56 protein-coding genes (2 of these 56 cut by a window edge) are annotated in these 56,429 nt (G+C 59.7%); 28 read left to right on the forward strand and 28 right to left on the reverse strand.

Annotated features, from left to right (window positions below):
• The 8 genes from metG to DKY63_RS14375 all read left to right on the forward strand — a co-directional run.
• A protein-coding gene (gene metG / locus DKY63_RS14340) for a methionine--tRNA ligase (protein WP_110964702.1) crosses the window boundary here: on the forward strand, positions 1-892 show its 3' end. The gene continues 1,160 nt to the left of window position 1, outside the view; only the last 892 of its 2,052 coding nucleotides appear in the window; its start codon lies beyond the left edge, outside the window; its stop codon occupies positions 890-892.
• 141 nt (positions 893-1,033) lie between these two features.
• A complete protein-coding gene (locus DKY63_RS14345) occupies positions 1,034-1,603 on the forward strand; it encodes an electron transport complex protein RnfA (RefSeq protein WP_110964703.1) in 570 nt (189 codons plus the stop codon).
• A complete protein-coding gene (gene rsxB, locus DKY63_RS14350) occupies positions 1,600-2,616 on the forward strand; it encodes an electron transport complex subunit RsxB (RefSeq protein WP_110964704.1) in 1,017 nt (338 codons plus the stop codon). Before DKY63_RS14345 ends, rsxB begins: the two co-directional genes overlap by 4 nt.
• Entirely contained in the window at positions 2,603-3,589 is a 987-nt protein-coding gene (locus DKY63_RS14355; RefSeq protein WP_110967926.1) for an RnfABCDGE type electron transport complex subunit D, read from the forward strand. The genes rsxB and DKY63_RS14355 overlap by 14 nt, the downstream gene beginning before the upstream one ends.
• Entirely contained in the window at positions 3,586-4,197 is a 612-nt protein-coding gene (locus tag DKY63_RS14360; RefSeq protein WP_110964705.1) for an RnfABCDGE type electron transport complex subunit G, read from the forward strand. The genes DKY63_RS14355 and DKY63_RS14360 overlap by 4 nt, the downstream gene beginning before the upstream one ends.
• Entirely contained in the window at positions 4,190-4,777 is a 588-nt protein-coding gene (locus tag DKY63_RS14365) for an Rnf-Nqr domain containing protein (protein ID WP_110964706.1), read from the forward strand. The genes DKY63_RS14360 and DKY63_RS14365 overlap by 8 nt, the downstream gene beginning before the upstream one ends.
• A 25-nt stretch (positions 4,778-4,802) precedes the next feature.
• The gene (gene nth / locus DKY63_RS14370) at positions 4,803-5,441 is read left to right on the forward strand and encodes an endonuclease III (protein WP_056853596.1); all 639 of its coding nucleotides are present in this window, start codon (positions 4,803-4,805) and stop codon (positions 5,439-5,441) included.
• Between the two features lie 106 nt (positions 5,442-5,547).
• The gene (locus DKY63_RS14375; protein ID WP_110964707.1) at positions 5,548-5,727 is read left to right on the forward strand and encodes a PA3496 family putative envelope integrity protein; all 180 of its coding nucleotides are present in this window, start codon (positions 5,548-5,550) and stop codon (positions 5,725-5,727) included.
• Positions 5,728-5,819: 92 nt separating this feature from the next.
• Here DKY63_RS14375 and DKY63_RS14380 read toward each other — a convergent pair whose 3' ends face one another.
• The gene (locus DKY63_RS14380; protein WP_110964708.1) at positions 5,820-6,446 is read right to left on the reverse strand and encodes a response regulator transcription factor; all 627 of its coding nucleotides are present in this window, start codon (positions 6,444-6,446) and stop codon (positions 5,820-5,822) included.
• A gap of 435 nt (positions 6,447-6,881) precedes the next feature.
• Here DKY63_RS14380 and DKY63_RS14385 point away from each other — a divergent pair, with 435 nt between their 5' ends.
• Positions 6,882-7,529 carry a hypothetical protein gene (locus DKY63_RS14385; RefSeq protein WP_110964709.1) on the forward strand — a complete coding sequence of 216 codons (648 nt, stop codon included), beginning with the start codon at positions 6,882-6,884 and terminating at the stop codon, positions 7,527-7,529.
• Between the two features lie 141 nt (positions 7,530-7,670).
• On the opposite strand, the gene DKY63_RS14390 is transcribed toward DKY63_RS14385, so the two are convergent.
• Positions 7,671-8,888 carry an argininosuccinate synthase gene (locus tag DKY63_RS14390; protein ID WP_110964710.1) on the reverse strand — a complete coding sequence of 406 codons (1,218 nt, stop codon included), beginning with the start codon at positions 8,886-8,888 and terminating at the stop codon, positions 7,671-7,673.
• Between the two features lie 129 nt (positions 8,889-9,017).
• Entirely contained in the window at positions 9,018-9,923 is a 906-nt protein-coding gene (locus tag DKY63_RS14395; protein ID WP_110964711.1) for a flagellar protein MotY, read from the reverse strand.
• Positions 9,924-10,082: 159 nt separating this feature from the next.
• On the opposite strand from DKY63_RS14395, the gene pyrC reads away from it, so the two are divergent.
• Together pyrC and rnt are read left to right on the forward strand one after the other, a co-directional pair.
• On the forward strand, positions 10,083-11,129 hold the full coding sequence (gene pyrC, locus DKY63_RS14400) for a dihydroorotase (RefSeq protein WP_110964712.1): 1,047 nt from the start codon (positions 10,083-10,085) through the stop codon (positions 11,127-11,129).
• On the forward strand, positions 11,126-11,803 hold the full coding sequence (rnt, locus tag DKY63_RS14405) for a ribonuclease T (protein ID WP_110964713.1): 678 nt from the start codon (positions 11,126-11,128) through the stop codon (positions 11,801-11,803). The genes pyrC and rnt overlap by 4 nt, the downstream gene beginning before the upstream one ends.
• 164 nt (positions 11,804-11,967) lie before the next feature.
• On the opposite strand, the gene DKY63_RS14410 is transcribed toward rnt, so the two are convergent.
• On the reverse strand, positions 11,968-12,570 hold the full coding sequence (locus tag DKY63_RS14410) for a peroxiredoxin (RefSeq protein ID WP_007971324.1): 603 nt from the start codon (positions 12,568-12,570) through the stop codon (positions 11,968-11,970).
• A gap of 305 nt (positions 12,571-12,875) precedes the next feature.
• Between DKY63_RS14410 and DKY63_RS14415 the strand changes: the two genes are divergently transcribed.
• Together DKY63_RS14415 and bfr are read left to right on the forward strand one after the other, a co-directional pair.
• On the forward strand, positions 12,876-13,094 hold the full coding sequence (locus DKY63_RS14415; RefSeq protein ID WP_110964714.1) for a bacterioferritin-associated ferredoxin: 219 nt from the start codon (positions 12,876-12,878) through the stop codon (positions 13,092-13,094).
• Between the two features lie 199 nt (positions 13,095-13,293).
• Positions 13,294-13,770: a bacterioferritin gene (gene bfr / locus DKY63_RS14420; RefSeq protein WP_110964715.1), complete on the forward strand. Its 477-nt coding sequence runs from the start codon at positions 13,294-13,296 to the stop codon at positions 13,768-13,770.
• Between the two features lie 210 nt (positions 13,771-13,980).
• On the opposite strand, the gene grxD is transcribed toward bfr, so the two are convergent.
• The 3 genes from grxD to DKY63_RS14435 form a co-directional block, all read right to left on the reverse strand.
• A complete protein-coding gene (grxD, locus tag DKY63_RS14425) occupies positions 13,981-14,322 on the reverse strand; it encodes a Grx4 family monothiol glutaredoxin (RefSeq protein WP_110964716.1) in 342 nt (113 codons plus the stop codon).
• A 97-nt stretch (positions 14,323-14,419) separates the two neighbouring features.
• Complete coding sequence (locus DKY63_RS14430; RefSeq protein WP_110964717.1) at positions 14,420-16,528, reverse strand: molybdopterin oxidoreductase family protein; 2,109 nt, start codon at positions 16,526-16,528, stop codon at positions 14,420-14,422.
• 134 nt (positions 16,529-16,662) lie between these two features.
• Entirely contained in the window at positions 16,663-16,953 is a 291-nt protein-coding gene (locus tag DKY63_RS14435) for a hypothetical protein (protein ID WP_110964718.1), read from the reverse strand.
• A 405-nt stretch (positions 16,954-17,358) separates the two neighbouring features.
• Here DKY63_RS14435 and argF point away from each other — a divergent pair, with 405 nt between their 5' ends.
• Positions 17,359-18,279, forward strand: coding sequence for an ornithine carbamoyltransferase (gene argF / locus DKY63_RS14440; protein ID WP_110964719.1), 921 nt, complete (start codon positions 17,359-17,361; stop codon positions 18,277-18,279).
• Complete coding sequence (locus tag DKY63_RS14445) at positions 18,276-19,385, forward strand: ABC transporter ATP-binding protein (protein ID WP_110964720.1); 1,110 nt, start codon at positions 18,276-18,278, stop codon at positions 19,383-19,385. Before argF ends, DKY63_RS14445 begins: the two co-directional genes overlap by 4 nt.
• 125 nt (positions 19,386-19,510) lie before the next feature.
• Here DKY63_RS14445 and DKY63_RS14450 read toward each other — a convergent pair whose 3' ends face one another.
• Both DKY63_RS14450 and ybaK read right to left on the reverse strand, forming a co-directional pair.
• Entirely contained in the window at positions 19,511-20,293 is a 783-nt protein-coding gene (locus DKY63_RS14450) for a PhzF family phenazine biosynthesis protein (RefSeq protein ID WP_110964721.1), read from the reverse strand.
• Positions 20,294-20,449: 156 nt separating this feature from the next.
• A complete protein-coding gene (gene ybaK, locus DKY63_RS14455) occupies positions 20,450-20,920 on the reverse strand; it encodes a Cys-tRNA(Pro) deacylase (protein WP_110964722.1) in 471 nt (156 codons plus the stop codon).
• Positions 20,921-21,196: 276 nt separating this feature from the next.
• Between ybaK and glpK the strand changes: the two genes are divergently transcribed.
• From glpK to glpD, 3 genes are all read left to right on the forward strand, one after another.
• Positions 21,197-22,702 carry a glycerol kinase GlpK gene (gene glpK / locus DKY63_RS14460; protein WP_110964723.1) on the forward strand — a complete coding sequence of 502 codons (1,506 nt, stop codon included), beginning with the start codon at positions 21,197-21,199 and terminating at the stop codon, positions 22,700-22,702.
• 95 nt (positions 22,703-22,797) lie between these two features.
• Entirely contained in the window at positions 22,798-23,553 is a 756-nt protein-coding gene (locus DKY63_RS14465) for a DeoR/GlpR family transcriptional regulator (protein WP_110964724.1), read from the forward strand.
• Positions 23,554-23,846: 293 nt separating this feature from the next.
• Positions 23,847-25,385, forward strand: coding sequence for a glycerol-3-phosphate dehydrogenase (gene glpD / locus DKY63_RS14470; protein ID WP_110964725.1), 1,539 nt, complete (start codon positions 23,847-23,849; stop codon positions 25,383-25,385).
• Positions 25,386-25,511: 126 nt separating this feature from the next.
• Here the strand turns inward: glpD and DKY63_RS14475 are convergent, their stop codons facing one another.
• From DKY63_RS14475 to DKY63_RS14485, 3 genes are all read right to left on the reverse strand, one after another.
• Positions 25,512-26,618, reverse strand: a complete 1,107-nt coding sequence (locus DKY63_RS14475) for an NADH:flavin oxidoreductase/NADH oxidase (protein WP_110964726.1) — start codon at positions 26,616-26,618, stop codon at positions 25,512-25,514.
• 281 nt (positions 26,619-26,899) lie between these two features.
• Positions 26,900-28,609, reverse strand: a complete 1,710-nt coding sequence (gene recJ / locus DKY63_RS14480; RefSeq protein ID WP_110964727.1) for a single-stranded-DNA-specific exonuclease RecJ — start codon at positions 28,607-28,609, stop codon at positions 26,900-26,902.
• A 66-nt stretch (positions 28,610-28,675) separates the two neighbouring features.
• Positions 28,676-29,218: a YaeQ family protein gene (locus DKY63_RS14485; protein ID WP_110964728.1), complete on the reverse strand. Its 543-nt coding sequence runs from the start codon at positions 29,216-29,218 to the stop codon at positions 28,676-28,678.
• Between the two features lie 148 nt (positions 29,219-29,366).
• Between DKY63_RS14485 and DKY63_RS14490 the strand changes: the two genes are divergently transcribed.
• Entirely contained in the window at positions 29,367-30,566 is a 1,200-nt protein-coding gene (locus DKY63_RS14490; RefSeq protein ID WP_110964729.1) for a CaiB/BaiF CoA transferase family protein, read from the forward strand.
• Positions 30,520-31,455: a TIGR02285 family protein gene (locus DKY63_RS14495; protein ID WP_110964730.1), complete on the forward strand. Its 936-nt coding sequence runs from the start codon at positions 30,520-30,522 to the stop codon at positions 31,453-31,455. Before DKY63_RS14490 ends, DKY63_RS14495 begins: the two co-directional genes overlap by 47 nt.
• A 168-nt stretch (positions 31,456-31,623) precedes the next feature.
• On the opposite strand, the gene DKY63_RS14500 is transcribed toward DKY63_RS14495, so the two are convergent.
• The 5 genes from DKY63_RS14500 to xerD form a co-directional block, all read right to left on the reverse strand.
• Positions 31,624-31,911, reverse strand: coding sequence for a DUF3509 domain-containing protein (locus DKY63_RS14500; RefSeq protein ID WP_110964731.1), 288 nt, complete (start codon positions 31,909-31,911; stop codon positions 31,624-31,626).
• 299 nt (positions 31,912-32,210) lie between these two features.
• Positions 32,211-33,620: a threonine synthase gene (gene thrC / locus DKY63_RS14505; RefSeq protein ID WP_110964732.1), complete on the reverse strand. Its 1,410-nt coding sequence runs from the start codon at positions 33,618-33,620 to the stop codon at positions 32,211-32,213.
• 66 nt (positions 33,621-33,686) lie between these two features.
• Positions 33,687-34,991 (reverse strand): homoserine dehydrogenase, encoded by a 1,305-nt coding sequence (locus DKY63_RS14510; protein WP_110964733.1) that lies wholly within the window; start codon positions 34,989-34,991, stop codon positions 33,687-33,689.
• A 131-nt stretch (positions 34,992-35,122) separates the two neighbouring features.
• Entirely contained in the window at positions 35,123-35,854 is a 732-nt protein-coding gene (dsbC, locus tag DKY63_RS14515; protein ID WP_110964734.1) for a bifunctional protein-disulfide isomerase/oxidoreductase DsbC, read from the reverse strand.
• A gap of 252 nt (positions 35,855-36,106) precedes the next feature.
• Positions 36,107-37,003, reverse strand: coding sequence for a site-specific tyrosine recombinase XerD (xerD, locus tag DKY63_RS14520; RefSeq protein ID WP_110964735.1), 897 nt, complete (start codon positions 37,001-37,003; stop codon positions 36,107-36,109).
• A gap of 107 nt (positions 37,004-37,110) precedes the next feature.
• On the opposite strand from xerD, the gene DKY63_RS14525 reads away from it, so the two are divergent.
• Positions 37,111-38,919: a cation:proton antiporter gene (locus DKY63_RS14525; protein ID WP_110964736.1), complete on the forward strand. Its 1,809-nt coding sequence runs from the start codon at positions 37,111-37,113 to the stop codon at positions 38,917-38,919.
• A 95-nt stretch (positions 38,920-39,014) separates the two neighbouring features.
• Here the strand turns inward: DKY63_RS14525 and rplS are convergent, their stop codons facing one another.
• The 5 genes from rplS to ffh all read right to left on the reverse strand — a co-directional run bounded on the left by rplS (position 39,015) and on the right by ffh (position 42,586).
• A complete protein-coding gene (gene rplS, locus DKY63_RS14530; protein ID WP_009047143.1) occupies positions 39,015-39,365 on the reverse strand; it encodes a 50S ribosomal protein L19 in 351 nt (116 codons plus the stop codon).
• A 45-nt stretch (positions 39,366-39,410) separates the two neighbouring features.
• On the reverse strand, positions 39,411-40,163 hold the full coding sequence (gene trmD, locus DKY63_RS14535; RefSeq protein WP_110964737.1) for a tRNA (guanosine(37)-N1)-methyltransferase TrmD: 753 nt from the start codon (positions 40,161-40,163) through the stop codon (positions 39,411-39,413).
• Positions 40,164-40,165: 2 nt separating this feature from the next.
• Positions 40,166-40,702, reverse strand: a complete 537-nt coding sequence (gene rimM / locus DKY63_RS14540; RefSeq protein WP_110964738.1) for a ribosome maturation factor RimM — start codon at positions 40,700-40,702, stop codon at positions 40,166-40,168.
• 5 nt (positions 40,703-40,707) lie between these two features.
• Positions 40,708-40,959: a 30S ribosomal protein S16 gene (rpsP, locus tag DKY63_RS14545; protein WP_007972721.1), complete on the reverse strand. Its 252-nt coding sequence runs from the start codon at positions 40,957-40,959 to the stop codon at positions 40,708-40,710.
• A gap of 250 nt (positions 40,960-41,209) precedes the next feature.
• Positions 41,210-42,586 carry a signal recognition particle protein gene (ffh, locus tag DKY63_RS14550; RefSeq protein WP_110964739.1) on the reverse strand — a complete coding sequence of 459 codons (1,377 nt, stop codon included), beginning with the start codon at positions 42,584-42,586 and terminating at the stop codon, positions 41,210-41,212.
• Positions 42,587-42,795: 209 nt separating this feature from the next.
• Between ffh and DKY63_RS14555 the strand changes: the two genes are divergently transcribed.
• From DKY63_RS14555 to rlmF, 5 genes are all read left to right on the forward strand, one after another.
• On the forward strand, positions 42,796-43,608 hold the full coding sequence (locus tag DKY63_RS14555; RefSeq protein WP_110964740.1) for a cytochrome C assembly family protein: 813 nt from the start codon (positions 42,796-42,798) through the stop codon (positions 43,606-43,608).
• A 12-nt stretch (positions 43,609-43,620) separates the two neighbouring features.
• Complete coding sequence (locus tag DKY63_RS14560; protein WP_110964741.1) at positions 43,621-44,865, forward strand: HlyC/CorC family transporter; 1,245 nt, start codon at positions 43,621-43,623, stop codon at positions 44,863-44,865.
• Positions 44,866-45,060: 195 nt separating this feature from the next.
• On the forward strand, positions 45,061-46,377 hold the full coding sequence (locus tag DKY63_RS14565) for an MFS transporter (protein WP_110964742.1): 1,317 nt from the start codon (positions 45,061-45,063) through the stop codon (positions 46,375-46,377).
• Positions 46,378-46,618: 241 nt separating this feature from the next.
• On the forward strand, positions 46,619-49,465 hold the full coding sequence (locus DKY63_RS14570) for a valine--tRNA ligase (RefSeq protein ID WP_110964743.1): 2,847 nt from the start codon (positions 46,619-46,621) through the stop codon (positions 49,463-49,465).
• A gap of 216 nt (positions 49,466-49,681) precedes the next feature.
• Entirely contained in the window at positions 49,682-50,707 is a 1,026-nt protein-coding gene (gene rlmF / locus DKY63_RS14575) for a 23S rRNA (adenine(1618)-N(6))-methyltransferase RlmF (protein WP_110964744.1), read from the forward strand.
• Positions 50,708-50,879: 172 nt separating this feature from the next.
• Here rlmF and DKY63_RS14580 read toward each other — a convergent pair whose 3' ends face one another.
• On the reverse strand, positions 50,880-51,161 hold the full coding sequence (locus DKY63_RS14580) for an HU family DNA-binding protein (protein ID WP_110964745.1): 282 nt from the start codon (positions 51,159-51,161) through the stop codon (positions 50,880-50,882).
• Positions 51,162-51,557: 396 nt separating this feature from the next.
• On the opposite strand from DKY63_RS14580, the gene yejK reads away from it, so the two are divergent.
• Both yejK and DKY63_RS14590 read left to right on the forward strand, forming a co-directional pair.
• The gene (gene yejK / locus DKY63_RS14585) at positions 51,558-52,562 is read left to right on the forward strand and encodes a nucleoid-associated protein YejK (protein ID WP_110964746.1); all 1,005 of its coding nucleotides are present in this window, start codon (positions 51,558-51,560) and stop codon (positions 52,560-52,562) included.
• Complete coding sequence (locus DKY63_RS14590) at positions 52,562-52,912, forward strand: glutaredoxin family protein (protein ID WP_110964747.1); 351 nt, start codon at positions 52,562-52,564, stop codon at positions 52,910-52,912. Before yejK ends, DKY63_RS14590 begins: the two co-directional genes overlap by 1 nt.
• A 102-nt stretch (positions 52,913-53,014) precedes the next feature.
• On the opposite strand, the gene DKY63_RS14595 is transcribed toward DKY63_RS14590, so the two are convergent.
• From DKY63_RS14595 to DKY63_RS14615, 5 genes are all read right to left on the reverse strand, one after another.
• Positions 53,015-53,950 carry a glutathione S-transferase family protein gene (locus DKY63_RS14595; RefSeq protein ID WP_110964748.1) on the reverse strand — a complete coding sequence of 312 codons (936 nt, stop codon included), beginning with the start codon at positions 53,948-53,950 and terminating at the stop codon, positions 53,015-53,017.
• A gap of 88 nt (positions 53,951-54,038) precedes the next feature.
• Entirely contained in the window at positions 54,039-54,350 is a 312-nt protein-coding gene (locus DKY63_RS14600) for a GIY-YIG nuclease family protein (protein WP_110964749.1), read from the reverse strand.
• A gap of 39 nt (positions 54,351-54,389) precedes the next feature.
• The gene (locus DKY63_RS14605) at positions 54,390-54,860 is read right to left on the reverse strand and encodes a nuclear transport factor 2 family protein (RefSeq protein WP_110964750.1); all 471 of its coding nucleotides are present in this window, start codon (positions 54,858-54,860) and stop codon (positions 54,390-54,392) included.
• Positions 54,861-54,972: 112 nt separating this feature from the next.
• Positions 54,973-56,280 (reverse strand): CynX/NimT family MFS transporter, encoded by a 1,308-nt coding sequence (locus tag DKY63_RS14610; protein ID WP_110964751.1) that lies wholly within the window; start codon positions 56,278-56,280, stop codon positions 54,973-54,975.
• Positions 56,270-56,429, reverse strand: the final stretch of a protein-coding gene (locus tag DKY63_RS14615; RefSeq protein ID WP_110964752.1) for a FadR/GntR family transcriptional regulator. The gene runs 500 nt beyond the window's last position; 160 of the gene's 660 nt are visible here — the last part of the coding sequence; its start codon lies beyond the right edge, outside the window — the gene reads right to left on this strand; the stop codon is at positions 56,270-56,272. The genes DKY63_RS14610 and DKY63_RS14615 overlap by 11 nt, the downstream gene beginning before the upstream one ends.

The raw sequence follows: 56,429 nt of genomic DNA on the forward strand, positions 1-56,429 counted from the left end.
AGTCGTCAACATCGCCAGCCGTTGCGCCGGTTTCATCCACAAAGGCAACGCCGGCGTGATGGTCGACACCAATGCCGCGCCGGAGCTGACCGAAGCGTTCCTGGCCGCCGCGCCTGGCATCGCCGACGCCTATGAAGCCCGCGATTTCGCCCGCGCCATGCGCGAAATCATGGCCCTGGCCGACCGTGCCAACGCCTGGATCGCCGACAAGGCACCCTGGTCGTTGAACAAGCAGGAAGGCAAGCAGGATGAAGTCCAGGCCATCTGCGCCACCGGCGTCAACCTGTTCCGCCAGTTGGTGATTTTCCTCAAGCCCGTGCTGCCGCTGCTGGCCGCCGATGCCGAGGCATTCCTGAATGTCGCGCCATTGACCTGGAACGACCACGCCATCTGGCTGGCCAACCATCAGCTGAACGAATTCAAACCGCTGATGACTCGGATCGACCCGGTCAAGGTACAAGCCATGACCGACGCCTCCAAAGAGGACCTGACTGCCAGCCAGACCGACACCGGCGCAGCTCAACCTGCCGGTAACGGCGAGCTGGCCAAGGATCCGCTGTCGCCGGAAATCGATTTCGACACCTTTGCCGCCGTCGACCTGCGCGTCGCGCTGATCGTCAAGGCTGAGCACGTGGAAGGCGCCGACAAGCTGCTGCGCCTGACCCTGGACATCGGCGACGAGCAACGCAACGTGTTCTCCGGCATCAAGAGCGCTTACCCGGATCCGTCCAAGCTCGACGGTCGCCTGACCATGATGATCGCCAACCTCAAGCCACGGAAAATGAAGTTCGGGATCTCCGAAGGCATGGTGATGGCAGCTGGTCCTGGCGGTGAAGAAATCTACCTGCTGAGCCCGGACAGCGGCGCCAAGCCCGGTCAGCGGATCAAGTAAGGCACAGCGGTAAACCGATCCCACAGTCGTGCCTGGCGCGACTGTGGGATTTTCATGTCCGGGCACCCTCCGTCACCGCCGGATAATGCCTAAGCTTTTTAGACCGCCGCTTGAAAAAGCCACGTTCCCGTCGGCACGATCATGACCGAAGCATTTCTCACGCTTGTCAGCACTGCCCTGATCAACAACCTCGTGTTGAATTGGCCGCTGGGCGTCGATCCGCTGCTGGCCAGCCAACGAAAGCAAGTTCACGCCTTGGGCATCGCAACGACATGCCTGATGGTTATCGTCGGTCTGCTCGGCTACGCGCTTTATCATTGGCTGCTGATCCCGTTGCAGCTCACGTCGCTGAACCTGTTCGTGTTCCTTCCCTTGAGCGTGCTGCTGATCAGCCCCTTGCTCACCGGCTTGTCAAAGATGCTCCCAACGTTGCCCTTCGACGGTCTCTGGCCACTGCTACTGGGCAACGCTGGCGTGCTGGGCGTAGCGCTTTTCAATGAGCGCAATGATCAGGGATTCCTGTCTGCCACGGCCCTGAGCCTGGACGCAGGACTCGGTTTCTGGCTGGTGCTGAGCCTGTTCAACGATCTGCGCCAACGCACAATCGACAACGATGTTCCCCTGCCCTTTCGCGGCCTGCCGATCGACCTGATCGGCGCCGGACTGATCGCAGTGGCTTTTCTCGGATTCAGCGGACTGATCAAAACATGAGTCTGATTCAAAGCATCGACGCGCTCCTGCCGCAGACCCAGTGCGGCAAATGCGGCCATCCCGGATGCAAGCCCTACGCTGAAGGCATCGCCAACGGCGAGCCGATCAACAAATGCCCACCGGGTGGCAACGAAACCATCAATGCCCTGGCCGAATTGCTGAATGTGCCGGTACTGGAGCTTGATGTAAGCCGCGGGCCGGCTCCCGCGCAGATCGCCTATATCCGCGAAGCCGAATGCATCGGCTGCACCAAATGCATCCAGGCCTGCCCGGTAGATGCCATCGTCGGCGCCGCCAAGCTGATGCACACGGTCATCATCGATGAATGCACCGGTTGCGATTTGTGTGTGGCACCTTGCCCCGTGGACTGCATCGAAATGCGGCCATTGCCGATAGCCACGGTTCTGCCGATTGTCGGCGGCCTGGCCTTCAGCCTCGAAGAACAACAGGCCCGCGCGGCCAAACGCAATCACGCACGGCGCCGCTTTGAACAACGCAATGCCCGATTGCAACGTGAAGAACAGCAGAAAGCCGCCGAGCGCCAGGCTCGGGCGCAACGGTCCGCCCAACCGGCTGAAGTGACTCTCGACCCGGTGCAGGCTGCGCTTGAGCGTGTACGCGCACAGAAAGCCGCCAATGCCGATGCGGCACTGAAAAAAGCCAAAATTGATGTTGCGATGAGCCGGGCGCAACTGACCAAATCCCTCAAGGCATTCGGCCATCCGCCGACCTTCGAACAGCAGTCGCAGTTGATTGTCCTGCAACAACAATTCGAGGCTGCCGAACAGGCACTCAAACAACTGGAAAACGCCGCGCCGCCTATGTCGACTCCGGCACCCTCGCCCGCTCCGGAGAAGAATGCCGAATTGAATCGGGCGAAGATCCAGTTGGCCATGCGCCGCGCGGAGCTGAAAAAGGCCCAGGCCGCCCAGGCATCCGCCGAGCAGATCGAAGCCCTGGAGCGTGCACTCGGCGAAGCCGAGCGTCTGGTGGATGCCCATGCCACTTCTTGAGTCGGTCGACACCCGCCTGCAACAAGCCATGAAACTGGTGCTCCTGGCGACGCTGCCAGGGATGCTGGCGATGTTCTGGTTTTATGGCTGGGGTGTGCTGATCAATTTGCTGCTGGCCGGCATCGGGGCATTGGCCTCTGAAGCGGTAGCGCTGCACTTGCGCAAGCGTGCACTCCTGCCGACCTTGAGCGACGGCAGTGCCCTCGTCAGCGCCACGCTACTGGCTCTCGCCCTGCCGCCCTATTGTCCGTGGTGGCTCACCCTCAGCGCCGCCATGTTTGCGATGCTGTTCGGCAAGCATTTGTACGGCGGTGTCGGCAGTAATCCGTTCAACCCGGCCATGCTCGGTTTCGCTCTGGTAATGGTGACCTTTCCACAAGCAATGACCCAATGGCCCGCGGCCCATGGCATGGACTTGTGGGGCGGCTTGCAACAGGTCTTCGGCTTCGGTCAACAGCCGGACGCGTGGGTTGGGGCCACCGCACTGGACAGCCTGCGTATCAACAAAAGCCTGACTATGGACGAACTGTTCTCGACGAATCCTGCGTTCGGTCACTTCGGCGGTCGCGGCGTGGAATGGATCAACCTGGCCTTTCTCGCAGGCGGCGCATTCCTTCTGCAGCGGCGGCTGTACAGCTGGCATGCGCCGGTCGGCATGCTCGCCAGCCTGTTCATCATCAGCCTTTTGTGCTGGAACGGCTCCGGTTCGGATTCCCATGGCTCGCCGTTATTTCATCTGCTGACCGGCGCCAGCATGCTGGGTGCGTTTTTCATCGTCACGGAACCGGTGTCCGGCCCCAAAAGCGCCGGAGCGCGATTGATGTTCGGAATCGGTGTCGGGCTGCTGACGTACCTGATTCGAACCTGGGGCGGCTATCCGGACGGCGTGGCCTTCGCCGTGCTGTTGATGAACCTTTGTGTGCCGACGCTTGAGCGGCTTGTCGTCGCCAGACAGGAGCGAACCAGGCCATGAGCCGCCTATCGAGTGCAGTCATACTTGGATTGCTCGCCGTCCTGGGGATCGGCCTGACCTGGGTTGTACAGCACAGCAGCGCGCCGCACATTGCAACACAGCAGCGCTTGATCGACAGTCGCAATCTGCTGGACCTGCTGCCACCCGACAGCTACGACAATCAGCCGCTGGAGCAATCGCTCACACTGGAAAAGCCAGAACTGGGCAACAGCACACTGCTGGCGGGTTTCCGCGCAACCAGAGCCGGTCAACCCTCTGCCGTCCTGTTGCGTAGCCAGACCCTTGGATATGAAGGCAGCATCGAGTTGCTGATCGCCATCGATCCCAACGGCAGGTTGATTGGTGTGAAAACCCTCAAACAAACGGAGACGCCAGGACTCGGTGCGCGGATCGGAGAATGGCCCAACGCGTGGCTCGAGCTGTTTGCCGGCAAATCTCTCACCGATCCGGGTGACAACGGCTGGGCATTGAAAAAAGATCAGGGACAATTCGACCAGATTGCCGGTGCGACCATCACATCGAGAGCCGTGATCAACGCTACCCACGATGCTCTGCGCTACTTTGATGAACACCGGCAACAACTGCTCTGGAGCCCCTCCCATGAGTAAATCACCGCTATTACAGAACTCTTTGATGCTCGCGCCACTGATCGGCGCCACCGGCTCAGTCATGAGCGCGCTGGGTCTGTGGCTGATGTTCATGGTGGTAATCGGGGTTTTCAACGGAGTGATGAGTGCATTGAGGTCACGACTGCACGCGGCAATGCATTTGCTGGCAAGTGTGGTTCTTGCCGCAACACTGACCAGTAGTGTTCAGCTCTGTGCGCAAGTCTGGTCGCTGCAGTGGTATCAACAGGTGGGAATTTATTCAGCGTTGATCGCTTTGCAATGTGTCGTGCTGGAGTGTTCGGGATTCTTCCAGACCCCTTGGCGAAATCGCGTGCATCTGTGTGTCCTGTTCGGCACCTTGCTGGTGGGCCTGGGTCTGCTGCGCGAACTGCTTGGCAACGGCACACTCGGCTCTCACCTGTCGTGGCTCGCGGGAGGGATACAAACGGATTGGCAAGGCTGGAAGTTGACCGCCGACGGTGGCTTGCGTGTACTTTCCCTGGCCCCCGGTGGCTTCATCCTGCTGGGATTGCTGGTCGCCGCATGGCAGACCTGGCACCGTCAGAGATCCGAACAATGATTGCTCTTAAGGAAACGCAATACCCATGAATGCCGCTAAACGCCTGGAAATATTCCGCAGGCTGCATGAAGACAACCCGGAACCGAAGACCGAACTGGCCTACTCGTCGCCCTTCGAGTTGCTGATTGCGGTGATCCTGTCGGCACAATCCACCGACGTTGGCGTCAATAAAGCCACGGCAAAACTGTTCCCGGTCGCCAATACGCCGGCCGCGATTCATGCACTGGGGGTCGAGGGGTTATCGGAATACATCAAGACCATCGGCTTGTTCAACAGCAAGGCGAAAAACGTGATCGAAACCTGTCGGTTACTGGTCGAGCGCCATGCCGGTGAAGTACCGCAGACTCGCGAAGAACTGGAAGCGCTGCCCGGCGTAGGCCGCAAGACCGCCAACGTGGTGCTCAATACCGCATTCCGTCAGCTGACGATGGCTGTCGACACCCATATCTTCCGGGTCAGCAACCGCACTGGCATTGCACCAGGCAAGAATGTGGTCGAGGTCGAGCATAAACTGATGAAGTTCGTGCCCAAGCAGTACCTGCTCGACTCCCATCACTGGCTGATCCTTCACGGACGCTATGTTTGCCTGGCCCGCAAGCCTCGCTGCGGCAGTTGTCGCATAGAAGACTTGTGCGAATACAAGCACAAGACCTCGGACGATTGAGCCTCTATTAAAATAATTGATATATCGATTGAAAAAATCTTTTTTACCCGCCGGGCGATTATCGATATAAGGGGCGCCAAAGGCCTTCTTAGCCTGAGGTAACTAAATGAGCACTGGCAAAGAGCAATTGGACGTAGATGATGAGTTCACTGCCGTTGAAGCTGATGAAGCGGAGCCGGTTGTCGAAGTAGCGAAAACCAACCTTAGCAAACGCCGTACCATCGACAATCTTCTGGAGGAGCGCCGACTGCAAAAGCAATTGGCCGACTACGATTTTGACTTATGACACCTGAAAGCCTCCCGAAACGGAGGCTTTTTTCATTGTGTTGTATTGCGATAATTGCCTGCTAATCACGACCTTTTTCTCCTGGGGTAAAGTCACACTATTCCATTTCGTTGAGCCAACTCAATCAAGTCGACCAATGAGCGAGCGTTGAGCTTCAACAACAAGCGTGTCTTGTAAGTGCTGACGGTCTTGTTACTCAGAAACATTCCGTCGGCAATTTCCTTGTTGGTCTTGCCCCTGGCCAACTGTTGCAACACCATCATTTCCCGCCCCGAGAGACGATCCACCATTTCCGCCTCGCTGGCGTTACCCAAGCTCGCCCGCACTGTATGCAAAGCCTGGTTGGGGAAATAGCTGTAACCGGACAAAACCGCCTTTATTGCGCTGAGAAGTTCAGTCAGATCCTGCTGCTTGCATACATATCCGGCGGCCCCCGATTGCATGCAGCGCATGGAAAAGTGTCCGGGAGTCTGGGAAGTCAATATCAGCACCTTGATTGGCATGGCTGTCGATGCCAGTCGCGCGATAACTTCCAGCCCATCCAGTTTCGGTATTCCGATATCCAGAATGACAATATCCGGCATCAACTCCCGCGCCAATTGCAATGCATCCACGCCATTATCGGTTTCTGCGACAACCTCGTAACCATGACGCTCCATCAACATGCGTACTGCAAGACGTATGACGGGATGATCATCCACGATCAGCACTTTATTCATGGGCAGGTCCAATTTTCGCTGTTCGAATTTTTAGAGCCCGCACAATAGCCTAGTCGTTTCACCCGTTGCATGCCGCGCCCCCCGGCGATCCGCACCGAGAGACATTCCCTACAAGATTCGCGGATTAATCCTACAAAAAACCAGCGAACACAACGCCATAAAAACTGTATCCAAGGCACTGAAAATCTTGCCTGCCGGCTTCCCTCCTGAACGGACGCTCTGAAACCAGAAATGTAAAAGGCATGGCGTGCTCATATATTACGGACACCGGAGGCGAAAACATTAACACCAGAAATATCACACATCAGGCATATACTTGCTCTTACAGCAAAAAATCATGCATGGACAATCATTAACAACACCAAACCATTAACCTAAACAACAACTCCAAATAAACCAACCAAACAGGCATCGACAACACCATGAGTAATAAACATGACCAAACTCAAAAAAAGAATGAGCAACCCTATGACAATAATCGCCACATTCGCAACTCTGTCTGAGACCTCGGCAGCCATTTCCCTGCCTTTTCTCGATAATGATGAAAGAGAAATCTATGTCTGGTTTCTCATCAGCTTCCCGTTTTATCTACTGTTTCTTTTCTTCGCCACTCTCAATTTCAATTATCGGTCGCTGTATTCGCCTTCGGACTTCGAAAAGGACGAGCACTTCCTCAAAGCCATGGACGAAGTTGATCCACCTCCAGGCTGCGCGTCAGTGCAAGATCCTCGGTCTGGAGACTTTCCTTGCCGCGCCCAGGCACCACCCGACGAAACCGACCTGCATTACATTGCCCTGCCCAAGCAGCTCAAGGGCATTCACATCATCGATACACGCTGGATGAAAAGCAGGAGGGAGTTCAAGGCGTTACTGGGGAAGACAAGGAAGCCGCAGGAAGGAAAAGCTCAGGTGATCGTGTTTCTCACCGACAACGCATTGGAAAATCCACTAGGGGACAGCGTCACGGAGTTTTCCAGACAGAATAACAAGCGCGGTCGTGCCAATTGCTGCGTGGCTTACGACTTGAATTCACAAAGGGCGACCGTCATGGACTGGAGCCCGCTGGCAAACACTCAATCCTGAGGCAGGTCTTATCAGTGAGATGCAGAAACGGAGGTATCAGACAGGTCGGCGTGAAATCGTCGTATCGTGAATTCAAACCGAAAAAAAAGTGGTGGCCTCGCCGATGACGAAACCACCACTTCATTTACAGGCTCAAGGCACTCAGAACAGTTTCCGGCCCTTGTTTGCAGCAATACGCATGCGCAAGGCGTTGAGCTTGATGAAGCCCGCCGCATCGGCCTGGTTGTAGGCGCCGCCATCTTCTTCGAAGGTCGCGATGTTGGCGTCGAACAAAGAATCGTCGGACTTGCGGCCGGTGACAATCACATTGCCCTTGTACAGCTTCAGGCGTACGACACCATTCACGTTCACTTGGGAAGCGTCGATCATCTGTTGCAGCATCAGACGCTCAGGGCTCCACCAGTAGCCGGTGTAGATCAGGCTGGCGTACTTCGGCATCAGCTCATCCTTGAGGTGAGCCACTTCGCGGTCCAGGGTGATCGATTCGATCGCACGGTGGGCACGCAGCATGATGGTGCCGCCCGGGGTTTCGTAGCAGCCACGGGACTTCATGCCCACGTAACGGTTCTCGACGATGTCCAGACGACCGATACCGTGTTCACCACCGATACGGTTCAGGGTCGCCAGCACGGTAGCCGGAGTCATTTCAACGCCGTCCAGTGCCACGATGTCGCCGTTGCGGTAGGTCAACTCCAGGTACTGCGGCTTGTCGGGAGCCTTCTCCGGGGAGACGGTCCAGCGCCACATGTCTTCTTCGTGCTCGGTCCAGGTGTCTTCCAGCACGCCGCCTTCATAGGAGATGTGCAGCAGGTTGGCGTCCATCGAGTACGGGGATTTTTTCTTGCCGTGGCGCTCGATCGGGATCGCGTGCTTTTCTGCGTAATCCATCAGCTTTTCACGGGACAGCAGGTCCCATTCGCGCCATGGGGCAATCACTTTCACACCCGGTTTCAAGGCGTAGGCGCCCAGTTCGAAACGAACCTGGTCGTTACCCTTGCCGGTGGCACCGTGGGAAATGGCGTCAGCGCCAGTTTCGTTGGCGATTTCGATCAGGCGCTTGGCAATCAATGGACGAGCGATGGAAGTACCCAGCAGGTACTCACCTTCGTAAACGGTGTTGGCGCGGAACATCGGGAACACGAAATCGCGCACGAATTCTTCGCGCAAGTCGTCGATGTAGATTTCTTTCACGCCCATGGCCTGAGCCTTGGCACGTGCAGGTTCAACCTCTTCGCCCTGACCCAGGTCAGCGGTAAAGGTCACCACTTCACAGTTATAAGTATCCTGCAGCCACTTGAGGATCACCGAAGTGTCCAGGCCGCCGGAATACGCCAGAACGACCTTGTTTACGTCCGCCATGCCATCACTCCACGGGGTTCTACGGAAAGCCGGGAAGTCTACCGCTCATGCAGAATAAATTACAGTGGCGCGACAGCTTATGACGACGAAGCGACAGATTATGTCAAACGCGCGACGATGACCAATCGGTCAGGATGTTGCCGAAGTGGCTTGTTTGGTGGCTTGAGGAGCCACTTGTTCTGACGGCGCGCCTCGTTCCAGGCGTACGGCAACCCGGCGGTTTTTCGCGCGATTGGTATTGTTGGTGTTGGGCACCAGAGGATAACTCTCACCATGGAAGCGCACGGTAATCTGCGATTCCTGGATGCCATTGGCCTTGAAGAACTCCATGACGGCCAAGGCCCGACGACGAGACAGGTCGCGATTGGTCAGGCGATTGCCACCGTTATCGGAGTGGCCGTCGAGCTCGATGCGATTGACCGTCGGATCGGCCTTCATGTACTCCAGCATCACCTGCAACCTGGCTTTCGCGGCCGCGTCCAGGTCGATACCCCCACCGGGAAAACCGATCTGTGACTGTTTCACCTGATCGAAATTCTGTGGCAACAATTTGGCCACGCACCCCTGATAGTCGGCAAACGCCTTGTTGAACCTGACCGGCAACAGGCGCACTTCCGACACCCGCCCGTCCCCCGAGGCATGGCGAACCACGGGACTGCGACCATCGATCAGACCACTGATCAAGCCTCCGGCCTGAGCCTGTGAGCTGTTGAACAGCACATTGCCGCTGCCGATGCGCACGGTGCCCAGATTGATATCGCCCCGCCCGGGTTGCCATGGCGCGGCAGCGGCCAGCAAGGTGGCCGAACCTCCGCCCATCATTGCGTTGTAGGCGTTGAGCCGAAACGTCGCCTGCTCGCCTGCGCGACGCACGAACTGCCCCGAACCGAAATCGGTGATCGGTTGTGTCAGGCGGCATTCGAACTTGTCGCCCTCGACCGTCCACTCAATGCTCTCCAGACGGGTCTGGAAAGTGAGCGCCATCGCGGGAAGGCTGGCAAACACACTGAGCAAGGCTAAATAACGCTGGCGCACGGGAGGCTCCACTGGCTTCTACAACACAAAGACCGACACACAGATGTTTACGGCATACCTGTTGGATATCGGAAGCTTGCGGCAAAACTTGATAGCGAGTGCCTGCAAGAGTCTTTTCCGGTAGCATTCCCCTCAGTTTGACCCGCCTGGAATCCCCTCATGTCCGACCGCCTGACCCTGCTGCGTCCCGACGACTGGCACATTCATCTTCGCGATGGTGCCGTGTTGACCAATACCGTCGCGGATGTCGCGCGCACCTTTGGTCGCGCCATCATCATGCCCAACCTGGTTCCTCCGGTCCGCAATGCGGCCGAGGCCGACGGCTACCGCCAGCGGATCCTCGCTGCCCGCCCGGCCGGCAACCGGTTCGAACCATTGATGGTTCTATACCTGACCGACCGCACCCAGCCTGAAGAAATTCGCGAGGCCAAGGCCACCGGTTTCATTCACGCCGCCAAGCTGTACCCGGCCGGCGCGACCACCAATTCGGATTCTGGCGTCACCAGCATCGACAAGATCTTCCCTGCACTGGAGGCGATGGCCGAAGTCGGGATGCCCCTGTTGATTCACGGTGAAGTCACTCGCGGCGACGTCGATGTCTTCGACCGCGAAAAAATCTTCATCGATGAGCACATGCGTCGTGTGGTCGAGCGTTTCCCGACCCTCAAAGTGGTGTTCGAACACATCACCACCGCTGACGCCGTGCAGTTCGTCAACTCGGCTTCGGCCAACGTTGGCGCGACCATCACCGCACATCACCTGCTGTACAACCGCAACCACATGCTGGTGGGCGGGATTCGGCCGCACTTCTATTGCCTGCCGATCCTCAAGCGCAACACGCATCAGGAAGCCCTGCTCGACGCCGCCACCAGCGGCAGTGAAAAGTTCTTCCTCGGCACCGACTCGGCACCCCATGCCCAACACGCCAAGGAAGCTGCCTGCGGTTGCGCCGGCTGCTATACCGCTTATGCGGCGATCGAGATGTATGCCGAAGCCTTCGAACAGCGCAATGCGCTGGACAAGCTCGAAGCCTTCGCCAGCCTCAATGGCCCGCGCTTCTATGGCCTGCCGGCGAACACCGATCGTATCACCCTGGTTCGTGAAGAATGGACCGCCCCAAGCAGCCTGCCGTTTGGCGAGCTGACCGTTATCCCGCTGCGCGCCGGTGAAAAACTGCGCTGGCGCCTGCTGGAGGAACACGCGTGAGTGAAGACCATTTCGACGACGAACTGGACGGTCAAGGTGGCGGGGGCGGTTCCCGTCATCCAATGGCTGCCAGGTTCCGTGGTTACCTGCCCGTAGTCGTCGACGTAGAAACCGGTGGCTTCAACTCGGCCACCGACGCCCTGCTGGAAATCGCCGCGACCACCATCGCCATGGATGAAAAGGGTTTCGTTTACCCCGATCACACCTACTTCTTCCGGGTCGAGCCCTTTGAAGGCGCGAACATCGAGGCGGCAGCCCTGGAGTTCACCGGAATCAAGCTCGACCACCCACTGCGCATGGCCGTGAGTGAAGAGACCGCACTGAACGATATCTTCCGTGGCGTGCGCAAGGCGCTGAAGGCCAACGGCTGCAAGCGGGCGATTCTGGTCGGGCACAACAGCAGCTTCGACCTGGGCTTCCTTAACGCCGCGGTTGCGCGTCTGGACATGAAGCGCAACCCGTTTCACCCGTTCTCCAGTTTCGACACCGCCACCCTCGCCGGCCTGGCTTATGGCCAGACGGTGCTGGCCAAGGCCTGTCAGGCTGCCGATATCGACTTCGATGGTCGCGAGGCCCACTCCGCTCGTTACGACACCGAGAAGACCGCCGAGCTGTTCTGCGGCATCGTCAATCGCTGGAAGCAGATGGGCGGCTGGGAAGATTTCGACGATTGATTGTGGGAGCGAGCCTGCTCGCGATGGTCGCCAACGATAACGCGGGCAGTCTGGTTTCCCGCGGCGTCATTGAATCCATCGCGAGCAGGCTCGCTCCCACAGGGTTACTTCCCCCCATAAAAAAACCGGCCTCAAGGGCCGGTTTTTTATGCATGGCAGATGCCTTACAGAGCAGCAGCGTGCTCGGTCAGGTAGGCCGCAACGCCTTCTGGCGAAGCGTTCATGCCTTTGTCGCCTTTTTTCCAGTTGGCAGGGCAGACTTCGCCGTGCTCTTCGTGGAATTGCAGAGCGTCGACCAGACGCAGCAGCTCTTCCATGTTACGGCCCAGTGGCAGGTCGTTGATGATCTGCGAGCGGACAACACCTTTGTCGTCGATCAGGAATGCGCCACGGAAAGCAACACCGTCAGCGGACTGAACGTCGTAGGCCTTCATGATTTCCTGCTTGATGTCGGCAGCCATGGTGTAACGGACTTCGCCGATACCGCCATTGTTGACCGGGGTGTTACGCCAGGCGTTGTGGGTGAAGTGCGAGTCGATCGAAACAGCGACCACTTCAACGTTACGAGCCTTGAATTCCGACATGCGGTTGTCCAGAGCGATCAGCTCGGACGGGCAAACGAAGGTGAAGTCCAGTGGGTAGAAGAACACCAGGCCGTATTTGCCTTTGATAGCCGAGGACAGGGTGAAGCTGTCAACGATCTCGCCATTGCCGAGTACGGCCGGTACGGTGAAGTCAGGGGCTTGTTTGCCTACGAGTACGCTCATTGGATATCTCCTGGTGTAGAAACGTGAAAAACCAAGGTTTGCGCCAGCCTGCCACCCTGAAGCGACAGCCCTGTGACACAACCCCTCTTCGAAAAGACCGGCCATCATACACTGCGTATTTGGACTGTCCTCAACGGTTTTTCCCACAGAAGTAAAAATCGCGATGGCGAATTGCCCAACCAGACGGCGGAGCAAAACCGTTCGTCAGCCGTGGGAAAAAGCCTCGAGCAAGTACTTTGACAATCATTCTCGTTAACATTAAGATCCATCGCATTCGAAACATAAACAAGCGACGGTTTTCACTTATGTATGTTTGCCTCTGCACTGGCGTCACCGACGGCCAAATCCGCGATGCGATCTATGAAGGATGCTGCAGCTACAAGGAAGTCCGCCAGGCCACCGGCGTTGCCAGTCAATGCGGTAAATGTGCCTGCCTCGCCAAGGAAGTGGTTCGCGAGACGCTGAGCTCACTGCAGACGGCCCAGGCCGCGATTCCCTTTCCTGCAGAATTTACAGCGGCATAAAAGCTATTTATTTAAAGAACCGGACTGATGTCCGGTTTTTTTATGTCTGAAAATCAACTGCTTAGACTCTAGACGCGGAACACAAACATTCTTATTCCGATTAATTTTCATATATTATTCAATAACTTAAGTTTGACACCCTTAGTTGCTCGGCTCAAACTCTGCCTTATAGACGGCTAACAAAGGGCAGGACCCCATCATGAAAGGCGACGTTAAAGTCATCCAGCATCTCAACAAGATCCTTGCCAATGAGCTGGTCGCAATCAATCAATACTTCCTGCATGCACGCATGTATGAAGATTGGGGCCTGAACAAGCTCGGCAAGCACGAATACCACGAATCCATCGACGAGATGAAGCACGCGGACAAGCTGATCAAGCGCATCCTGTTCCTGGAAGGTCTGCCGAACGTCCAGGACCTGGGCAAGCTGCACATCGGCGAGCACACCAAGGAAATGCTTGAGTGTGACCTGCGTATCGAGAAGACCGGCCACAAAGATCTCAAAGAGGCTATCGCCTTTTGCGAAACCGCTGGCGACTTCGGCAGTCGTGAACTGCTCGAAGATATCCTCGAGTCCGAAGAAGAACATATCGACTGGCTGGAAACCCAACTTGGCCTGATCGACAAGATCGGTATCGAGAACTATCTGCAATCGCAGATGGGTGACGACGAGTAAGTTCCAAGTCGCTGAACTCGATGCAATAAAAAGCCCCGCTCTCTTTTGAAGAGGCGGGGCTTTTTTATATCCGCTGGTTTCAGGATTAATCTGAAACCTTGTAGGAGCGAGCCTGCTCGCGATGGTCGTTAACGATAACGCGGGGTGTCAGGCAACCCGCGGTGTTCTTGAGCCCATCGCGAGCAGGCTCGCTCCTACAGAGAAGCGGGATCAGGCTTCGGTCTTGGCAGCTGCAGCTTTAGCGGCAGCATCTTTGATCAGCGCCTGCAACGAACCATCAGCCGACATCTCGATCATGATGTCGCTACCACCAACCAGTTCGCCAGCGACCCACAGTTGCGGGAAGGTTGGCCAGTTGGCGTATTTTGGCAGGTTGGCGCGGATTTCCGGGTTCTGCAGGATGTCCACGTACGCAAACTTTTCACCACAAGCCATCACGGCCTGTGCGGCTTTCGCGGAGAAGCCACACTGTGGGGCATTCGGCGAGCCTTTCATGTAAAGCAGAATGGTGTTGTTGGCAATCTGCTCTTTAATCGTTTCAATGATATCCATGGAGCACCTCGGCTGAACTTTCCGACTCATGGGTCGGCACGGTGGCGCATTGTAACGGAAAGCCGAGGGCCATGCTCGGTCTCTCCGTCAGATACGATCAGGCCGCTGCCACGGTCACCGGAACGCCGTTCAACGCCGCATTCCCCGACAGCTCATCGAGCTGGCATTCGTCTGTCAGGTCGTTGGCGCTGGAACCTGGCTGGCCACTGGCGATGGTCATCTGCACACCTGGTCGCGCATGACCCCAACCGTGGGGAAGACTGACCACACCTTTCATCATATCCAGGCTGCCAAGCACTTCCACTTCGATCTCCCCGACGCGGGAACTGACCCGCACGCGCTGCCCATCGCTCAACCCGCGACTGGCCAGATCGTCCGGGTGCATCAACAGTTGATGACGCGGCTTGCCCTTCACCAGTCGATGGTAGTTGTGCATCCACGAATTGTTACTGCGCACATGTCGCCGGCCAATCATCAACAATTCATCGGCAGCCGGCGCCTGCAACGCAGCGAAGCGTGCGAGGTCGGCGAGAATCACCTCGGGGGCCGCCTGAACCCGCTGATTGGCCGTCTTCAGGCGAGACGCCAGGTTGGGCTTGAGTGCGCCCAGATCAACGCCATGGGGATGATCGAACAAGGTCGCCAGGGACAATTTGTGCTCGGAAGCATCGCCATACGCCCCCATGCGCAAGCCGCGATCGATCATTTGGGCCGGGGCAATGGTCGGTTTGAGCTCCTTGCCGGTCTTGGCCGCAAATGCTTTCGCCAGCCCGACGAAAATCTCCCAGTCATGCAGCGCGCCTTGCGGCTTGGCGAGAATCGCCCGGTTGAAACGGCTGACGTTACGCACCGCGAACATATTGAAGGTGGTGTCGTAGTGATCGTTTTCCAGTGCCGAAGTCGAAGGCAGGATCAGGTCGGCATAACGGGTGGTCTCGTTGATGTACAGGTCGACGCTGACCATGAACTCCAAGCCGTCCAGCGCCTGTTCCAGCTGGCGGCCGTTCGGTGTGGAAAGCACGGGATTGCCTGCCACGGTGATCAGTGCACGGACCTGCCCTTCCCCTTCGGTCAGCATTTCTTCGGCCAGCGCCGACACCGGCAACTCGCCGCCGTATTCGGGGCGCCCGGAGACCCGGCTCTGCCACAAATTGAAATGCCCGCCCGAGGTCGAGGCCACCAGATCCACCGCCGGCTCGGTGCACAGAGCACCACCGACACTATCGAGATTGCCGGTGACCAGATTGATCAACTGCACCAGCCAATGACACAAGGTGCCGAAGGCCTGGGTCGAGACCCCCATGCGACCGTAGCAAACGGCGCTCGGTGCGGCGGCGAAATCCCGGGCCAACTGGCGGATCTGCTCAGCCGGCACCGCGCACAAAGGGCTCATCGCCTCTGCAGAGAAAGCGGCAATGGACTCGCGCACCTGCTCCAGGCCATCCACCGGCAGGTGGCTGTCTCGGGTCAGGCCTTCATCGAACAGGGTGTTGAGCAGGCCGAACAACAACGCCGCATCGCCACCGGGACGGACGAACAGATGCTGGTCGGCAATGGCGGCTGTCTCGCTGCGACGCGGATCGACCACGACGACCTTGCCGCCCCGGGCCTGAATCGCTTTCAGGCGTTTTTCCACATCCGGTACGGTCATGATGCTGCCGTTGGATGCCAGCGGGTTGCCGCCGAGAATCAGCATGAAGTCGGTGTGATCGATGTCCGGGATCGGCAGCAGAAAGCCATGGCCGTACATCAAATGACTGGTCAGGTGATGGGGCAACTGATCGACCGATGTCGCGGAATATCGATTACGGGTTTTCAGCAGGCCGAGGAAATAGTTGCTGTGGGTCATCAGCCCATAGTTATGCACGCTGGGATTGCCCTGATAAACCGCCACCGCGTTTTGCCCGTGCCTCTCCTGAATCGCCGCCAGGCGCTCGGCGACCAGGTTGAAGGCATCTTCCCATTCGATGGGTTGCCATTCATTGCCTACGCGTCGCATCGGTTGATGCAGGCGATCCGGATCGTTCTGAATATCCTGCAGGGCCACGGCCTTGGGGCAGATGTGTCCGCGACTGAAGGTATCCAGCGGATCGCCCTTGATCGAGGTGATTTGTACGTTGCCGGCGTCGACCTCGGTGGTTTCGATGGTCAGGCCGCAAATGGCTTCACACAGGTGGCAGGCACGGTGATGGAGAGTCTTGGTCATGGCCAGTCTCTGTCTTGTTCTGGGCGGTCAATATCAGCCGCGGGAACAAAACTATGGCGCCAGCCCCGCCACCGCGCCAGCGACGTTTGTCCTGTGAATTGCCGACCATCAGGCCAGCCGATGGCCGCGAAGGTTCAGCTCGACGGCAGCCCGGGCGGTGCCTGCAACTGGATTTCCTGGATCGTTTCGATCTGTTCGTGGCCGACGTGCACGCCAGTCAGTTCGCCGATCAGCCGCCAGTGTTCGTCGAGTCCGGTGCTGATGGTGGCCATGCGATCGATCATGCGGCGGCCGGCATCCCGTGTCACAGGATCGGGACTTCGCAGCAATTCGAATGACATGGATGTCATGGAGGCGGTCAGGTGTGTCAGGGAGCGGGCCGTCAGGCCGAGCAATTCCATTAGCTGTTGTTCTTTCGATTCCATTGCGCAGGCTCCCTGCATCGCGAGTGATTTATTTATAACTCAGCACTTTGCATTAGCAAATGTTTCAGATGGAACGCCAGAGGCACGTCCTGTGAACCACCATTCAGAAACCGACCGCGAGTGCTCTGCCACCGCCCGCTGGTTTGCCAAGTCGCGCGGACGCGGTGTACAAATGTCTGGCTGCTGTCAGGAAACAGGCTTCAAAAGCGCTACTGCGGTTATCCCGTAGCCCCTCTGAATTCCCCCTAAAAACCGTAGCCCTATTGGTAAGACGCGACATTTAATTATAAGATCGCGCCTTCCCCTATTTCGTCGCCCCGTGCGGCTTACGCCGCAGGTCTCGCCCGTTGTTCCGTTAAACAAGGCTTTGAGCATCTGCGGTTTGTAGCAAAAAGGTAGTCAATGATGAGCGCAAGGCACTTTCTCTCCCTGATGGATTGCACGCCCGAAGAGCTGGTCAGCGTGATCCGTCGAGGCGTTGAGCTCAAGGACCTGCGTAACCGCGGCGTACTGTTCGAGCCTCTGAAAAACCGCGTGCTCGGGATGATTTTCGAGAAGTCCTCGACCCGCACCCGCATTTCTTTCGAAGCCGGCATGATCCAGCTCGGCGGCCAGGCGATCTTCCTGTCCCCGCGCGACACCCAGCTGGGCCGTGGCGAGCCGATCAGCGACGCCGCCATCGTCATGTCGAGCATGCTTGATGTAGTGATGATCCGTACCTATGCCCACAGCACATTGACCGAATTCGCCGCCAATTCGCGCGTCCCGCTGATCAACGGCCTGTCCGACGATCTGCACCCATGCCAGCTGCTGGCCGACATGCAGACCTTCCTCGAACACCGCGGCTCCATCCAGGGCAAGACCGTGGCCTGGATCGGTGACGGCAACAACATGTGCAACAGCTATATAGAAGCAGCGATCCAGTTCGACTTCCATTTGCGCATCGCTTGCCCTGAAGGCTACGAGCCGAACCCGAAATTCCTCGCCCAGGCCGGTGATCGGGTGACCATCGTTCGGGACCCGAAAGATGCCGTGCGCGGCGCCCACCTGGTGAGCACCGACGTCTGGACCTCCATGGGTCAGGAAGAAGAAACCGCCAAACGCCTGAAGCTGTTCGCCCCCTATCAGGTGAACCGTGCCCTGCTCGACCTGGCCGCCAGCGACGTGCTGTTCATGCATTGCCTGCCGGCTCACCGTGGCGAGGAAATCAGCGTCGACCTGCTCGACGACCCGCGCTCGGTCGCCTGGGATCAGGCCGAGAACCGCCTGCATGCGCAAAAGGCCCTGCTCGAGTTTCTCGTTCCGCCGGCGTACCACCACGCATGAGCCAGCCATTACTGCTTAACCTGCGCAACCTCGCCTGCGGCTACCAGGATCAGCGCGTGGTGCAGAACCTCAACCTGCATTTGAACGCCGGCGATATTGGTTGCCTGCTGGGGTCTTCCGGCTGCGGCAAGACCACCACTCTGCGTGCAATCGCCGGTTTTGAGCCGGTACACGAAGGTGATATCCAGCTCGCCGGCGAGACCATCTCCAGCGCCGGTTTCACCCTCGCACCGGAGAAACGCCGGATCGGCATGGTGTTCCAGGACTACGCGCTGTTCCCGCACCTGACCGTGGCCGACAACATCGCCTTCGGCATTCGCAAGCATCCGCAAAAGGAACGCGTCGTCGAAGAATTGCTGGAACTGGTCAACCTGAAGAATCTCGGCAAGCGTTATCCCCATGAGCTTTCCGGTGGCCAGCAGCAACGTGTCGCCCTGGCCCGCGCCCTGGCGCCGGAACCGCAACTGTTGCTGCTCGACGAACCCTTCTCCAACCTCGATGGCGAATTGCGCCGCAAGCTCAGCCACGAGGTGCGCGACATTCTCAAGGCCCGTGGCACCAGCGCCATCCTGGTGACCCACGATCAGGAAGAGGCCTTCGCGGTCAGTGACCACGTCGGCGTGTTCAAGGAAGGCCGGCTGGAACAGTGGGACACGCCCTACAACCTCTACCACGAACCGCTGACACCCTATGTGGCCAGCTTCATCGGTCAGGGTTACTTCATTCGCGGTCAGTTGAGCAGCCCGGAGTCGGTGCAGACCGAGCTGGGCGAGTTGCGCGGTAACCGGGCCTACACCTGGCCGGTGGGCGGCGCGGTGGACGTGTTGCTGCGTCCGGACGACATCGTTTATGCACCGGACAGCGCGTTGAAGGCGCGGATCACAGGCAAGTCATTCCAGGGAGCATCGACGCTTTATCGCCTGCAGATGCCGACCGGCGCGCAACTGGAGTCGATTTTCCCCAGCCATGTCGATCGTCAGGTTGGTGCTGAAGTAGGGATTCGGGTCGCGGCTGAACACTTGGTGTTGTTCCAGGCTTCCAGCAGCATGGCGGCGCAGATTCCGGTCGTTGAGTCCGGTGTGCGGCGGTACAGCACTGCTCACTGATAAACACACATTCAATGTAGGAGCGAGCCTGCTCGCGATGGTCGTCAACGATAACGCGGGGCGCCTGGTTCCCCGTGGTGTTCTCGAGTCCATCGCGAGCAGGCTCGCTCCTACAGTTTTTTGCGTTAACCCAGCATCAGTGTGCCACTGGCCACCAACGTCGCATTCCCGCCGATCTTCACCCGATCCCCTTCCAGCCGGCAGAACAATTCCCCACCTCGTTTGGAGCACTGGTAAGCCGTCAGGCTCGACTTGCCCAGGCGCCTGGACCAGTACGGGATCAGGCTGCAATGGGTGGAACCTGTCACCGGGTCTTCGTTGATGCCAATGGCCGGCGCGAAGTAGCGCGAGACAAAGTCATGCTTACTGCCCCGGGCAGTCACGATGGCGCCCAGCCAGGGCAGTTTCGCCAGGGCAACCATGTCCGGCTGGCAGTCGAGCACCGCCTGCTCGGACTCCAACACCACGAACAATTCATTGGAGCCCAGTACGTCGACGATCTCCACGCCCAGTGCGCGCTCGACCTCCTGGGTCACGCCCACCTCCGATGGCACGATGGCCGGAAAATCCAGCCACAACCGGCTGCCTTCGCGACTGACGCTCAGCGGACCTGACTTGCAGGTGAAGTCCAGGCGCTCGACCGGCTCCTTGTAGACTTCAAACAACACGTGAGCGCTGGCCAGGGTGGCATGACCGCACAGCGGCACCTCGGTGGTCGGGGTGAACCAGCGGATATGCCAGCCGAGTCCTTCGCGCACCACAAAGGCGGTCTCCGCCAAATTGTGTTCGGCGGCGATTTTTTGCATCAACTCGTCAGCGAGCCAGGCGTCCAGCCGATAGACCATCGCCGGATTACCGCTGAAGGCACGATCACTGAACGCGTCGACCTGATGAAACTCAAGCTGCATAACAATCTCCCTGTTGTCAGGACTTGTAGGAGCGAGCCTGCTCGCGATGGTCGTCAACGATAACGCGGGGAATCTGGTTCCCCGTGGTGTTCTTGAGTCCATCGCGAGCAGGCTCGCTCCTACAGGGGTTCGAATTCATCAAATGTGAACGAGCGGTCAGGCGCGGCCGATGTCGGCGAACTTCGCCTGGGTATGTTCGGCCAGCACCGCAGGGGCCAGTTCCACCTCAAGACCACGTCGTCCGGCGCTGACGAAAATGCTCGCAAATGGCTGGGCTGAGTTGTCGATGAAGGTACGCAGGCGCTTTTTCTGGCCCAGAGGACTGATCCCGCCCAACAGATACCCGGTCGAGCGCTGGGCAGCGGCGGGATCGGCCATCTCGACTTTCTTCACCCCGGCGGCATGGGCTAGGGCCTTCAGGTCCAGGGTTCCGCCCACCGGTACCACGGCCACCAGCAGCTCGTTTTTTTCGCTGGCCGCCAGCAAGGTCTTGAACACCTGCGCCGGGTCCAGGCCAAGCTTCTCTGCAGCCTCCAATCCATAGGACGCCGCTTTGGGGTCATGTTCATAACTGTGTACACGGTGTTCGGCGCGAACCTTTTTCAGCAAATCCAACGCAGGTGTCATGACAGCTCCAGACTGGGCGGCAGTAGAAAAACACTGCGCCGAATTCTAGGACATTGATCCGCAAAAGGCTCCCATGTCGAGTGCTCCCCTATGGGCCGTTCGATTTCGACCTTTGACAGCCCCATTTCCTGTCTATATTTTTTCGTTTATGAATTTATACGAACCCAACACTCGACACTGACGGCAACCCCACATTTCTTGATACCGTTGGCCCATGACCACGCCGACAGGATCACGCACCAGGCTCCGCTCCCTTTTTCGTCCAAGGCAATCGACATGACCGACACACAAAACAAGAACTACATCATTGCCCTCGACCAGGGGACAACCAGTTCCCGGGCGATCATTTTCGACCGCGACGCCAACGTGGTCTGCACCGCCCAGCGCGAATTCACCCAGCATTACCCCCAGGCCGGCTGGGTTGAACATGACCCGATGGAGATCTTCGCCACCCAGAGCGCGGTGATGGTCGAGGCCCTGGCGCAAGCGGGACTGCATCACGATCAGGTCGCGGCCATCGGCATCACCAACCAGCGTGAAACTACCGTGGTCTGGGACAAGAACACCGGTCGGCCGATCTACAACGCCATCGTCTGGCAATGCCGTCGCAGCACCGAAATCTGCCAGCAGCTCAAGCGCGACGGTCATGAGCAATACATCAGCGAGACCACCGGGCTGGTCACCGACCCTTATTTCTCCGGCACCAAACTCAAGTGGATCCTCGACCACGTCGAAGGCAGCCGTGAACGCGCACGCAAAGGCGAGTTGCTGTTCGGCACGGTCGATAGCTGGCTGATCTGGAAATTCACCGGCGGCAAGGTCCACGTCACCGACTACACCAACGCCTCGCGCACCCTGCTCTTCAACATCCACACCCTGGACTGGGACGCGAAGATGCTGGAGCTGCTGGATATCCCCCGGGAACTGCTGCCGGAGGTCAAAGCCTCCTCGGAAATCTACGGCCGCACCAAAAGCGGCATTGCCATCGGTGGTATCGCCGGCGACCAGCAGGCGGCGCTGTTCGGCCAGATGTGCGTCGAGGCCGGTCAGGCGAAAAACACCTATGGCACCGGTTGCTTCCTGCTGATGAACACCGGCAACAAGGCCGTGAAATCCACTCATGGCATGCTCACCACCATCGCCTGTGGTCCCCGTGGCGAAGTGGCTTACGCACTGGAAGGTGCCGTATTCAACGGTGGTTCAACCGTGCAATGGCTGCGTGACGAGCTGAAAATCATCAATGACGCTCACGATACCGAGTACTTCGCCAGCAAGGTCAAGGACAGTAACGGCGTGTACCTGGTCCCCGCGTTCACCGGCCTCGGCGCGCCCTACTGGGATCCGTATGCCCGTGGTGCGCTGTTCGGCCTGACCCGTGGCGTACGGGTGGATCACATCATCCGCGCGACTCTGGAATCCATCGCCTACCAGACCCGCGATGTGCTCGACGCCATGCAGCAAGACGCCGGCGAACGCCTCAAGGCCCTGCGGGTCGATGGTGGTGCGGTGGCGAACAATTTCCTCATGCAATTCCAGGCCGACATTCTCGGTACCCAGGTCGAACGCCCGAAGATGCGCGAGACCACGGCGCTGGGCGCAGCCTATCTGGCGGGCCTGGCCTGCGGCTTCTGGGGCAGCCTGGAAGAACTGCGCGGCAAGGCGGTGATCGAGCGTCGGTTCGAACCGACACTGGACGAAGCGCAGAAGGAAAAGCTCTACGCCGGCTGGAAAAAAGCGGTCAGCCGCACCCGCGACTGGGAGCCACAGGAAGGCGCCGAGTAAGCCAGGCGCAAGAGCCGTAACCTGATGTAACTGGCAGGGAGCGATTTCGTGCGGCATCATGGGCAAATTTTGCACGGCAGCCCAAAGGACGCCCCATGAATCTGCCTCCCCGCCAGCAGCAAATCCTCGAACTGGTCCGCGAGCGCGGCTATGTCAGCATCGAGGAAATGGCCACGCTGTTCGTTGTCACTCCGCAGACCATCCGCCGCGATATCAATCAACTGGCGGAAGCCAATTTGCTGCGTCGCTACCACGGCGGCGCGGCTTACGACTCCAGTGTCGAGAACACCGCCTACGCCATGCGCGCCGATCAGATGCGCGATGAAAAGCAACGCATCGGCGAAGCCATCGCCGCGCAGATCCCCGATCACGCCTCGCTGTTCATCAACATCGGCACCACCACCGAGTCCATTGCCCGCGCCCTGCTCAATCACAGTCATCTGAAGATCATCACCAACAACCTGCACGTGGCGTCGATGCTCAGTGCCAAGGATGACTTCGATGTACTGTTGACCGGCGGTAACGTGCGTCGCGACGGTGGCGTCGTTGGCCAGGCCAGTGTCGACTTCATCAATCAGTTCAAGGTCGACTTCGCCCTCGTCGGCATCAGCGGTATCGATGAGGACGGCAGCCTGCTGGATTTCGACTATCAGGAAGTGCGGGTGTCCCAGGCGATCATTGCCAACGCCCGCCAGGTGATACTCGCCGCCGACTCCAGCAAGTTCGGGCGCAACGCCATGATCCGCCTGGGGCCGATCAGCCTGGTCGATTGCCTGGTCACCGACCAGCCGCCCTCGCCCGCGCTGACGCAGCTGTTGAATCAGCACAAGGTTCGGCTGGAAGTCGTTTAAGCCCCTCCATTTTCATCGTCTGTACCGACGTATTCGCGAGCAGGCTCGCTCCCACAGGGTTTACGCTGGACCTGTAGGAGCGAGCCTGCTCGCGAAAACCATCTCGGCAACACCTCTCCTTCGCGTTCCTGCACCCTTCAAAATGTTCGAATATTTTCTTTTAACCGCCCTTCGATGAGTTTTTTCAATCGAACTCGACTGGCTGTGCGCATACTTATCGGCTAACATTTTCGCAAATGAACATTTATGTTCGGTTTCAATACCCAACATCAAAGAATTCCGAGGCCTTGCCGATGCCCACTTCTACCTTGCCCGTGCCCCCTCTTGCCGAGGTCTACGACATCGCCGTCATCGGTGGCGGGATCAACGGCGTGGGGATCGCAGCGGATGCCGCCGGCCGTGGGCTCTCGGTGTTCCTTTGCGAAAAGGACGACCTGGCCAGCCACACCTCCTCGGCCAGCAGCAAGCTGATCCACGGCGGTCTGCGCTATCTCGAACATTACGAATTCCGCCTGGTGCGCGAAGCCTTGGCGGAACGCGAAGTGCTGCTAACCAAAGCCCCGCACATCGTCAAGCAAATGCGCTTCGTGCTGCCCCATCGTCCGCATCTGCGTCCGGCCTGGATGATCCGCGCCGGCCTGTTTCTGTATGACAACCTCGGCAAGCGCGAACAGCTCAAAGGTTCGAAAAGCCTCAGGTTCGGCCCGGACAGCGCCCTGAAAAGCGAAATCACCAAAGGTTTCGAATACTCCGACTGCTGGGTCGACGACGCGCGCCTGGTGGTGTTGAACGCCATGGCGGCCCGGGAAAAAGGCGCTCATGTCCACACCCAGACCCGTTGTGTCAGCGCCCGTCGCGCCAAAGGCCTGTGGCACCTGCACCTGGAGCGCGCCGACGGCAGCCTGTTTTCGATTCGCGCCAAGGCGCTGGTGAATGCCGCCGGCCCCTGGGTCGCCAAGTTCATTCGCGATGATCTGAAAATGGAATCGCCCTACGGCATTCGCCTGATCCAGGGCAGCCACCTGATCGTGCCGAAACTGTACGAAGGCGAGCACGCGCACATTCTGCAAAACGAAGATCAGCGCATCGTGTTCACCATCCCGTACCTGAACCACTTCACCCTGATCGGCACCACCGACCGCGAATACACCGGCGATCCGGCCGCCGTGGCCATCACCGAAGGCGAAACCGATTATCTGCTCAAGGTGGTCAACGCCCACTTCAAGAAGCAGATCGGCCGCGAAGACATCCTGCACAGCTACTCTGGCGTGCGTCCGCTGTGCAACGACGAGTCCGACAACCCGTCAGCCATCACCCGTGACTACACCCTGGCGCTGTCGGGCAGCGGTGAAGAAGCGCCGTTGCTGTCGGTATTCGGCGGCAAGCTGACCACCTACCGCAAACTCGCCGAATCGGCACTGGCGCAGTTGGCACCCTACTTCGAACACATCAAGCCGAGCTGGACGGCCAGCGCACCGCTTCCGGGCGGCGAAGGCATGACCACCCCGCAGGCGCTGAGCTCGCAGATCCGTGACAAGTACGACTGGATCCCGACCGATATTTCCCGCCGCTGGGCCACCACCTACGGCAGCCGCACCTGGCGCATGCTCGAAGGCGTACAGGACCTGGGCGATATGGGCGAACACATCGGCGGCGGTCTCTACACCCGCGAAGTCGATTACCTGTGCAGCGAAGAATGGGCAACCACCGCCCATGACATTCTCTGGCGGCGCAGCAAGCTCGGCCTGTTCACCACCATTGCGGAACAGGACAAGCTCAAGGATTACCTGAGCAAGGTCGAACAGAATCGCAGCAAGATCCAAGCGGCCTGATACAGCCTGCGAAACTGTAGGAGCGAGCATGCTCGCGATGGTCGTGAACGATAACGCCGGGAATCTGATACCCCGCGGTGTCTTGACGTTCATCGCGAGCAGGCTCGCTCCTACAGGGGGCGGTGGTCAGTCACGCAGATCCGACTCATGAATGGGCTGATCACGGTGGGTCGCCCGTTGATATTGCGCCGGCCAGACCGCCTTGCGCCCGCCCAGATCGTCGTCCGCATGCAGCGGCCAGTACGGATCGCGCAGCAACTCGCGGGCGAGGAAGATGATGTCCGCCTGACAGGTACGCAGGATGTGCTCGGCCTGTGCCGGCTCGGTAATCATGCCGACGGTGCCGGTGGCAATCCCCGACTCCTTGCGCACCCGCTCGGCGAAGCGCGTCTGGTAACCCGGCCCTGTTGGAATTTCCGCGTTGACCGCCGTGCCGCCCGACGAAACATCAATCAGGTCCACACCCAATGCCTTCAGGCGTCGCGCCAGTTCCACCGTTTCATCAGGGTTCCAGCCATCCTCCACCCAATCGGTGGCCGACACCCGGACAAACAGCGGCAACTCCTGCGGCCACACCGCGCGCACAGCTTCGGTGACCTGCAAGACAAGACGAATGCGGTTTTCGAATGAACCGCCGTACTGGTCACGCCGCTGATTGCTCAGCGGAGAAAGAAATTGGTGCAACAGATAGCCGTGGGCCGCGTGCACCTCCACCACCTTGAAACCGGCGGTCAGCGCCCGTTTGGCCGCATCGACGAACGCCTGGATGACGTCTGCGATTTCGCTTTCTTCGAGCTGCTTGGGCTTGGTGTGCTCCGGGTCGAAAGCGATCGGGGACGGACCGACAGGCTGCCAGCCGCCGTCTGCGGGTTTTACGCTGCCATGTACGCCGAGCCATGGCCTATAAGTACTGGCCTTGCGCCCCGCGTGGGCCAGCTGAATACCGGCGACGCCGCCTTGAGCGGTAATGAAACGGGTAATGCGTTGCAACGGTTCGATCTGCTCATCGTTCCACAGACCAAGATCCTGCGCGGTGATGCGCCCGTCGGCGGTAACCGCCGTGGCCTCGGTAAACACCAGCCCCGCGCCGCCGATGGCGCGGCTGCCCAGGTGCACCAGATGCCAGTCATTGGCCAGGCCATCGACACTGGAATACTGGCACATCGGCGATACCGCGATGCGATTGAGCAGGGTCAGTTGGCGAAGGGTAAAGGGTTCAAGCAGCAGACTCATGGGGCACCTCTCAAATCAGTGGTCAGGCTCCAGGGTTCTGTTTGAAAAGTCGACGAGTGACAGGAAAAAGGCGAAGCACCCGCCCCCGCGGGCAAAAAATTGGACAAGACGTCACAAGGATAATCAAGCAGTGATTAGAGCCTAGTCGACATCAGAAGATGTCGCCCCCTCCTGTAGGAGCGAGCCCGCTCGCGATGGTCGTCAACGATGACGCGAGAAACCTGACACCCCACGGCGATCTTGAGTCCATCGCGAGCAGGCTCGCTCCTATAGGTACTGGGTCAGCGTGGTTCGATGTGGGCAATCATCAGTTGAACCGTCTCATTGCCACGGAATTCGTTGACGTCGAGTTTGTAGGCCAATTCCACCCACTTGATGGTCGGATTCGGCCAGACGTCGCGGTCGATGCCAAAGGCGATGCCATCGAGTTTGACCGAACCGCATTCACTCCTGAGCACCACCTTGAGGTGCCGCTCACCGACCACCCGCTGTTCGACCAACTGAAACACCCCGTGAAACAGCGGCTCAGGGAAGTGCTGCCCCCACGGGCCGGCATGGCGCAAGGCGCGGGCCAGTTCCAGGTGAAACTCCTCGACCGCCAGGGTGCCGTCCGACAATAGACGGCCGGTCAGGTCCTCTTCGCGCAATTGCCGACGCACTTCGGCATCGAAGGCTTCAGCGAACAGCGGGAAATTCGCTTCCGGCAGCGTCAGACCGGCGGCCATGGCATGTCCGCCGTATTTGGTGATCAGGTTCGGATGCTGCGCCGCCACCACACTCAGGGCATCACGGATATGAAAGCCCTGCACCGAGCGTCCCGAGCCCTTGAGCAAGCCGTCGCCGGCATCGGCAAAGGCGATGGTCGGGCGGAAATAACGCTCTTTCATCCGCGAGGCGAGGATACCGATGACGCCTTGGTGCCACTCCGGATCGAACAGGCACAAACCGAATGGCATCGACTCCACCGGCAGATCCTTAAGCTGAGCCATTGCTTCACGCTGCATGCCCTGCTCGATGGATTTGCGGTCCTGATTCATGCCGTCCAGTTGGGCAGCCATTTCCCGGGCCAGACCAAAATCTTCGGTAAGCAGGCATTCGATGCCCAGGCTCATGTCATCCAGACGTCCCGCCGCGTTCAGACGCGGGCCGACGATGAAACCCAGATCGGTGGAGGTGATACGTGCGTGATCGCGCTTGGCCACTTCGAGGATCGCCTTGATCCCCGGTCGCGCACGTCCGGCGCGAATACGCTCCAGACCCTGATGCACCAGGATCCGGTTGTTGGCATCCAGCGGCACCACGTCGGCGACGCTGCCCAGCGCCACCAGATCAAGCAGTTCGCCGATATTCGGCTGCGGCCGGGTTGCGTACCAGCCCAGGCTGCGCAAACGCGCGCGCAAGGCCATCAGCACATAGAAAATCACCCCGACACCCGCCAGTGCCTTGCTCGGGAACTCGCAGCCCGGCTGGTTCGGATTGACGATGGCATCGGCCAGTGGCAGTTCATCACCGGGCAAGTGGTGATCGGTAACCAGTACGTTGAGCCCGGCCTTTTTCGCCGCTGTCACGCCTTCGACGCTGGAAATGCCGTTGTCCACGGTGATCAACAACTGTGGCTGGCGCTCCAGCGCCACCGCGACGATTTCCGGGGTCAGGCCGTAGCCATAGTCGAAGCGGTTGGGCACCAGGTAATCGACATGCGCCGCACCGAGCAGGCGCAAACCCAGGGTGCCGACGGTACTGGCGGTGGCGCCATCGGCGTCGAAGTCACCGACAATGAGGATCCGCTGCCGTTGCTCCAGCGCCACCACCAGCAAATCCACCGCCGCATCAATGCCCTTGAGCTGCTGGAACGGAATCAACCGCGCCAGGCTCTTGTCCAGTTCGGCTTCGGACTGCACGCCCCGCGCCGCGTACAAGCGGGTCAGCAATGGCGGGATATCACCGAGGAACGGCAGGGTGTCGGGCAGCAGGCGAGGTTCGATACGCATGGGGTGACAGGGGCTTCTCTTCAATACACAGGACAAATCCGGATGACGCGGTACAGCGGCGGCGGATCAGCCGCGCTCGCCGGCCAACCACTGCAACTGGACTTCATGCTGACCACGGTCGTCGGTGACGAAGATCGTCCCTTCGCTGATCATCACGTCCCACTTGATAACGCGTGGCATGTCCTTGGCCAGGGTTTCCAGTACGTCTTGAGGCACAGCGGCGATGTTGACGTTTTTCAGGCTTTTCACCGCCGGCACCACTTTGCCTTCCCAGACGCGCAGGCTGCCGTAGGCCAACAGGCTGGTACGTTCGGTGCGGCGCGAACACCAGGTCAGGCGCTCGGCATCCGGCTGGCCGACTTCGATCCAGTGCAGAACGCGGTCGTCCAGGCTTTTTTCCCACAGGGCCGGTTCATCCACTTCTGACAGACCACGGCCAAACGACAGTTGCTCGTTGTACCAGAGGGCGTAGGCCAGCAGGCGCACGGTCATGCGCTCTTCGGTTTCCGAAGGGTGACGGGCGATGGTCTGCTTGACGCTCTCATAGACGCTGCGGTCGAGGTCGGTGAGGTTCAGTTCAAACTTGTAGGTGGTGGACGGCTGGGCCATGAACGGGCTTCTTGAGACGTGGAAAGGCGGCAAGTCTAACCGATGCGACGGGCAATCATCGAATTGATGGCGATCTACCTTGAGCGCCTGACAGTCGGCTATGTTAAAACTCTGTACCCGCTCAGCCCTTTGTCCTACAGGATCCCGTATGTCGTTCACCGCCAAACCGCTCTCAGGTCTGAAAGTCATTGAATTGGGGACCTTGATTGCCGGCCCGTTTGCCTCGCGTATCTGCGCTGAATTCGGCGCCGAAGTGGTCAAGATCGAATCCCCGGACGGCGGCGACCCGCTGCGCAAGTGGCGCAAGTTGTACGAAGGCACCTCGCTGTGGTGGTTCGTGCAGGCGCGCAACAAAAAGTCCCTGACCCTGAACCTGAAACACCCGGACGGTCTGGCGATTCTGAAAAAACTGCTGAGCGAAGCGGACATCCTGATCGAGAACTTCCGCCCGGGCGTGTTGGAGAAGCTCGGCTTAAGCTGGGAAGCCCTGCATGCGTTGAACCCGAAACTGGTCATGGTGCGGCTTTCCGGCTTCGGTCAGACCGGCCCGATGAAAGATCAACCCGGCTTCGGCGCGGTGGGTGAGTCCATGGGCGGCCTGCGTTACATTACCGGGTTCGAAGACCGGCCACCGGTGCGCACCGGCATTTCCATCGGTGACTCGATCGCCGCGCTATGGGGCGTGATCGGCGCGCTGATGGCGTTGCGTCACCGCGAGGTCAATGGCGGCCAGGGCCAGGTGGTCGACGTGGCACTGTATGAAGCGATCTTCGCCATGATGGAAAGTATGGTGCCGGAGTTCGACGTATTCGGTTTCATCCGCGAACGCACCGGCAACATCATGCCCGGTATCACGCCCTCCTCGATTCACACCAGCGCCGACGGCAAGCACGTGCAGATTGGCGCCAATGGCGATGCGATCTTCAAGCGCTTCATGTTGATTATCGGCCGCGACGACCTGGCCAATGACCCGGTGCTGGCCAGCAACGACGGCCGCGACAGTCGTCGCGACGAGCTCTACGGGGTCATCGATCGCTGGGTCAACTCGCTGCCGCTGGACACGGTACTGGAGCTCCTGAACCAGGCCGACGTGCCAGCCAGCCGAATCTTCAGCGCCGAAGACATGTTCAGCGATCCGCAGTACCTGGCACGGGAAATGTTCCTGCAAGCCAAACTGCCGGATGGCAAAGCCTTCAAGATGCCGGGCATTGTGCCGAAACTCTCAGAGACTCCCGGAGATTGTGAATGGGTCGGGCCGCAGTTGGGTGAGCACAACACACAGGTACTCCAGGAACTTGGCTATGACGCGTCGCAGATCACACAGCTGCGCAAGGACGGGGCCATCTGAGCCCAGGCGTCTGATTGCGTGGGCCATTGGTGCATTGCTGGGGGTGCTGCTGATCACAGCCATGCTGCCTTCGGCATTGGCGCAATCCAAGCAAACCCTGGTCTGGCTCAAGCGTGATCTGCCGCCACTGTTCATTTTCGAAGGACCGAAAAAGGGCCAGGGCGTCATCGATCACCTGCTGACCCAGCTGATCGCCGGCATGCCGCAGTACCAGCACAGTGTCATGCGGGTCAATCGCGCGCGTGGCCTGCAAATGCTCCACGAGCAAACCCTCACCTGCGATGCGGCGCTGAACTGGAGCAAGGAACGCGAAGGCTGGATCGCCTTTTCCGTCCCGGTTTTTCGCGCCATGAGCAACGGTCTGGCAATACGGCGCGTGGATCGCGATCTGTTGACGCCCTTCATCGAGGATGGCGAAGTGGATCTGGCGGCCCTGCTGGCCACCGGCAACCTGACACTTGGGGTGGTTGCCGAGCGCAACTATGGCGAGTACCTCGACGCCCTGCTCAAACAGGCGCCACCCAACACCCTGACGCTTCACTACGGCAACGAAGCCCTCGGCAGCCTGCTGCAAATGCAACGCCTGGGGCGCTTGCAGTTGCTGTTGGGCTATCGTCCGGAAATCCGCTACCAGGCCCAGCAACGCGGAATCGCGGAGGATGACTTGCAGTTCTATCCGATTCGCGGCACGGGCAAATACCTGTCCGGCTACATCGGCTGTACGGATACGCCACAGGGCCGGCAAGCCATCGTCGAGATCAACCAACTGCTGCGCGCCCTGCCCCGCGATCATTTGAGCGAGGCCTACGCCGCCTGGCTGGACCCTGAAAGTCGCAGCGAATACCTGGAAGCGTCGCGGGCATTCTTCGAGGAACAAGCCGGCAAGTGACAAACGCCGGACAAAAGAAACCCCGAGAAGTGGGGAGACGACTCGGGGTTAAACGTGGTCTTCACTAGACCCGTAGCAGCAAGCTACAAGCACCGGAGCACAATGCTTGATCCTGCTGTTATAGGGTCTGACTGACCTGGATGCAGGAAGGTTCCCACAAATGACAATTCAATTTCGGCTGGCCATCAGCTTGTCGTGGGCCGCATTGCGCAATGCCGCGATCACACAGGGCTCCAGGCGTCCTTCGGCGATCAGCACATCGCGGTGCAAGCCATCGACCACATCGGTCAATGAGCGCTTGTCGGTCAACTGCGCCTGACTGAACTCACGTTCGACCACCTTGATGCCGCTCGCATTCTTCAATGTCACCCGGCATTCGCCCTGAAGGCCTGACGGGGTCAATGTCACCTGGTACGGGCTCAGAGCCTCACCGAGCAAGAGACTGATACTTTCCATCTCGATCACCACTCAATAGTCCGATAACGAAGTGCCTGGGGCGTGTCTACTAATGACCGCCGGCCCGAGAAGAAAGTTCTGAATGCCGAGTGCAGGCAGACCTGTGTCTCTGGTCGATTGAGCATGCATGGCAAAGATGACAGGGAAAAAACAGAGGTGACGCGTTTGTCGGGAGGGAGCAGCGCACGAGACCTCTGTGGGAGCAAGGCTTGCCCGCGACGGCGATCCTCACGGACGCCATCGCGGCGGTGCGGCGATCCGACAAGCCTTGCTCCCACAGAGAGCGGATGTAGCCTTATTTAGAGTGGCTTGCCGCGATTGCCATGCTGGCTGACGAAGTTCTGCACGGCTTTCAGGTCGTTCGGCAGCACGGTGCAACGCTCATCGCGCTCGAACAGATCGCAAAGGTGAGCAGGCAGTTCGAGTGCCTTGCCTACGCCTGCCTTCTCCACGGCATCCGGGAACTTGACCGGGTGGGCCGTGCCGAGGATGACCATCGGGATGTCCAGGCTGCGGCGGCACTCGCGCGCGGCCTTGACGCCGATAGCAGTGTGCGGATCCAGCACTTCACCGGTCTGCTCGAAGACTTCGGCGATGGTTTCGCAGGTTTGTGCGTCATCCACGGCCAGCGAGTCGAACAGCTTGCGGGCTTCGGTCCAGCGCTCTTGCTCGACGCTGAAACCGCCCCCCTGCTTGAAGCTGTCCATCAGCCCGGCGATCGCCGCGCCGTTGCGACCGTGCAGGTCGAACAGCAGACGCTCGAAATTCGACGAGACCATGATGTCCATGGATGGCGACAGCGTGGCGTGCAGGGTTTCCTTGACGTACTGATTGCCGCTCATGAAGCGGTGCAGGATGTCGTTGCGGTTGGTGGCGACGATCAACTGGTTGATCGGCAGACCCATGTTGCGTGCCAGGTAACCGGCGAAGATGTCGCCGAAGTTGCCGGTCGGTACCGAGAACGCCACCGAACGCGCCGGGCCACCGAGCTGCAGCGCTGCGTGGAAGTAGTAAACGATCTGGGCCATGATCCGCGCCCAGTTGATCGAGTTCACCGCCACCAGACGAGTGCCCTTGAGGAAGCCCTGGTCGGCGAAGCTTGCCTTGACCATTTCCTGGCAGTCGTCGAAGTTGCCTTCGATGGCGATGTTGTGGATGTTCTCACCGAAAATGGTGGTCATCTGCCGGCGCTGCACTTCGGACACACGGTTGTGCGGGTGCAGAATGAAGATGTCGACGTTTTCGCAGTGCTTGCAGCCTTCGATGGCGGCCGAACCGGTGTCACCGGAAGTGGCGCCGACGATCACCACGCGCTCGCCGCGCTTTTCCAGCACGTAGTCGAGCAGGCGGCCGAGCAGTTGCAGGGCGAAGTCCTTGAACGCCAGGGTCGGGCCGTGGAACAGCTCCAGTACCCATTCATTGCCGTTCAGCTGACGCAGCGGTGCGACGGCGCTGTGGGCGAACACACCGTAGGTTTCTTCAAGGATCTTTTTAAAATCGGCATCCGGGATGCTGCCGGTGACGAACGGGCGCATGACGCGGAAAGCCAGCTCGTGATACGGCAGGCCGGCCCAGGAAGCGATTTCTTCCTGGGTGAAACGTGGCAGGTTTTCCGGGACGTACAGACCGCCGTCGGTGGCAAGGCCAGCCAGCAGGACGTCTTCGAAATTCAGGGCCGGTGCCTGGCCGCGGGTACTGATGTAACGCATGACTGACTCCAATGGACAGTGTTCGTAGTGCCGGGCCAGCACGCTGGCCCGGTGAACGATAACGGCTTAGTTCAGGTGCTCGACGCGGATCCGTACGACCGGGCCGACCACGCCCGCCAGGGCTTCCAGGGCGGCGATCGCATCGTTGATGCGCTGTTCCAGCACGCGGTGGGTCAGCAGGATCATTGGCACCAGGCCGTCGTGTTCCTCGACTTCCTTCTGCATGATCGACTCGATGTTGATCCCACGCTCCGACAGGATGCTCGCCACCTGGGCCAGCACGCCTGGATGATCCTTGGCCTGGATGCGCAGGTAGTAGGCGCTTTCGCAGGCTTCGATCGGGAGGATCGGATGGGCCGACAGCGAGTCCGGCTGGAAGGCCAGGTGCGGTACGCGGTTTTCCGGGTCGGAGGTCATGGCGCGAACCACGTCCACCAGGTCGGCGATCACCGACGAAGCGGTCGGCTCCATACCGGCGCCGGCACCGTAGAACAGGGTCGAACCGGCGGCGTCGCCGTTGACCATCACGGCGTTCATCACGCCGTTGACGTTGGCGATCAGGCGATCGGCCGGGATCAGCGTCGGGTGTACGCGCAGTTCGATACCGGCCGCGGTGCTGCGCGCCACGCCCAGGTGCTTGATGCGGTAGCCCAATGCTTCGGCGTAGTTCACGTCAGCGGTGGTCAGTTTGGTGATGCCTTCGGTGTAGGCCTTGTCGAATTGCAGCGGGATACCGAATGCGATGGACGCCAGGATCGTCAGCTTGTGCGCGGCGTCGATGCCTTCGACGTCGAAGGTCGGATCGGCTTCGGCGTAACCCAGTGCCTGGGCCTCGGCCAACACGTCTTCGAAGGTGCGACCCTTCTCGCGCATTTCGGTCAGGATGAAGTTGCCGGTGCCGTTGATGATGCCGGCCACCCAGTTGATGCGGTTGGCGGACAGACCTTCACGGATCGCCTTGATCACCGGAATGCCGCCGGCCACGGCCGCTTCGAACGCAACGATCACGCCCTTCTCGCGAGCCTTGGCGAAAATTTCATTACCGTGAACGGCAATCAGTGCCTTGTTCGCGGTGACCACATGCTTGCCATTCTCGATGGCCTTGAGTACCAGCTCGCGGGCAACGGTATAGCCGCCCATCAGCTCTATGACGATGTCGATCTCAGGGTTCGTGGCCACTTCGAAGACATCGGTGGTAATCGCAATACCGGTCGTTTGGAACTGAGGCTTTGGCGTGCGAATGGCAATTTGCGCCACTTCGATCCCACGCCCGGCACGACGAGCAATTTCCTCGGCGTTGCGCTGAAGTACGTTGAAGGTACCGCCACCGACGGTCCCTAACCCACAGATGCCTACTTTGACCGGTTTCACTGTGAACTCCCCATAAAACGGCCGACTCGAGGCCGGCCGTGAAAACAGCCGCAGGATCGCGGCTCTCTATTGATGGCCCGGCGATGCCGCTGCCGGACCATGATCGTCAAGGCTTGCCCTGACGATGCGAATTACTTCGCGCCCAGTGCCAGTTTGGCGACTTGTGGCGCAGGCTGGTAGCCCGGAATGACCTGACCGTCGGCCAAAACGATGGCCGGCGTACCGTTCACGCCAATCGACTGGCCGAGGGCGAACTGTTTGGAGACCGGGTTATCGCACTTGGCGGCCTTGATTTCCTTGCCGTCGACCATCTGGTCCATGGCGGCTTTCTTGTCCTTGGAGCACCAGACCGCTTGCAGTTGCTCGTCACCCGGCGAACCCAGGCCCTGGCGCGGGAAGGCGACATAGCGCACTTCGATGCCGCGCTTGTTCAGCTCGGGCACTTCGGCGTGCAGCTTGTGGCAGTACGGGCAGGTGGTGTCGGTGAATACGGTGATGTGCGACTTGGTCTCGCCGACGGCCGGATACACCACGGTTTCGGCGAGCGGAATCTCGTTGATCAGCTTGGAGATGCCCAGACGCTCAGTCTTCTCGGTCAGGTTGACCGGCTTGCCGTCTTTGAGCTGGAACATGTAGCCCTGCACCACGTACTGGCCGTCGGCGCTGGCGTACAGCACGCGGCTGCCCTTGAGTTTGACTTCGTACAGTCCCGGCAACGGGCTTGCGGTGATGGTTTCTACCGGCACTTCGAGCTGGAGGTTTTCCAGGCTTTTACGGATGGCTTTGTCGGCCGCGTCATCGGCAACGGCAAAGGTGCTGACCAACGCAATGGCGGCGGCGGCGAAAATCTGGGTCAGACGCATGAGAACTCCTGAAGGCGGACAAATGAGACGATCAGAACGCCGGTACCGGAACACCGGGTCATAATCGCCCATCGTGCAAACCGGCAAAGCCTATCACATAAGGCTCGTGGGGCCGAATGCCGGTGATACAAGGCATTGGAGAATGCTTTTCTGTAGGAGCGAGCCTGCTCGCGATGGCAGTGTGTCAGGCGCCATTAATGCAGGATGTGCCGCCCTCATCGCGAGCAGGCTCGCTCCTACAGGGGTACGCGATCAGCCACGCGGGTGGTGTTTGGCATGCAGGTCCTGCAACCGCGCCCGCGCAACATGGGTATAGATCTGCGTGGTCGACAGGTCGCTGTGGCCGAGCAGCATCTGCACCACCCGCAGGTCGGCGCCATGGTTGAGCAGGTGCGTGGCGAAGGCGTGGCGCAAGGTGTGTGGCGACAGCGACTTGCCGATCCCCGCGACCTTGGCCTGATGCTTGATCCGGTGCCAGAAAGTCTGCCGCGTCATCTGTTCGCCGCGCTGGCTGGGGAACAACACATCGCTGGGGCGCCCGCCGAGCAGCTCGCCCCGGCCATCGCGCAGGTAACGTTCGACCCAGACAATCGCCTCCTCGCCCATCGGCACCAGCCGCTCCTTGCTGCCCTTGCCCATCACCCGCAGCACGCCCTGACGCAGGTTGACCTGCTCCAGGGTCAGACTGATCAGTTCGGTCACCCGAAGGCCGCAGGCGTACAACACTTCGAGCATCGCCCGATCGCGCTGACCAATCGCTTCGCTTAAATCCGGCGCCTTTAATAGTGCCTCCACGTCTGCTTCCGACAGGGATTTGGGCAACGGCCTGCCCAGTTGCGGCATGTCGACGCGAAGGGTCGGATCGACGGCGATCAGCTTTTCCCGCAGCAAATAGCGATAGAAACCCCGCACACCGGAGAGAAATCGCGCCGTGGAGCGAGGCTTGTAGTTTTGCTCCACGCGCCAGGCCAGGTGATCGAGGATCAATTCCCGACCGGCATTGGCCAGTTCCAGGTGTTTTTCCTGCAGCCAACCGTTGAACAGGGCGAGGTCACTGCGATAGGCATCGCGGGTGTTATCGGAAAGACCTTTCTCAAGCCACAGGGCGTCGAGGAACTGGTCTATCAGGGGATGATCGATGGCAGGCATGGGTACTCAAGTCGCGCAGATTGAAACCTGCGCAGAAAAATCGGCATGGACATTGAAAACGGCCGCTAGTCTTTCATAGCGCGCTATTTCAAGGAACAGGGAACGGTATGAGCGAACAGCAGATTTTGTTGGCTTTAGGGGGAATTGGTGCGGCAGCCCTGGGCTGCCAATGGTTGGCCTGGCGTCTGAAACTGCCGGCGATCCTGTTTCTGCTGCTCACCGGCATTCTGGTCGGGCCTGTATTGCACTTGCTCGACCCCGAGGAAATGTTCGGGCCGTTGTTGATGCCTCTGGTGTCTCTCGCCGTGGCGCTGATCCTGTTTGAAGGCAGCCTGACTCTGCATTTGTCGGAATGGCGTGAAGTCGGCAGCGTGGTCAGACGCCTTGTAACCCTCGGCGCGCTGTCGACCTGGGTGGTCATCGCCCTGGCGACTCACTGGTTGCTGGGGTTCGACTGGATGCTGGCGGCCCTGTTCGGCAGCCTGACCCTGGTCACCGGGCCGACCGTGATTGTGCCGATGCTGCGGGTTGTGCGTCCGAAAGCGTCGATTGCCAGCATTCTGCGCTGGGAGGGCATCGTCATCGACCCCATCGGCGCGCTGTTGGCGGTGGTGGTCTACAGCTTCATCATCGCCAGCGCGCAGGACAGTGGCTTGTCGCAAAGCCTGCTGACCTTTGCCGGAGTCATTCTGTGCGGCAGCCTGTTCGGCATTGCAGGCGGCTGGGTCCTGGGGATGATCATTCGCCGGCATTGGCTGCCGGAGTATCTGCACAACCTGGCGTCCCTGGCTGCGGTGCTGGGTATCTTTATTGCCTCCAGTGAAGTGATGAATGAATCCGGTCTGTTGGCGGTGACCCTGATGGGTATATGGCTGGCCAACATGAAGGGCGTGGATGTACGACACATCCTTCACTTCAAGGAAAACCTCAGCGTCCTGCTGATTTCCGGGTTGTTCATTTTGCTGGCAGCACGATTGGACCTGATCGCCCTGATAGCGCTGGGGCCACTGGTGCTGATTCTGCTGCTGATCATTCAGTTCATTGCACGCCCCTTGAACGTGTTGCTTTGCACGGCAGGCTCGAGCCTGAGCTGGCGCGAGCGGGCGCTGTTGTCGTGGATCGCCCCGCGAGGCATCGTCGCTGCGGCGGTGTCCGCCGTATTCGCCATCCGCCTGGACGAGATCGGTCATGAAGGCGCGCTGTTGCTGGTGCCGCTGACCTTTGCCGTGATCATCGGCACCGTCGTGCTGCAAAGCGCAACCGCACGCCCGCTGGCGCGCATGCTGAAGGTCGCGGAGCCGGCGCCGAGTGGCTTCCTGATCATCGGTGCCAATGGCCCTGCGCGCACCCTCGGCACAGCACTGCAACAACTGGACACCCGCGTTTTGCTGACCGACTCGAGTTGGGAGAACATCCGGGCGGCACGCATGGAAGGATTGCCCACCTATTTCGGCAATCCAGCCTCGCAACATGCCGACGCGCATCTGGATCTGGTGGGGCTTGGTCATTTGCTGGCGCTGTCACCGTCAGGCGAGATGAATACCCTGGCGTTGATGCGGTTTCGACACGACTTCGGCCATCAGCGGATGTTCGGCCTGACCAGCGGCCAGGAGAGTCGCCGCTCCGACAAACACCGGACCAGCCTGGAGCACCGCGCCAATCAGCTGGGCAACGAGGCGCTGACCTATGCCAAGTTCGCCAGTCAATTGAGTCAGGGGGCCGAGCTGTACACCACGACATTGAAAGACGGTTTCGGCTGGGAGGATTACCAGGCATTGCATGGCGATCGCGCGACGTTGCTGTTCATGCGCGATACGGTGGGCTGGGTGCATGTTGTAACACCGGACAGCATGCTTAAACCGTCGGCGGGCTGGACGTTGCTGGCGTTGATTCAGCCTGAGATAGGCACCGCCTGAATTGACGTATCGCGAGCAGGCTCGCTCCCACAGGAAAACTGCAGGCAACAAAAAAGCAGCCCGTAGGCTGCTTTTTTCTGCATCGGAAGCTGGACTTAAGCCAGTTTTTCCTTGATGCGAGCTGCTTTACCCGACAGGTCGCGCAGGTAGTACAGCTTGGCTTTACGTACGTCACCGCGACGCTTGACAGCCATGCTGTCGATTTGCGGGGAGTAGGTCTGGAAAGTACGTTCTACGCCAACACCGTTGGAGATTTTACGAACGGTGAATGCACTGTTCACGCCGCGGTTACGCTTGGCGATAACAACGCCTTCGAACGCTTGCAGACGGGAACGATCGCCTTCCTTCACTTTCACCTGAACGACAATGGTGTCGCCCGGGGCAAAGGCTGGGATCTCTTTGGTCATCTGCTCTGCTTCGAGTGCAAGGATGATTTTGTTGGTCATGCTGTGCTCCTAAGGTAAATCGTCTGATCTACCATCGATACGTTGTTAACTATCGTCCCGCTCGCGGAGATATTCCTCGAGCAGCTTCTTCTCTTCTCCAGAAAGCGAGCGGCTTTCCAGAAGATCGGCGCGTCGTTCATAGGTCCGACCAAGGGACTGCTGTAAACGCCAACGCCGGATGTGCGCGTGATTGCCGCTTAGCAATACGTCGGGAACACGCTGATCCGCATACACCTCCGGTCGGGTGTAGTGCGGGCAATCGAGCAGACCATCCGTAAAGGAATCTTCCTCGGCGGAGTCCGCATGCCCTAAAGCTCCGGGCAGCAGTCGTGTAACCGCATCGATCAGGACCATCGCCGGCAGCTCGCCGCCAGACAGTACATAGTCGCCAATCGACCACTCTTCATCGACATGAGCGTCTATAAAGCGCTCGTCAATGCCTTCATAACGACCGGCAATCAGGATCAATGCATCCAGATTCGCCAGTTCGCGTACCGCCGACTGATTCAGTTGACGGCCTTGGGGGGACAGGTAAATCACCTTCGCTCCCTCCCCGGCGGCTGCCTTGGCCTGAACCAACGCGTCTTCCAGGGGCTTGATCTTCATCACCATGCCCGGACCACCGCCAAATGGGCGATCATCCACAGTGTGATGTCGATCCGTCGTGTAGTCTCGCGGGTTCCAACAGGTGAGCTGCAACAGCCCCTGTTTCACCGCCCGACTGGTGATGCCGTACTCGCTGATGGCGGAGAACATCTCGGGAAACAGACTGATCACTTCTACGCGCAAATTAGCCACGCTTAGAAATCCGCGTCCCAGTCCACCTTCATCTCGCCTGCGACCAGGTCGACGGCCAACACGCATTGCTCGGTATAGGGCAACAGGCGTTCGCGATCATCCAGGCTGCCAGCGCAAGGCTTGACCACCATTACATCGTTCGAGCCGGTCTCCAGCAGGTGATCGATCTTCCCGAACAGTTGTCCGAGGGTGTCGATGACCTTGAGACCTTCCAGCTGGTACCAGTAGTACTCGCCGTCGGTAAGCTCAGGGAACAGGTTGCGCGGCACACAGATCTCATAACCGGCCAGAAGACGAGCTTCTTCACGATCATCAAGACCCTTGAGCTTTGCGACCAGGAATTTGTCATTCCCGCGTCCGCTGACCAGCTCTACCTGCTTTACATGGCCGTCACGCTTTAGCGTCCAGGCTTTGTAGTTCAGCAGGTTTTTGATCGGATCAGTAAAGGAATACACCTTCACTTCGCCGCGAACGCCGTGAACAGAGTAAATCTTGCCGATAACGATCAAATCATCAGCAACAGCTGGCGTCGCGTTCATATTGCTCAGGCCGCAGCCTTGGCAGATTCCTTCAACAACTGAGCAACGCGCTCAGAAGGCTGTGCACCAACGCTCAGCCAGTAGGCTACGCGCTCTTGGTTCACGGACAGACGAACTTCCTGACCACGGGCAACAGGGTTGAAGTAACCAACCTGCTCTTTGTGGGAACCGTCACGCGGGTTGCGGCTGTCGGTTACGGTCAGGTGGTAAAACGGGCGCTTTTTGGAGCCGCCAAGGGCAAGACGGATTGTTAGCATGTGAACATCGTTCCTGTAGTCGGTGCTGCAAATCTAAAGGCACAGCGGGCATGGGTGCCCGAAAGGCCGCATATTCTAAGGAATATCCGGACTTTTGCAAATGACTTTTTCCGGCGGCCTATCGGTCGCCATGCAGATTTGCTATAGAGCCGTCGATGAAAACGGCCGGTCAGCTCCCGCCGAGTGCGGGTTTGCTGTATATCCCGCCTCCCTGCGGGTCTGCGCCGATACGACGACCGGCGCGGATTCTTCAGATCTTGGGCATGCCGCCGCCGGGCAACATACCGCCCATGCCGCGCATCATCTTGGCCATCCCGCCCTTGGCGGAGAATTTCTTCATCATCTTCTGCATCTGCTTGTGCTGCTTGATCAAGCGACCAATGTCCTGCACCTGGGTGCCGGAGCCCATGGCGATACGACGCTTGCGCGAACCGCTGATCATCTCAGGGTCACGGCGCTCGGCCGGGGTCATGGAGTTGATGATGGCTTCCATCTGCTTGAACTGCTTCTCCGCCGCACTCTGGGCATTGCCCATCTGCGCCAGGTTTACGCCGCCCATGTTCGGCAGCTTGTCCATGAGGCCGCCGAGGCCGCCCATGTTCTTCATCTGTTGCAGCTGATCGCGGAAGTCTTCGAGGTCGAAGCCCTTGCCCTTCTTCAGCTTCTTGGCCAGTTTGTCGGCCTTTTCCTTGTCGAGGGTCGCTTCGGCCTGTTCGATCAGGCTGAGCACGTCGCCCATGCCAAGGATGCGCGAGGCAATACGCTCAGGGTGGAACGGGTCAAGCGCTTCGCTCTTCTCGCCCATACCGATGAACTTGATCGGTTTGCCGGTAATGGCGCGGACCGACAGGGCGGCACCGCCACGGGCGTCGCCGTCGACCTTGGTCAGGATCACACCGGTCAGTGGCAGCGCATCACCGAAGGCCTTGGCCGTGTTGGCGGCGTCCTGGCCGGTCATGGCATCGACCACGAACAGGGTTTCAACCGGATTGATCGCAGCGTGCAGGGCCTTGATCTCGCCCATCATCTCTTCATCGATGTGCAGGCGACCGGCGGTATCGACGATGACCACGTCGATGAATTTGAGTTTTGCTTCCTTAATAGCCGCCTGGGCGATGTCGACCGGCTTCTGGCTCAGGTCGGACGGGAAGAAGGTCACACCGATGTCGGTGGCCAGGGTTTCCAGCTGCTTGATCGCCGCCGGACGGTAAACGTCGGCGGACACGACCATCACCGACTTCTTCTTGCGCTCTTTAAGGAAGCGCGCGAGCTTGCCGGCAGTCGTGGTTTTACCGGCGCCCTGCAAACCGGCCATCAGGATCACGGCAGGCGGAACGGCACTCAGGTTCAGGTCTTCGTTGGCCGCGCCCATCAGGCTTTCGAGTTCGGCCTGGACGATTTTCACGAAGGCCTGGCCCGGCGTCAGGCTGCGGGACACTTCGGTGCCGACGGCGCGCTCCTTGACCGAGTTGACGAAGTCCTTGACCACCGGCAAGGCAACGTCGGCCTCAAGCAGCGCCATACGCACTTCGCGCAGGGTGTCTTTGATGTTGTCCTCGGTCAGCTTGGCCTTGCCGGTGACATGGCGCAGCGTCTGCGAGAGGCGGTCGGTTAAGTTTTCAAACATTGCGCGATCCTTTCAGGCCCTGAGTAGACCGGGATAATGGCGGCCCGGACCGGAGGAAACATGTTCTCGGCGAGCCTGCGGCGTGGGCAGGTCGCGGATTATAGCGAAGACTGCGTCTGGCGCACACCCGCCGTCAGCTTGACTGGTCTTTCGTGCCGCGGGGGTTCTATGCCAAACTCAGCGACTTTCGGGCTTGCCTAACAGGATTTATGCTCCCCTTGTCACCCAGTTTGCTCACCACCCTCGCCGCCGCCTGTCTATATGCCGCTGCGACTTTCTATCAAGGCACCCGCCTGGCCAACTGCGCCAAGGCGAACAAGCGCCTGCTGGTCACTCTCGGCGTGCTGGCCGTGCTGGCCCACAGCGCCAGCCTGGTCGCCCACCTCCTGACGCCGATCGGCCTGGGCCTGGACTTCTTCACGGCCGCCAGCCTGATTGCCGCCGCGGTCATTGCCCTGACCCTGATCGCCTGCGCACGGATTCCGGTGGAAAACCTGCTGGTGTTGCTTTTCCCGCTGGGGGCGGCGACCGTGTTGCTCGCGCAGTTCGCCCCCGCCGGCACGGTGCAGGTCATCGACGAGGAGCCGGGCATCCTTGCGCATATCCTGCTGTCGATCCTCGCCTACGGCATGTTCACCATCGCGGTGTTCCAGTCCTTGCTGCTGCTGGTCCAGGACCATCAGCTCAAGCACAAGCACCCCTCCGGTCTGATCAAGAACTTCCCGCCGCTGCAAACCATGGAAAGCCTGCTGTTCGGCTTCCTTTGGGCCGGCTGGTCGCTGTTGTCGATGTCGCTGATTTCCGGCTGGTTGTTCGTGGAGAACCTGTTCGCCCAGCACCTGGTGCACAAGACCCTGCTGGCCTGCCTGGCCTGGGTCGTCTTCAGCGTGCTGCTGTGGGGCCGCAACCGTCTCGGCTGGCGCGGACACAAGGCCATTCGCTGGACCCTCGCCGGTTTCTGCCTGCTGATGCTGGCCTATTTCGGCAGCAAGCTGGTCCGCGAATACATCCTGCACATCTGACGGGCGGCATTAATGGACGACTTGCCCTTAGGGCCGATGCTCGCGGTAGTGGTTGTACTGATTCTATGGTCGGCGCTGTTCACCGCCGTCGAGTCCGCTCACCTGCATCTATTGGCCAAGCGCACGGCATCGCGTTCGAGTGACAAGCCGCTGGCCAGACTCAAGTTCCCGCTCAACGGCCTGATTTTCTGCAATACCCTGTGCCGCACGCTGGTGGTGGTCATCTGCACCCTGCTGGCGATTTTCACTTGGGCTGAAAACGGTCCATGGGCGGCATGCCTCGGTGCAGGCGCGGTTTTGCTGGTGTTTACCGACTATTTGCCACGCACCCTCGCCACTCGCCATCCGGATGCGATCCTGGCCCTGGGCAACCAATTGCTGGCGATACCCCTTAAAATCCTTTACCCCGCCGCCTGGCTGCTCAACGCCATCAGCCAGTTGCTGCTGCGCCCATTCGTGCGCAAGGCCAAAGTGGTGCAGCAAAGCGAAGACGAACCACCGAATGAACGGCACGACGACCAGGAGCCCGCCGTCTGCCGCCCGCACTCGCTGCCCGGCATTCATGCGCTGGACAACATTACCGTCAACGACATTCTGGTGCCGCGCAGTGAAGTCGACGGCATTAACCTCGACGACCCGATCGAGGAAATCATCGAGCAATTGCGCCATAACAAACGCACGCGCCTGCCGGTGTTCCACAGCGATATCAACCAGGTCGAAGCCGTGCTCAACACCCGGCAAATCGGTCATTTGCTGGCCGATGGCAGCCTGACCGTGGAGGCCCTGCTCGCCGCCAGTCGCGAACCCTACTTCGTCCCGGAAAGCACCCCGCTGCAATTGCAATTGCTGAACTTCCACAAGCAGCAGCGTCGCCTGGGCATGGTGGTCGACGAATACGGCGAAGTGCTGGGCATCGTCACCCTGGAAGACATTCTCGAAGAAATCGTCGGCGAGTTCGAAAGCCAGCAGAGCCTGAACAACCCGCACATCCACCCTCAGGCTGACGGACGCCTGGTAGTCGATGGCGCCGCCACTATCCGCGAGCTGAACAAAAGCCTGGGCTGGCACCTGCCCAGCGATGGTCCGAAAACCCTGAACGGCCTGGTGACCGAAGCCCTGGAAACCATTCCCGAGAGCGCGGTCTGCCTGAAGATTGGTCGTTATCGCCTGGAAATACTGCAGACCGAGGACAATCGCGTGACGCGGGTGTTGATCTGGCAGACCAATTCGGCACCCGCCATCGTTACGGCCCGGTAGAAGATCAAGGGATCGCTGCCTCCATCGGCGATTTTTTTGTCCTTGTTGATTCGTTAGCTCCCTTCCTATAATCGCTCCGCTTACCCAAGCCCCTTCTGCACCGTGCTACCCGCACCCCGCTGCAAGCCCACATCCCTGGGTGTTCGACCATAATAATTCGCTCCACAGGAGCACATGACTGTCAGGGATAACCGCATGACGACCAGCACGACTTACAGCGATTCCACACCTGCGCAACCGACAAACTCCGCCGGCCGCGTGGCCACGGCGAGCTTCATCGGCACCGCCATCGAGTTCTACGATTTCTACGTCTATGCCACCGCCGCGGCGCTGGTGATCGGCCCGGTGTTCTTTCCGCAGACTTCCGGCACAGCACAGATGCTGTCGGCCTTCCTGACCTTCGGCATCGCCTTCCTCGCCCGCCCACTGGGTTCGGCGCTGTTCGGTCACTTCGGTGATCGCATTGGCCGCAAATCGACCCTGGTGGCCTCCCTGCTATTGATGGGCGTGTGCACCACGCTGATCGGCGTACTACCGGGTTACGACAGCATCGGCGCCTGGGCGCCCATCCTGCTGTGCGTTTTGCGCTTCGGCCAGGGACTTGGACTGGGCGGCGAATGGGGTGGTGCGGCATTGCTCGCCACCGAGAACGCACCCAAAGGCAAACGCGCCTGGTTCGGCATGTTCCCGCAACTCGGTCCATCCATCGGCTTTCTGGCGGCCAACGGCCTGTTCCTGACGCTGGCAATGGTCCTGAACGACGAACAGTTCCGTTCCTGGGGCTGGCGCATTCCGTTCCTGCTCAGCGCCGCCCTGGTGATGGTCGGCCTGTACGTGCGCCTCAAACTTCACGAAACACCGGTGTTCGCCAATGCGGTGGCCCGCGAGGAACGGGTGAAGGTCCCACTGGTCGAGTTGTTCAGCCAGTACTGGCTGCCGGTATTGCTGGGCGCCGGCGCGATGGTGGTGTGTTACGCCTTGTTCTACATCTCCACCGTGTTCTCCCTCAGCTACGGTGTGGCGACGCTCGGCTACAGCCGCGAAACCTTCCTCGGCCTGCTGTGCTTCGCCGTGCTGTTCATGGCAGCGGCTACGCCCCTGTCGGCCTGGGCCAGCGACCGATTCGGGCGCAAACCGATCCTGATCATCGGTGGCGTACTGGCCATCCTTTCCGGATTCCTCATGGAACCGCTGCTGACCCACGGCACAACCTGGGGTGTGGCGCTGTTCCTGTGCATCGAACTGTTTCTGATGGGCGTCACGTTCGCACCGATGGGTGCGTTGCTGCCGGAGCTGTTCCCGACTCGCGTGCGTTATACCGGCGCATCGGCGGCCTACAACCTGGGCGGGATCGTCGGTGCCTCGGCGGCACCGTTCTTTGCCCAGAAGCTGGTGGCGATGGGCGGCTTGAGTTATGTCGGCGGGTATGTGTCCGCGGCGGCGGTGCTGAGTTTGATTGCCGTGCTGTGCCTGAAGGAAACGCGGCATAACGATTTGAATCGGGTTGCCTGACCCGACGCCATCGCGGGCAAGCCTTGCTCCCACAGGATTGGTTTCGAACCCCAATTATGTGGTCGACCTTAAACCTGTGGGAGCAAGGCTTGCCCGCGAAGGCGTCCTTACAAACAAAACACATCTCCAGCCGGTCGCGAATTTTCCCCCATCCTTGGTCCCCTCGCTCTACGCGTAACACTTTATCCCCGCTATACTCATCGGCTTTTCCTGAATAAATGCCAATAGGGTCCCGCCGCGCATGGATAAGACCTACCAGCCGCACGCCATTGAAACTTCCTGGTACAACACCTGGGAGTCCGAGAATTACTTCGCCCCGCAAGGCGCGGGCGAGTCCTACACCATCATGATCCCGCCGCCGAACGTCACCGGCAGCCTGCATATGGGTCATGGCTTCAACAACGCGATCATGGACGCCCTGATCCGTTTCCGCCGCATGCAGGGTCGCAATACCCTGTGGCAGCCGGGTACCGACCACGCCGGTATCGCCACGCAAATGCTGGTGGAGCGTCAACTCGAAGCCCAGGGCCAGAATCGCCATGATCTGGGCCGCGACAAATTCCTCGAGAAAGTCTGGGAGTGGAAGGATCAGTCCGGCGGCAACATCAGCCGTCAGATCCGCCGCCTCGGTTCGTCCGTGGACTGGAGCCGCGAGCGCTTCACCATGGATGACGGTCTTTCCGAAGCCGTTAAAGAAGCCTTCGTGCGCCTGCACGAAGACGGTCTGATCTACCGCGGCAAGCGCCTGGTCAACTGGGACACCAAGCTGCACACGGCGATTTCCGACCTCGAAGTGGAAAACCACGACGAGAAAGGCTTCCTGTGGAACCTGAAGTACCCGCTGGCCGATGGCGCCAAAACCGCTGAAGGCAACGATTACCTGATCGTCGCGACCACGCGTCCGGAAACCATGCTCGGCGACTCCGCCGTAGCCGTTAACCCGAACGACGAACGCTACCAGGCCCTGATCGGCAAATTCGTCGAGCTGCCGCTGGTCGGCCGCCGCATCCCGATCATCGCCGACGATTACTGCGATCCTGAATTCGGCACCGGCTGCGTGAAAATCACCCCGGCCCACGATTTCAACGACTACGAAGTCGGCAAGCGCCACAACCTGCCGCTGCTGAACATCTTCGACAAGAACGCCAACGTTCTGCCTGCGGTCCAGGCGTTCAACCTCGACGGCACGCTGAACGAGAGCATCGACGGCAAGATCCCGGCCGAATACGCAGGCCTTGAGCGTTTCGAAGCGCGCAAGCAGATCGTCGCCGCCTTCGACGCCGCAGGCCTGTTGGTCAGCGTCAACGATCACGCCCTGAAAGTGCCGAAAGGCGACCGCTCCGGCACCATCATCGAGCCGTGGCTGACCGACCAGTGGTACGTCTCCACCAAGCCGCTGGCCGAGCCTGCGATCGCCGCCGTTGAAGACGGCCGCATCCAGTTCGTGCCCAAGCAGTACGAAAACATGTACTTCTCGTGGATGCGTGACATCCAGGACTGGTGCATCAGCCGTCAGTTGTGGTGGGGCCACCGCATTCCGGCCTGGTACGACGAGTCGGGCAAAGTTTACGTCGGTCGCGACGAAGCCGAAGTGCGCGCCAAGCACAACATCGGTCCTGATGTTGCGCTGCAACAGGACAACGACGTCCTCGACACCTGGTTCAGCTCGGGCCTGTGGACCTTCTCCACCCTGGGCTGGCCGGAAAAGACCGAGTTCCTGAAGAAATTCCACTCCACCGACGTGCTGGTCACTGGCTTCGACATCATTTTCTTCTGGGTCGCCCGGATGATCATGCTGACCATGCACCTGATCAAGAACGAGGACGGCACCCCGCAGGTTCCGTTCAAGACCGTTTACGTGCACGGTCTGGTGCGTGATGGCCAGGGCCAGAAGATGTCCAAGTCCAAGGGCAACGTCCTGGACCCGCTGGACATCATCGACGGTATCGAACTCGAAACCCTCGTGCAGAAGCGCACCTCGGGCCTGATGCAGCCGAAACTGGCGAAGAAGATCGAGAAGGCGACCCGCGAGGAGTTCGCCGAGGGTATCGCCAGCTACGGCACCGACGCCCTGCGCTTCACCTTCTGCTCGCTGGCGTCCACCGGTCGCGACATCAAGTTCGACATGGGCCGCGTCGAAGGCTATCGCAACTTCTGCAACAAGATCTGGAACGCTGCGCGCTACGTGTTGGACAAGGGCGAAGACTGCGGCCAGAACGGCGAAGCCTACGAGCTGTCGCTGGCTGATCGCTGGATCATTTCCCAGCTGCAACGCACCGAAGCCGAAGTGACCCGCCAGCTGGATCAATTCCGTTTCGACCTGGCCGCACAAGCCTTGTACGAGTTCATCTGGAACCAGTATTGCGACTGGTACCTGGAACTCTCCAAGCCTGTGCTGTGGGACGAGAACGCGCCGGTCGAGCGTCAGCGCGGCACCCGTCGCACGCTGGTTCGCGTACTGGAAGTGGCCCTGCGCCTGGCGCACCCGTTCATGCCATTCATCACCGAAGAAATCTGGCAGCGCATCGCGCCGCTGGCCGGTATCGAAGGCAAGACCATCATGCTGCAGCCCTGGCCAGTGGCCAACGAAGCACGCATCGATCAGGCCGCCGAAGACGACATTGAATGGCTCAAGGGCCTGATGCTCGGCACACGCAACATTCGTGGCGAAATGAACATCGGCCCGGGCAAACCGCTGCCGCTGTTCCTGAAGAACGTCAGCGCCGAGGATCAGCGTCGCCTGACCGAAAACGAAGCACTGCTGAAGAAACTGGCACGCCTGGAATCGATCACCGTGTTGGCCGCTGGCGAAGAAGCACCACTGTCCGCCACCGCACTGGTCGGCGAGATGGAAGTGCTGGTGCCAATGGCCGGCCTGATCGACAAGGGTGCGGAACTGGCGCGCCTGGACAAGGAAATCCAGCGCCTGCAAGGCGAAGTGCAACGCGTTGGCGGCAAGCTGTCGAACGCTGGCTTCGTCGATAAGGCACCCGCTGAAGTGATCGAGAAGGAACGCGCCAAACTGGCCGAGGCTGAACAGGCCCTGGGCAAGCTGGCGGAGCAACATGCGCGGATTGCCAGTCTGTAACGGCAAATCGTGATGAAAGAGGGAGGCCCATGTGGTCTCCCTTTTTTATGCCCGCCATTGTCCAAACCCCATAGCCCCTGTAGGAGCAAGGCTTGCCCGCGATGACGCCTTCGAAATCGCCATCGCGGGCAAGCCTTGCTCCTACAGGTCCCCGTGCTGTCATTGTCTGTGGGACAATGCCCGCCACTTTTTGCCATACCTGAATCGACCACGCCCATGAACACCCCTCGTACCCCCAAACCCGCGCGTAAAAAGCCCGACACGAAGACCCAGGCCAAAGCCGTGGAGCCTCGGGAAAAGGCCAGCCTGCACCCGCGCAATCGCCATCAGGGTCGCTACGACTTTCCCGCGCTGATCAAAAGCACGCCGGAATTGGGCAAGTTCGTGATCATCAATCCGTACGGCAAGGAAAGCATCGACTTCGCCAGCCCCGAGGCGGTGCGGGTGTTCAATCGGGCGCTGCTCAAGGCGTTCTACGGTATCGCCCATTGGGACATTCCCGCCGACTACCTGTGCCCACCGGTGCCGGGACGTGCCGACTACGTGCACTTCCTCGCCGACCTGCTGGCCAGCGGCAATGATGGTGTGATCCCCCGTGGCGCCGCCGTGAAGGTGCTGGACGTGGGTACCGGCGCCAACTGCGTGTATCCGCTGATCGGCCATAGCGATTACCGCTGGCATTTCCTCGGCTCCGACATCGACGCCACCGCCATCGCCGCCGCCAAAACCATCATTGCGGCCAACGGCCTGAACAAGGCCATCCAGATTCGCCAGCAAAGCAACCGCAAGCAGATTCTCCTGGGCCTGTTGGAGAGCGATGAACGGTTCGACCTGACGATGTGCAATCCACCGTTCCATTCATCCCTGGAAGAGGCCACCCGTGGCAGCAGCCGCAAATGGCGCGCGCTGGGCAAGGCCGATCCGAAGCGCAAGCTACCGGTACTGAATTTCGGTGGGCAGGCAGCTGAATTGTGGTGCGAGGGCGGCGAGGTGCGCTTCGTCACGCAATTGATCAGCGAGAGCGCACAGGTGGGGCAACAGGTGTTGTGGTTCAGCACCCTGGTGTCGAAAGCCTCGAACCTGCCGGCGATGCAAACCGCACTGAAAAAGGCCGGCGCGCTGGAGAGCCATGTGGTGGAGATGTCACAAGGTCAGAAGCAGAGTCGATTCGTAGCGTGGACCTTCCAGACCCCGGCTCAACAGCAAGTTTGGCGCGAGCGCTGGACGCAAAAATCCCTGTAGGAGCGAGCCTGCTCGCGATGGCGGTGGATCAGCCACCTTCTTTAGTGACCGACATACCGCCATCGCGAGCAGGCTCGCTCCTACAGTTATTTGCTGTGGTGATTGCGGGTAAATCACAGACACAAAAAAACCGTGCCCGGATCGCTCCGGCGCACGGTTTTTTTTCTGCGTCTTACTTGTTCACAGAGTCGGTCAGGGCTTTGGCCACAACCAGCTTGATCACTTTCTTGGCAGGGATTTCGATGGCAGCGCCGGTCGAAGGGTTACGGCCGGTGCGGGCAGGACGCTCAGTCACTTTCAGTTTGCCGATGCCTGGCAGGGTGATTTCGCCGCCGTTTTCCAGCTGATCGGCAACGATTTGGCCCAGTTGGTCCAGAGCGTTACGCGCGGTGGTTTTTGGCGCGTCGATGGCTTCAGCGATGTCGGCGATCAGTTGGTCTTTAGTAAGAGCCATGTAGTGTTCCTTCCCTATCAAATTTCATATGGATTGCAGAGTGCAGTGTCAGCCATCGAGCCCGATCTTCTGGATCTGGCACCCTCGGCGATAACCGCGACGAGTCGGGTTATAGATACCGAAATCAGGGTTTGGTTCGACCTGACATTTGCTGACTGCACGCTTAACGCAGTGACTTCGCGCAAGACCGCGCAAAACTAGCACAGAGACGGGGAAATATCCGCTTCCAGCGACCCGTTTGGTCAGCTTTATTGCTCTAAATCGGGAAAAAACAGCATAAGCGCCGTCGGTCGCCGCGCAATTGCCCTTCGTGCCGCGCCAAAACCAGTGGTTGCGGTACACTTAGCGCTTTTTCGGGGGAGCCCGCCCTCCTCCTTTCAACCAGCCGAGAAGCCCATGCCGATCCGTCATTGCATCGTCCACCTGATCGACAAAAAACCCGACGGCACCCCCGCAGTTCTCCACGCTCGCGATTCTGAGCTGGCCGAGTCCGCCGCCATCGAGAACATGCTTGCCGACCTCAATGAGAGCTACAACGCCAAACAGGGCAAAGCCTGGGGCCTGTTTCATCCGGAGTCCGGCGCCTTCCCCTTCAGCGGCTGGCTGAAGGAATACCTCGAGGGCGGCCAGGACTTCACCGCCTTCAGCCGCGTGGCGGTGGAGCATCTGCAAAAACTGATGGAAGAGTCGAACCTCTCGGTGGGTGGCCATGTGCTGTTCGCGCATTATCAGCAAGGCATGACCGACTACCTGGCCATCGCCCTGCTGCACCACAGCGAAGGCGTGGCAGTGACCGACGAACTGGACGTGACCCCGTCCCGTCACCTGGACCTGGGCCAACTGCATCTGGCAGCGCGCATCAACGTTTCCGAGTGGCAGAACAACAAGCAGTCCAAGCAGTACATTTCGTTCATCAAGGGCAAGAACGGCAAGAAGGTCTCGGAATATTTCCGCGACTTTATCGGCTGCCAGGAAGGCGTGGATGGCCCCGGCGAAACCCGCACCCTGCTCAAGGCCTTCAGTGACTTCGTCGAAAGCGAAGACTTGCCGGAAGACTCCGCCCGGGAAAAAACCAAGACCCTGGTGGATTACGCCAGCAGCCAGGCCAAGCTCGGCGAGCCCATGGGCCTGGAAGAACTGTCGGAGCTGATCGACGAAGAACGCCCGAAAGCCTTCTACGATCACATTCGCAACAAGGACTACGGCCTGTCACCGGAAATCCCGGCCGACAAGCGCACCCTGAACCAGTTCCGCCGCTTCACCGGTCGCGCCGAAGGCTTGTCCATCAGCTTCGAAGCGCACCTGCTGGGTTCGAAGATCGAATATGACGAAGAAGCCGGGACCCTGATCATCAAAGGCCTGCCAACGTCACTGACCGATCAGCTCAAGCGTCGCAGCTGATGCTGGGCAATGTGCTGAAGAAATTCCTGCTGATCCTGCTCGTGGTCGTGGTTTATCAGAACTGGGGCAAGATCGAGCGGGTGTTCAACCCGTCGCAAATGGTGTCCGAGCAGACGCAGGCCACGGCCAAAGTCGTGCTCTACAGCACCGAATGGTGCGGCTACTGCAAACTGACCCGGCGCTTTCTCGACCAGAAAGGCATTCCGTACAAGGAATTCGATATCGAGAAAGACGCCGAGGCACGCAAGGCCTATCAGGCGCTGGGCGGCGGCGGGATTCCGTTCATCGATGTGAACGGAACGCTGATTCGCAAGTACGACCCGGATGCGATTCTGGCGGCCCTGAAATAATCCAGTCCCTGTAGGAGCTAGGCTTGCCCGCGATGGCCACGACACGGTGTAACAAGCACACCGAGTTATCGTTCATCGCGGGCAAGCCTTGCTCCTACAGGGTTACCGGGTTTCGATGTGGAAACCGAAACGCGGAAAGTGCACATGCACCACACCGCCACGCGGATCTTCGCGGCGCAGGATCAGCTCCTCGCTACCGGCAAACAACAACTCCCCGGCCACCGGATCTACGCCATAGTCAGTCGCGGCGATCACCACCTGCTGGCCAGCCTTGAATCCATTCGGATCGACAAACTGCTCATCCGGCAATGCGGCGGGTATGGAGTCACGTGCAACCGCCAGCGCCTCTTCCGAGGTCATCTCACTCGACGCGCCATGACCGAAACCCAACACCCGAGCCAACCAGGCCGCCACCGCCGGATAGCTATCCACATAGGGTGCCGTGACCGGTGTGGCCTTGAGGAACCACAGCGGATGCGCCATGGCGAAATCGGCAATCGAGGGTTCACCAAACAGGTAGTCACCCTCCTCGCGCTGCAGCTGTTGCTCCAACCGCGCCATGATCGTGGGCCATTGATGCTTGGCTTGCTCAGCGCTCAACCTGGTAGCGCTGCCGCCACTGAACAGCGCGGCGCGATCCGCCACAAACGCCTTGATCGCCTCCTGCGGCAAGTGGCCAAAACGTGCGGCAATCGATTCCGGCTGAAACACCAGGCTGACTGCGTGCTGGAACACCACCGAATCGGCCCACGCGGCGAAGCTGGCAGCGATCATTTCCTGACCTTCCGGGAAGAACGCCGGCAGGGCCTTTTCCCGCTCCAGCCGGCGAGCGATCAAGGCCGTATCGCAATAGATATCCGCGCCAATCTGCAACACCGGCGTCTTGCGGTAGCCACCGGTCAGCGCCGTCAGGTCGGGTTTTGGCATCACCGGCGAGATCTTCACCGAGCGCCAGGACAGGCCTTTGAAGCCCAACAGCAGGCGGGCCTTTTCGGCAAAGAGGGACGTCGGGTAATGATGAAGAATCAATTCGGACATGCTCGGCTCCGCCGCGCTCAGAAGGGATCACCAGCTTAGCGCGCAATCAATGGACGGAATACGAATCTGCCTGATGGGACCCGATCAGTCAGATTGATAAGCCAGCGGCGGCACTGGCCACCAGACACTCCTTGGCGCTTTTTTTGAGTTTTTTGATCAGCCGCTCCTGACGCAGCGCTTCGCTTTTGTCGCGACACGCTTCGGTGTAGACCAGTGCCATGGCGGGGCTGGAGAGAAAGAAGCGCGCGCCTTTGCCGCTTTGGTGCTTGGCGAAGCGCCGCACGGGATCGTCGCTGATCCCGCAGTAAAGCGAGCCATTGGCCGCGCGTACGAGGTAGACGAACCAGGGTTTGCTCACCGCGGGTTCAACGTCGACAGGGTTTTCGCTTTGGGTGGTCACTTGAGGATCAAGGCTTGAAAGAAACAAACCGCAATATTATCAGCGACCGGCCTGAAATGCCTTCAGCCCCTTCAAGGCCTGCGCGCGCACTGCGTTGCGGACCAGCGGCGTCCAGCCGAGCAGCAAGCCCTTGAAACCCAGGGCCTGACGCGACCAAGCCCACAGATCGAAGCTATCGTGGTGTTCGCAGATCTTGCCGTCGCGAAAAACGAAGCGTGCCTGGATGTCGTTGACCACGACATTGCCGGTCTGACTGAAGAGATAGGTCGCCACCCAATGGGCGCCGCCCGTGCGCTCGTCGCTGCGCACATTGTCGAAGGTCAGGGAAAAATCCTTGGCCCGAGTGGTCAGCATGCGCCACATGTCGCCGGCATCACGGCCACGCAGTTCGCCGAACGCGGGATCGCTGAACACCACATCGTCGGTGTAGCAGGCGGACATGGCTTCGGCGTCGAGTCGCTGAAAGGCCTGGTAGAACCGGGTGATCACGGCGTTGTGAGCTTCACTCATGGGCAGACTCCCTGTTGTGCACAGTGGTATCGAAAGATGGCCTGCACGATAGTCTGCAAATGCGCGCAAGACCACCGGCATTCGTGGGCCGAATGCCAGCAGTGCGGGAGATTCAGATTTTTTCGCTTTGCACCTGAACGTACAGGGCTCGTCCGGCGCCGAGGCCGGCGATGATCGCACCCAGGCCAATCACACCGAAGATCCAGCCCACCGCGTTCCAGCCACCGGTCCAGTCATGCACGATGCCCACCGCGAACGGCCCCATGGACGCCAGGGTGTAACCAAACCCTTGGGCCATGCTCGACAGGTTGGCTGCAACATGGGAGTCCCGTGAGCGCAACACTATCAGAGTCAGCGCCAGGCTAAAGGTTGCGCCCTGCCCCAGACCGAGCAGGATCGCCCAGCCCCACAAGCCTTCGATCGGCGCATACAGGCAACCGAACAGGCCACCGAGGGTCATCACCATCACGATCACGATCGCCGGGCGTTGATCCTTGCCGCGAGTGGCCAGCCAGGGTGCGGCCAGGGAACTGGCCAGTTGCACGATCACCGAACCCGACAGCACGAGGCCAGCCTGGGTCGGCGTGAGGCCTCGACCGATGAGGATCGATGGCAACCAGCCAAACACGATGTACGCCAGGGACGACTGCAGGCCCATATACAAGGTCACCTGCCAGGCCAGTGGGTCGCGCAGCAATCCCCGGACGCGGTAGGCAACGTTGTGCGTGCCGTGCTTCTGGCCAACCTGCGGCAACCAGAACAGCGCCGCGACGAGCGCAGGTATCACCCAGAAACCGAGGCCTAACGTCCAGCTTTTGTCGAAGTGCTCGCTGAGCGGCACGGTCGCGCCCGCCGCCATCGCCGCGCCCAGGCACAGGGCCATGGTGTAAACGCCGGTCATGGTGCCGGCCTGTTTGGCGAAGTCGCGTTTGACGATGCCCGGCAGCAACACACCGATCACACCAATGCTGGCACCGGCCAACACGCTGCCGGCGAACAGGCCGATTTCACCGAAGGAACTGCGCAGGATGATCCCGCCGGCGAGGGTCAGCAGAATGCCCAGCACCACCCGTTCGGCGCCGAAACGTCGGGCCAGAACCGGGGCCAATGGGGCAAACAGTCCCAGGCACAGTACCGGCAGGGTCGTCAGCAAACCGGCTTGCGATGCCGATAATCCAAGGCTTTTCGACACCTCGCTGAGCATCGGCGCCATGCTCGACAGCGCCGGCCGCAAGTTCAGCGCTACCAGAATCAACCCCAGCAGCAACAGCCATGGCCGCCGCAGGACCGGATGGCTTTGCTGGACCTGTTCATCGTCGGCCTCGGCGTCGATCAGCAGTTCTTCGAGCTCCGCCTTGCGTTTGGCTTCGGTGACTTGGCTGTTGCTGCTGGGCATGGCGTTCTCGGTTTCAAGGTTCATTGATCAACTGCCTCGACAAGGCTTTGGCCCGTTCCGGGTCGCGTTGCTCGACGGCTTCGAGCAGTTCGATATGCAGGTCGAACACTTCCTGGCGGCGCGGGGTGATGTTCAGGCAATGGCGCAGTTGCTCGCCGACGACACTGGAGAAA

Source organism: Pseudomonas putida, from assembly GCF_003228315.1.
GTDB classification, from domain to species: domain Bacteria; phylum Pseudomonadota; class Gammaproteobacteria; order Pseudomonadales; family Pseudomonadaceae; genus Aquipseudomonas; species Aquipseudomonas putida_S.

What these genes read in the sequence shown, in the direction of transcription:
- DKY63_RS14345 (WP_110964703.1), top strand. Translation starts at nt 1,034, where the DNA reads ATGACCGAAGCATTTCTCACGCTTGTCAGCACTGCCCTGATCAACAAC.
- rsxB (WP_110964704.1), top strand. Translation starts at nt 1,600, where the DNA reads ATGAGTCTGATTCAAAGCATCGACGCGCTCCTGCCGCAGACCCAGTGC.
- DKY63_RS14355 (WP_110967926.1), top strand. Translation starts at nt 2,603, where the DNA reads ATGCCACTTCTTGAGTCGGTCGACACCCGCCTGCAACAAGCCATGAAA.
- DKY63_RS14360 (WP_110964705.1), top strand. Translation starts at nt 3,586, where the DNA reads ATGAGCCGCCTATCGAGTGCAGTCATACTTGGATTGCTCGCCGTCCTG.
- DKY63_RS14365 (WP_110964706.1), top strand. Translation starts at nt 4,190, where the DNA reads ATGAGTAAATCACCGCTATTACAGAACTCTTTGATGCTCGCGCCACTG.
- nth (WP_056853596.1), top strand. Translation starts at nt 4,803, where the DNA reads ATGAATGCCGCTAAACGCCTGGAAATATTCCGCAGGCTGCATGAAGAC.
- DKY63_RS14375 (WP_110964707.1), top strand. Translation starts at nt 5,548, where the DNA reads ATGAGCACTGGCAAAGAGCAATTGGACGTAGATGATGAGTTCACTGCC.
- DKY63_RS14380 (WP_110964708.1), bottom strand. Translation starts at nt 6,446, where the DNA reads ATGAATAAAGTGCTGATCGTGGATGATCATCCCGTCATACGTCTTGCA.
- DKY63_RS14385 (WP_110964709.1), top strand. Translation starts at nt 6,882, where the DNA reads ATGACCAAACTCAAAAAAAGAATGAGCAACCCTATGACAATAATCGCC.
- DKY63_RS14390 (WP_110964710.1), bottom strand. Translation starts at nt 8,888, where the DNA reads ATGGCGGACGTAAACAAGGTCGTTCTGGCGTATTCCGGCGGCCTGGAC.
- pyrC (WP_110964712.1), top strand. Translation starts at nt 10,083, where the DNA reads ATGTCCGACCGCCTGACCCTGCTGCGTCCCGACGACTGGCACATTCAT.
- DKY63_RS14410 (WP_007971324.1), bottom strand. Translation starts at nt 12,570, where the DNA reads ATGAGCGTACTCGTAGGCAAACAAGCCCCTGACTTCACCGTACCGGCC.
- DKY63_RS14415 (WP_110964714.1), top strand. Translation starts at nt 12,876, where the DNA reads ATGTATGTTTGCCTCTGCACTGGCGTCACCGACGGCCAAATCCGCGAT.
- bfr (WP_110964715.1), top strand. Translation starts at nt 13,294, where the DNA reads ATGAAAGGCGACGTTAAAGTCATCCAGCATCTCAACAAGATCCTTGCC.
- grxD (WP_110964716.1), bottom strand. Translation starts at nt 14,322, where the DNA reads ATGGATATCATTGAAACGATTAAAGAGCAGATTGCCAACAACACCATT.
- DKY63_RS14430 (WP_110964717.1), bottom strand. Translation starts at nt 16,528, where the DNA reads ATGACCAAGACTCTCCATCACCGTGCCTGCCACCTGTGTGAAGCCATT.
- DKY63_RS14435 (WP_110964718.1), bottom strand. Translation starts at nt 16,953, where the DNA reads ATGGAATCGAAAGAACAACAGCTAATGGAATTGCTCGGCCTGACGGCC.
- argF (WP_110964719.1), top strand. Translation starts at nt 17,359, where the DNA reads ATGAGCGCAAGGCACTTTCTCTCCCTGATGGATTGCACGCCCGAAGAG.
- DKY63_RS14445 (WP_110964720.1), top strand. Translation starts at nt 18,276, where the DNA reads ATGAGCCAGCCATTACTGCTTAACCTGCGCAACCTCGCCTGCGGCTAC.
- DKY63_RS14450 (WP_110964721.1), bottom strand. Translation starts at nt 20,293, where the DNA reads ATGCAGCTTGAGTTTCATCAGGTCGACGCGTTCAGTGATCGTGCCTTC.
- ybaK (WP_110964722.1), bottom strand. Translation starts at nt 20,920, where the DNA reads ATGACACCTGCGTTGGATTTGCTGAAAAAGGTTCGCGCCGAACACCGT.
- glpK (WP_110964723.1), top strand. Translation starts at nt 21,197, where the DNA reads ATGACCGACACACAAAACAAGAACTACATCATTGCCCTCGACCAGGGG.
- DKY63_RS14465 (WP_110964724.1), top strand. Translation starts at nt 22,798, where the DNA reads ATGAATCTGCCTCCCCGCCAGCAGCAAATCCTCGAACTGGTCCGCGAG.
- glpD (WP_110964725.1), top strand. Translation starts at nt 23,847, where the DNA reads ATGCCCACTTCTACCTTGCCCGTGCCCCCTCTTGCCGAGGTCTACGAC.
- DKY63_RS14475 (WP_110964726.1), bottom strand. Translation starts at nt 26,618, where the DNA reads ATGAGTCTGCTGCTTGAACCCTTTACCCTTCGCCAACTGACCCTGCTC.
- recJ (WP_110964727.1), bottom strand. Translation starts at nt 28,609, where the DNA reads ATGCGTATCGAACCTCGCCTGCTGCCCGACACCCTGCCGTTCCTCGGT.
- DKY63_RS14485 (WP_110964728.1), bottom strand. Translation starts at nt 29,218, where the DNA reads ATGGCCCAGCCGTCCACCACCTACAAGTTTGAACTGAACCTCACCGAC.
- DKY63_RS14490 (WP_110964729.1), top strand. Translation starts at nt 29,367, where the DNA reads ATGTCGTTCACCGCCAAACCGCTCTCAGGTCTGAAAGTCATTGAATTG.
- DKY63_RS14495 (WP_110964730.1), top strand. Translation starts at nt 30,520, where the DNA reads ATGACGCGTCGCAGATCACACAGCTGCGCAAGGACGGGGCCATCTGAG.
- DKY63_RS14500 (WP_110964731.1), bottom strand. Translation starts at nt 31,911, where the DNA reads ATGGAAAGTATCAGTCTCTTGCTCGGTGAGGCTCTGAGCCCGTACCAG.
- thrC (WP_110964732.1), bottom strand. Translation starts at nt 33,620, where the DNA reads ATGCGTTACATCAGTACCCGCGGCCAGGCACCGGCCCTGAATTTCGAA.
- dsbC (WP_110964734.1), bottom strand. Translation starts at nt 35,854, where the DNA reads ATGCGTCTGACCCAGATTTTCGCCGCCGCCGCCATTGCGTTGGTCAGC.
- xerD (WP_110964735.1), bottom strand. Translation starts at nt 37,003, where the DNA reads ATGCCTGCCATCGATCATCCCCTGATAGACCAGTTCCTCGACGCCCTG.
- DKY63_RS14525 (WP_110964736.1), top strand. Translation starts at nt 37,111, where the DNA reads ATGAGCGAACAGCAGATTTTGTTGGCTTTAGGGGGAATTGGTGCGGCA.
- rplS (WP_009047143.1), bottom strand. Translation starts at nt 39,365, where the DNA reads ATGACCAACAAAATCATCCTTGCACTCGAAGCAGAGCAGATGACCAAA.
- rimM (WP_110964738.1), bottom strand. Translation starts at nt 40,702, where the DNA reads ATGAACGCGACGCCAGCTGTTGCTGATGATTTGATCGTTATCGGCAAG.
- rpsP (WP_007972721.1), bottom strand. Translation starts at nt 40,959, where the DNA reads ATGCTAACAATCCGTCTTGCCCTTGGCGGCTCCAAAAAGCGCCCGTTT.
- ffh (WP_110964739.1), bottom strand. Translation starts at nt 42,586, where the DNA reads ATGTTTGAAAACTTAACCGACCGCCTCTCGCAGACGCTGCGCCATGTC.
- DKY63_RS14555 (WP_110964740.1), top strand. Translation starts at nt 42,796, where the DNA reads ATGCTCCCCTTGTCACCCAGTTTGCTCACCACCCTCGCCGCCGCCTGT.
- DKY63_RS14560 (WP_110964741.1), top strand. Translation starts at nt 43,621, where the DNA reads ATGGACGACTTGCCCTTAGGGCCGATGCTCGCGGTAGTGGTTGTACTG.
- DKY63_RS14565 (WP_110964742.1), top strand. Translation starts at nt 45,061, where the DNA reads ATGACGACCAGCACGACTTACAGCGATTCCACACCTGCGCAACCGACA.
- DKY63_RS14570 (WP_110964743.1), top strand. Translation starts at nt 46,619, where the DNA reads ATGGATAAGACCTACCAGCCGCACGCCATTGAAACTTCCTGGTACAAC.
- rlmF (WP_110964744.1), top strand. Translation starts at nt 49,682, where the DNA reads ATGAACACCCCTCGTACCCCCAAACCCGCGCGTAAAAAGCCCGACACG.
- DKY63_RS14580 (WP_110964745.1), bottom strand. Translation starts at nt 51,161, where the DNA reads ATGGCTCTTACTAAAGACCAACTGATCGCCGACATCGCTGAAGCCATC.
- yejK (WP_110964746.1), top strand. Translation starts at nt 51,558, where the DNA reads ATGCCGATCCGTCATTGCATCGTCCACCTGATCGACAAAAAACCCGAC.
- DKY63_RS14590 (WP_110964747.1), top strand. Translation starts at nt 52,562, where the DNA reads ATGCTGGGCAATGTGCTGAAGAAATTCCTGCTGATCCTGCTCGTGGTC.
- DKY63_RS14595 (WP_110964748.1), bottom strand. Translation starts at nt 53,950, where the DNA reads ATGTCCGAATTGATTCTTCATCATTACCCGACGTCCCTCTTTGCCGAA.
- DKY63_RS14605 (WP_110964750.1), bottom strand. Translation starts at nt 54,860, where the DNA reads ATGAGTGAAGCTCACAACGCCGTGATCACCCGGTTCTACCAGGCCTTT.
- DKY63_RS14610 (WP_110964751.1), bottom strand. Translation starts at nt 56,280, where the DNA reads ATGAACCTTGAAACCGAGAACGCCATGCCCAGCAGCAACAGCCAAGTC.